Source organism: Kordia sp. (assembly GCF_022447245.1).
GTDB lineage: Bacteria > Bacteroidota > Bacteroidia > Flavobacteriales > Flavobacteriaceae > Kordia.
Map to the genome: position 1 here is coordinate 115343 of NZ_JAKVBC010000007.1, position 46329 is coordinate 161671.

General features: G+C 33.8%; 47 protein-coding genes and 1 pseudogene (1 of these 48 running past the window's edge). 32 read left to right on the forward strand and 16 right to left on the reverse strand.

What is annotated here, in order from left to right; genetic code table 11:
* The 13 genes and pseudogenes from atpA to MK119_RS06910 all read left to right on the forward strand — a co-directional run.
* Positions 1–412 carry the end of a F0F1 ATP synthase subunit alpha gene (gene atpA / locus MK119_RS06850; protein ID WP_290672147.1) on the forward strand. The gene continues 1166 nt to the left of window position 1, outside the view, so only the last 412 of its 1578 coding nucleotides appear in the window; its start codon lies off the left edge, out of view; it ends in the stop codon at positions 410–412.
* Between the two features lie 35 nt (positions 413–447).
* A pseudogene (locus MK119_RS06855) lies at positions 448–789 on the forward strand (four helix bundle protein).
* A 30-nt stretch (positions 790–819) separates the two neighbouring features.
* Positions 820–1680, forward strand: coding sequence for an ATP synthase F1 subunit gamma (atpG, locus tag MK119_RS06860; protein WP_290672149.1), 861 nt, complete (start codon positions 820–822; stop codon positions 1678–1680).
* A gap of 802 nt (positions 1681–2482) precedes the next feature.
* Positions 2483–3328 carry an alpha/beta hydrolase gene (locus MK119_RS06865; protein ID WP_290672151.1) on the forward strand — a complete coding sequence of 282 codons (846 nt, stop codon included), beginning with the start codon at positions 2483–2485 and terminating at the stop codon, positions 3326–3328.
* A 188-nt stretch (positions 3329–3516) separates the two neighbouring features.
* Positions 3517–4005, forward strand: a complete 489-nt coding sequence (locus MK119_RS06870) for a sigma-70 family RNA polymerase sigma factor (protein WP_290672153.1) — start codon at positions 3517–3519, stop codon at positions 4003–4005.
* Positions 3995–4549, forward strand: coding sequence for a hypothetical protein (locus MK119_RS06875; RefSeq protein ID WP_290672155.1), 555 nt, complete (start codon positions 3995–3997; stop codon positions 4547–4549). The genes MK119_RS06870 and MK119_RS06875 overlap by 11 nt, the downstream gene beginning before the upstream one ends.
* 349 nt (positions 4550–4898) lie before the next feature.
* Positions 4899–5336 (forward strand): hypothetical protein, encoded by a 438-nt coding sequence (locus MK119_RS06880; RefSeq protein WP_290672157.1) that lies wholly within the window; start codon positions 4899–4901, stop codon positions 5334–5336.
* Positions 5337–5430: 94 nt separating this feature from the next.
* Complete coding sequence (locus tag MK119_RS06885; RefSeq protein ID WP_290672159.1) at positions 5431–6894, forward strand: oligosaccharide flippase family protein; 1464 nt, start codon at positions 5431–5433, stop codon at positions 6892–6894.
* A gap of 90 nt (positions 6895–6984) precedes the next feature.
* Positions 6985–7419 carry a dUTP diphosphatase gene (gene dut / locus MK119_RS06890; protein WP_290672161.1) on the forward strand — a complete coding sequence of 145 codons (435 nt, stop codon included), beginning with the start codon at positions 6985–6987 and terminating at the stop codon, positions 7417–7419.
* A gap of 147 nt (positions 7420–7566) precedes the next feature.
* A complete protein-coding gene (locus MK119_RS06895) occupies positions 7567–8583 on the forward strand; it encodes a sugar phosphate nucleotidyltransferase (protein ID WP_290672163.1) in 1017 nt (338 codons plus the stop codon).
* 40 nt (positions 8584–8623) lie between these two features.
* Positions 8624–9541 (forward strand): tetratricopeptide repeat protein, encoded by a 918-nt coding sequence (locus MK119_RS06900; RefSeq protein WP_290672165.1) that lies wholly within the window; start codon positions 8624–8626, stop codon positions 9539–9541.
* Between the two features lie 27 nt (positions 9542–9568).
* Positions 9569–10339: a DUF4292 domain-containing protein gene (locus MK119_RS06905; protein WP_290672167.1), complete on the forward strand. Its 771-nt coding sequence runs from the start codon at positions 9569–9571 to the stop codon at positions 10337–10339.
* Positions 10339–11571, forward strand: coding sequence for a peptidoglycan DD-metalloendopeptidase family protein (locus MK119_RS06910; protein ID WP_290672169.1), 1233 nt, complete (start codon positions 10339–10341; stop codon positions 11569–11571). Before MK119_RS06905 ends, MK119_RS06910 begins: the two co-directional genes overlap by 1 nt.
* A 97-nt stretch (positions 11572–11668) precedes the next feature.
* Here the strand turns inward: MK119_RS06910 and MK119_RS06915 are convergent, their stop codons facing one another.
* Positions 11669–11863 (reverse strand): hypothetical protein, encoded by a 195-nt coding sequence (locus MK119_RS06915; protein ID WP_290672171.1) that lies wholly within the window; start codon positions 11861–11863, stop codon positions 11669–11671.
* A gap of 645 nt (positions 11864–12508) precedes the next feature.
* On the opposite strand from MK119_RS06915, the gene MK119_RS06920 reads away from it, so the two are divergent.
* From MK119_RS06920 to MK119_RS06930, 3 genes are all read left to right on the forward strand, one after another.
* Positions 12509–12745 (forward strand): hypothetical protein, encoded by a 237-nt coding sequence (locus MK119_RS06920; protein WP_290672173.1) that lies wholly within the window; start codon positions 12509–12511, stop codon positions 12743–12745.
* 110 nt (positions 12746–12855) lie between these two features.
* The gene (locus MK119_RS06925; protein ID WP_290672247.1) at positions 12856–13281 is read left to right on the forward strand and encodes a histidine kinase; all 426 of its coding nucleotides are present in this window, start codon (positions 12856–12858) and stop codon (positions 13279–13281) included.
* A 328-nt stretch (positions 13282–13609) separates the two neighbouring features.
* Entirely contained in the window at positions 13610–13756 is a 147-nt protein-coding gene (locus MK119_RS06930) for a hypothetical protein (RefSeq protein WP_290672175.1), read from the forward strand.
* Positions 13757–13842: 86 nt separating this feature from the next.
* Here MK119_RS06930 and MK119_RS06935 read toward each other — a convergent pair whose 3' ends face one another.
* The 7 genes from MK119_RS06935 to MK119_RS06965 all read right to left on the reverse strand — a co-directional run bounded on the left by MK119_RS06935 (position 13843) and on the right by MK119_RS06965 (position 20263).
* The gene (locus tag MK119_RS06935; protein ID WP_290672177.1) at positions 13843–14355 is read right to left on the reverse strand and encodes an acyl-CoA thioesterase; all 513 of its coding nucleotides are present in this window, start codon (positions 14353–14355) and stop codon (positions 13843–13845) included.
* A gap of 326 nt (positions 14356–14681) precedes the next feature.
* Complete coding sequence (locus tag MK119_RS06940) at positions 14682–15035, reverse strand: DUF6686 family protein (protein ID WP_290672179.1); 354 nt, start codon at positions 15033–15035, stop codon at positions 14682–14684.
* 12 nt (positions 15036–15047) lie between these two features.
* On the reverse strand, positions 15048–16289 hold the full coding sequence (locus tag MK119_RS06945) for an NADPH cytochrome P450 oxidoreductase family protein (protein ID WP_290672181.1): 1242 nt from the start codon (positions 16287–16289) through the stop codon (positions 15048–15050).
* Positions 16290–16298: 9 nt separating this feature from the next.
* Positions 16299–17249, reverse strand: a complete 951-nt coding sequence (locus MK119_RS06950) for a PepSY-associated TM helix domain-containing protein (RefSeq protein ID WP_290672183.1) — start codon at positions 17247–17249, stop codon at positions 16299–16301.
* Between the two features lie 7 nt (positions 17250–17256).
* Positions 17257–17754 (reverse strand): DUF2271 domain-containing protein, encoded by a 498-nt coding sequence (locus tag MK119_RS06955; RefSeq protein ID WP_290672184.1) that lies wholly within the window; start codon positions 17752–17754, stop codon positions 17257–17259.
* A gap of 96 nt (positions 17755–17850) precedes the next feature.
* Complete coding sequence (locus tag MK119_RS06960) at positions 17851–19350, reverse strand: ankyrin repeat domain-containing protein (protein WP_290672187.1); 1500 nt, start codon at positions 19348–19350, stop codon at positions 17851–17853.
* A 7-nt stretch (positions 19351–19357) separates the two neighbouring features.
* Positions 19358–20263, reverse strand: coding sequence for a DUF6607 family protein (locus MK119_RS06965; RefSeq protein ID WP_290672189.1), 906 nt, complete (start codon positions 20261–20263; stop codon positions 19358–19360).
* A gap of 103 nt (positions 20264–20366) precedes the next feature.
* On the opposite strand from MK119_RS06965, the gene MK119_RS06970 reads away from it, so the two are divergent.
* The 4 genes from MK119_RS06970 to MK119_RS06980 all read left to right on the forward strand — a co-directional run bounded on the left by MK119_RS06970 (position 20367) and on the right by MK119_RS06980 (position 25290).
* On the forward strand, positions 20367–22514 hold the full coding sequence (locus tag MK119_RS06970; RefSeq protein WP_290672191.1) for a TonB-dependent receptor plug domain-containing protein: 2148 nt from the start codon (positions 20367–20369) through the stop codon (positions 22512–22514).
* Between the two features lie 3 nt (positions 22515–22517).
* Positions 22518–23159 carry a hypothetical protein gene (locus tag MK119_RS24235; RefSeq protein WP_366512777.1) on the forward strand — a complete coding sequence of 214 codons (642 nt, stop codon included), beginning with the start codon at positions 22518–22520 and terminating at the stop codon, positions 23157–23159.
* Positions 23117–23911 carry an HmuY family protein gene (locus MK119_RS24240; RefSeq protein ID WP_366512778.1) on the forward strand — a complete coding sequence of 265 codons (795 nt, stop codon included), beginning with the start codon at positions 23117–23119 and terminating at the stop codon, positions 23909–23911. Before MK119_RS24235 ends, MK119_RS24240 begins: the two co-directional genes overlap by 43 nt.
* A 122-nt stretch (positions 23912–24033) precedes the next feature.
* Positions 24034–25290: an HmuY family protein gene (locus MK119_RS06980; RefSeq protein WP_290672193.1), complete on the forward strand. Its 1257-nt coding sequence runs from the start codon at positions 24034–24036 to the stop codon at positions 25288–25290.
* Between the two features lie 135 nt (positions 25291–25425).
* Here the strand turns inward: MK119_RS06980 and MK119_RS06985 are convergent, their stop codons facing one another.
* Positions 25426–26388, reverse strand: a complete 963-nt coding sequence (locus MK119_RS06985; protein WP_290672196.1) for an SPOR domain-containing protein — start codon at positions 26386–26388, stop codon at positions 25426–25428.
* Positions 26389–26693: 305 nt separating this feature from the next.
* Here MK119_RS06985 and dprA point away from each other — a divergent pair, with 305 nt between their 5' ends.
* Genes dprA through MK119_RS07000 form a run of 3 tightly spaced genes read left to right on the forward strand, consistent with a single transcriptional unit; the run spans position 26694 to position 28954 of the window.
* Positions 26694–27800: a DNA-processing protein DprA gene (gene dprA / locus MK119_RS06990; RefSeq protein ID WP_290672198.1), complete on the forward strand. Its 1107-nt coding sequence runs from the start codon at positions 26694–26696 to the stop codon at positions 27798–27800.
* Between the two features lie 12 nt (positions 27801–27812).
* Positions 27813–28349, forward strand: coding sequence for a Crp/Fnr family transcriptional regulator (locus MK119_RS06995; RefSeq protein WP_290672200.1), 537 nt, complete (start codon positions 27813–27815; stop codon positions 28347–28349).
* Between the two features lie 53 nt (positions 28350–28402).
* On the forward strand, positions 28403–28954 hold the full coding sequence (locus MK119_RS07000) for a DinB family protein (RefSeq protein WP_290672203.1): 552 nt from the start codon (positions 28403–28405) through the stop codon (positions 28952–28954).
* Positions 28955–29196: 242 nt separating this feature from the next.
* Here the strand turns inward: MK119_RS07000 and trpS are convergent, their stop codons facing one another.
* Positions 29197–30165, reverse strand: a complete 969-nt coding sequence (gene trpS / locus MK119_RS07005) for a tryptophan--tRNA ligase (RefSeq protein ID WP_290672205.1) — start codon at positions 30163–30165, stop codon at positions 29197–29199.
* A 131-nt stretch (positions 30166–30296) separates the two neighbouring features.
* On the opposite strand from trpS, the gene MK119_RS07010 reads away from it, so the two are divergent.
* On the forward strand, positions 30297–31043 hold the full coding sequence (locus MK119_RS07010) for a lysophospholipid acyltransferase family protein (protein WP_290672207.1): 747 nt from the start codon (positions 30297–30299) through the stop codon (positions 31041–31043).
* A gap of 24 nt (positions 31044–31067) precedes the next feature.
* Here the strand turns inward: MK119_RS07010 and MK119_RS07015 are convergent, their stop codons facing one another.
* From MK119_RS07015 to recA, 5 genes are all read right to left on the reverse strand, one after another.
* Positions 31068–31439 carry a hypothetical protein gene (locus MK119_RS07015; RefSeq protein ID WP_290672210.1) on the reverse strand — a complete coding sequence of 124 codons (372 nt, stop codon included), beginning with the start codon at positions 31437–31439 and terminating at the stop codon, positions 31068–31070.
* A 174-nt stretch (positions 31440–31613) separates the two neighbouring features.
* A complete protein-coding gene (locus MK119_RS07020; RefSeq protein WP_290672211.1) occupies positions 31614–33422 on the reverse strand; it encodes a hypothetical protein in 1809 nt (602 codons plus the stop codon).
* Positions 33415–33954, reverse strand: coding sequence for a sigma-70 family RNA polymerase sigma factor (locus MK119_RS07025; protein WP_290672213.1), 540 nt, complete (start codon positions 33952–33954; stop codon positions 33415–33417). The genes MK119_RS07020 and MK119_RS07025 overlap by 8 nt, the downstream gene beginning before the upstream one ends.
* A 33-nt stretch (positions 33955–33987) precedes the next feature.
* Positions 33988–34380 carry a hypothetical protein gene (locus MK119_RS07030; protein WP_290672216.1) on the reverse strand — a complete coding sequence of 131 codons (393 nt, stop codon included), beginning with the start codon at positions 34378–34380 and terminating at the stop codon, positions 33988–33990.
* 180 nt (positions 34381–34560) lie between these two features.
* The gene (gene recA, locus MK119_RS07035; protein WP_290672219.1) at positions 34561–35568 is read right to left on the reverse strand and encodes a recombinase RecA; all 1008 of its coding nucleotides are present in this window, start codon (positions 35566–35568) and stop codon (positions 34561–34563) included.
* A 644-nt stretch (positions 35569–36212) separates the two neighbouring features.
* On the opposite strand from recA, the gene MK119_RS07040 reads away from it, so the two are divergent.
* From MK119_RS07040 to MK119_RS07075, 8 genes are all read left to right on the forward strand, one after another.
* Complete coding sequence (locus tag MK119_RS07040; RefSeq protein WP_290672222.1) at positions 36213–37244, forward strand: rhodanese-related sulfurtransferase; 1032 nt, start codon at positions 36213–36215, stop codon at positions 37242–37244.
* Positions 37245–37344: 100 nt separating this feature from the next.
* Positions 37345–38721, forward strand: a complete 1377-nt coding sequence (ricT, locus tag MK119_RS07045; protein WP_290672225.1) for a regulatory iron-sulfur-containing complex subunit RicT — start codon at positions 37345–37347, stop codon at positions 38719–38721.
* Positions 38705–39193, forward strand: a complete 489-nt coding sequence (locus MK119_RS07050) for a gliding motility lipoprotein GldH (RefSeq protein WP_290672228.1) — start codon at positions 38705–38707, stop codon at positions 39191–39193. The genes ricT and MK119_RS07050 overlap by 17 nt, the downstream gene beginning before the upstream one ends.
* A gap of 18 nt (positions 39194–39211) precedes the next feature.
* Positions 39212–41563: a transglycosylase domain-containing protein gene (locus tag MK119_RS07055; protein ID WP_290672231.1), complete on the forward strand. Its 2352-nt coding sequence runs from the start codon at positions 39212–39214 to the stop codon at positions 41561–41563.
* Between the two features lie 70 nt (positions 41564–41633).
* Positions 41634–42332, forward strand: coding sequence for a CoA transferase subunit A (locus MK119_RS07060; RefSeq protein ID WP_290672234.1), 699 nt, complete (start codon positions 41634–41636; stop codon positions 42330–42332).
* Between the two features lie 46 nt (positions 42333–42378).
* Positions 42379–42717, forward strand: a complete 339-nt coding sequence (locus MK119_RS07065; protein WP_290672236.1) for a four helix bundle protein — start codon at positions 42379–42381, stop codon at positions 42715–42717.
* A 41-nt stretch (positions 42718–42758) separates the two neighbouring features.
* Positions 42759–43415, forward strand: coding sequence for a CoA transferase subunit B (locus MK119_RS07070; RefSeq protein ID WP_290672239.1), 657 nt, complete (start codon positions 42759–42761; stop codon positions 43413–43415).
* A gap of 295 nt (positions 43416–43710) precedes the next feature.
* Complete coding sequence (locus MK119_RS07075) at positions 43711–45936, forward strand: M43 family zinc metalloprotease (protein ID WP_290672241.1); 2226 nt, start codon at positions 43711–43713, stop codon at positions 45934–45936.
* A 223-nt stretch (positions 45937–46159) separates the two neighbouring features.
* On the opposite strand, the gene MK119_RS24245 is transcribed toward MK119_RS07075, so the two are convergent.
* On the reverse strand, positions 46160–46324 hold the full coding sequence (locus tag MK119_RS24245) for an AraC family transcriptional regulator (RefSeq protein ID WP_366512780.1): 165 nt from the start codon (positions 46322–46324) through the stop codon (positions 46160–46162).
* Positions 46325–46329 lie beyond the last annotated feature (5 nt).

The window sequence follows — 46329 nt, forward strand, 5'->3', positions numbered from 1 at the left end:
TCGTGTAGGAGGTTCGGCTCAGATTAAATCAATGAAAAAAGTATCTGGTACATTAAAACTTGATCAAGCACAGTTCCGTGAATTAGAAGCATTCGCGAAATTTGGATCTGACTTAGATGCAGCAACTTTAAACGTAATTGAAAAAGGTAGACGTAACGTAGAAATCTTAAAGCAAGCACAAAACGATCCATACACAGTAGAAGATCAGGTTGCTATTATCTACGCTGGTTCTAAGAACCTATTAAAAGACGTTCCTGTAGAAAAAGTAAAAGAATTCGAAAGAGATTACATTGAGTTCTTAAACGCAAAACACAGAGGTGTTTTAGATACCTTAAAAGCAGGGAAATTAACAGACGAAGTTACAGATACGTTAACAACGGTTTGTAAAGAATTGTCTGCGAAATATAACTAATTCTGAATTAAGAATTCTAAGTTCAGAATTAGGTAATGGCTTACAAGGAAAGAAACAATGTCGTTGTTGATAAAAGCTTTTATTTTGGTTGCGACATTGTTAATTTCTGTAAAGAATTAAAACAAAATCACAACTTTGAAATTGCGAGTCAATTAATAAGAGGTGGCACAAGTATAGGTGCAAACATCAGGGAATCATAACGTGGTGTTAGTACCAAAGACTTTAAAAATAAATTAAGTATTGCGCTAAAAGAAGCAGATGAAACGCTTTATTGGTTAGATATCATAGAGGAAACTACAATGCAGGTTCCAAATGATCTAAAAGCCAAATGTGAAGAACTAATCAAGCTTTTAGTTACAATAATTAAAAATTCATAATTAAGAATTCTGAATTCATAATTACAAAAGATGGCAAACTTAAAAGAAATACGTAATAGAATTGGTTCTGTAAAATCAACAATGCAGATTACGAGTGCTATGAAAATGGTATCGGCAGCAAAGTTGAAAAAAGCACAAGACGCGATCACTGCGATGCGTCCGTATGCTAATAAATTGACAGAATTACTACAAAGTTTAAGCGCAACATTAGATGCAGATAGCGGAAGTAAATTTGCAGAACAACGCGAAGTAAGCAAAGTATTATTAGTAGCTATTACATCTAACAGAGGATTGTGTGGAGCGTTTAACTCTAACATCATCAAACAATCAAACAACCTTATCAACAATGTATATGCTGGAAAACAGGTAGATGTATTGACGATCGGGAAAAAAGGAAACGATATTTTATCAAAAACAAATACGATTGTTGAAAATCGTAGTGATGTTTTTGATGCGTTAACGTTTGATAATGTAGCAGCAATTGCTGACAAGCTGATGGAATTGTTTGAAGCAGGATCGTATGACAAAATCGAACTTGTATACAACAAATTCAAAAATGCAGCGACACAAATCGTAATGACAGAGCAATTCTTACCAATTGTACCTGCGGAATCTGATGCAAATGTTCAACTAGATTATATTTTTGAGCCATCAAAAGAAGAAATTGTTGAAGGATTGATTCCAAAGTCATTAAAGACACAATTATTCAAAGCAATCAGAGACTCTTTTGCAAGTGAGCACGGAGCGCGTATGACGGCGATGCACAAAGCAACGGACAACGCCGCAGAGTTAAGAGACTCATTAACGTTGACATACAACAAAGCACGTCAGGCTGCTATTACAAACGAAATCTTAGAAATCGTTGGTGGAGCAGAAGCTTTAAATAACTAAAATAATATGTACACTGAGCGAAGTCGAAGTGTACTGAACGTAGAATATAAAAAACCTCATGTAAACATGAGGTTTTTCATTTTTATATCATTTGATTCGTTATTACGAGGAAGCATGACGAAGTAATCTGTCAAACTAGTATTTGAAACGTCTTTGCGAACGCAGTGAAGCAATCTGCCTAAATCATACATAAAGCAGTATACGAAATAAACAGGCTGCCACGTCATACTTCCTCGCAGTGACGTATCAAAAAGTTTTCCAACCGTCAGATCGAGTGGTAAATCAAAGATTCGTTGTATCGAGATCAGCTCAGAACTTCAAAGTTTTCTCGATACAATTCGCTTAGGCAAATCACTCAAAGTGACGCTTAGATTTCACAGAAAAACAAATCCACAAAAAACGAATTAACAAAAAGCAAGAGTAAGCAATCTAATAGCGTATCGCTCTAACATCTAACAGTGTAAGCGTGTCTAAAAAAAGTGTTCACACTCAGCGAAGTCAAAATAAAAAAATCGCGGGAATCCACAACTTCAAATATCAAATTCATTTATAAATAGACTGCCACGTCATACTTCCTCGCAGTGACGAATAAACAAACCCCCAAAAAACAATAAAAACACGCAATAGGAAATAATTTAACAGCGAAGCGCTCTAAGAGATTTCCGCCTAAGCGGAAATAAATCTAATAGTATAAGCGTGTCTAAAAGCACAGCGTTCTAAAAAAATATTCACACTGAGCGAAGTCGAAGTGTAACATTTTCAAAAAACTGTATCTAAAGGGAAAATCAAAAAAACAAACAGTATGCAAACCTTTAGAAAAATACTCATTGTACTAACCATTTTAATAAGTTACACAGTACAATCACAAGAAACCGCATTCCAAGTAAAAGTTACAGGAAAAGGAGATCCTGTTTTACTCTTTCCAGGATTTAGTTGTACAGACGATGTTTGGGAAGACACCGTAAAAGAACTTTCCAAAACCCACGAATGTCATATATTCACTTTTGCAGGATTTGGAGATGTACCTGCGATTGAATCTCCTTGGTTAGAAACCATTAAAAATGATGTTTCAACATACGTAACTCGTAAAAAACTGCACAAACCTACAATTATCGGGCATAGCATGGGCGGAACGTTAGCGTTGTGGTTGGCTTCAGAAAACCCAAACACCTACAAGCAATTAATCATCGTAGACGGATTGGCAAGTATTGGAGCTTTAATGATCCCTAATTTCTCAAGTGACAAAGTAAGTTACGACAATCCGTTTGCCAAGCAGCAATTAAAAATGGATACTACTGCTTTCAACAAAATGGCAACACAAATGGCAGCAGGAATGACTTTGAATAAGGAAAAACAACCGCAAATCGTTGCGTGGATGGAGCAAGCGGATAGAAAAACCTATGTGTATGGATATATTGATTTAATGAAATTGGACTTGCGTGAAAATATTCAAAACATACAAATTCCTGTAACCATCATGGCGGCAGTTAGTTTTTATCCAAAACCACAAGTAGAAAAATTATACACAGAACAATATCAAAAATTGACTAACAAAAATATTTTATATGTTGAAAACTCAGCACACTTTATTATGTTTGACCAAGCAGATTGGTTTTTAAAAGAAGTTTTGAAAGTAGTTAAGGGTTAAAAAGTGTAGAGTCATGAGTTATGAAAATTAACGAATAAACAAATAGCAAATACACAAAAAAGAAGTTTAAAAAGCTTATTTGTTTAGCAGTTTATGTTTTGATTTAAAAACAGAACAGCATATTCAAAACCCAAAACCCAAAACCCAAAACCTAAAACCCAAAACCTAAAACCCAAAACCTAGAAAAATTGTCACAACAATTTACAAACATATACAAAGATCACTATGACAAAGTCTACAGGCTGTGTCTCGGATACGTCAATGGAGATGAAACAGTAGCGAAAGACTTGGCACAAGAAGTTTTCATAAAAGTCTGGGAACATTTGGATCAATTCAAACAAAAATCCAGCATAGGAACTTGGATCTACCGAATCACAGTCAATACGTGCTTACTATTCATCCGAAAAAACAAAAAAAGAAGCTATAATTTGCCCGAAACACAAGAAGATGATCACAATGTAGAAGAAGAAGAAAAAGTGCATCAAAATCGTTTAAAACAAATGTATGCGTGTATTCAACAACTCAAAGAAACGGAACGAATCGTCATCTTATTAGTCTTAGAAGGCTTACCACAAAAAGAAATCTCGGAAATCACTGGGCATTCACACCAAAACATTCGCGTAATGGTACACAGAATCAAAGAAAAACTCACAAAATGCGTCTCTCATGGAATTTAAAGATATACAAAACACATGGCAACAACAATCAGGTCAAGAAACCACACTTCCTGATTTTGAACCTGTCAAACAAAAACTGCAAAAATTACGTAAAGGACAACGAATCACACAACTTATTTTAGGAATTACAGGAATTGTACTCATTGTATTTTTCTTCTACATTTCAGCCTATAAATACAATGGAACTTTACTAGGAATGTCATTACTTATTGGAGTCATTGTAACACGTGTTTGGATTGAAGTCAGGAGTAGACAAAAATTACGAAACATCAATATATTACTTTCGCTAGAAGACTTCAAAGCGCAACTCATTTCGTATTACGAAAAAAGAAAAACACTAGCTTTTCGAATTATACCGATATTACTTATCATATATAACATTGGCGTTTTCATAATGATGTATTATTTTTATAAATACCTATCCAGAGGATTTTTCTATTATGTAGTCATCTCGTATGGAGTTTCGTTTATAATTCTATTCTATTTCATCCGAAAACAAGTATTGGAAGAACTGTTTATCTTAAAAACATTACAGGAAGACTAAAAGTGAAGTAAATCAGTAGTAAAGTATGAATGTTGAAATTTATTTGGTTAACTTGGAAGTATTCTTGTTAGAATAATAAATGATACATGTTGAATTTTAAATTAGTATCAAAGAAAAAACAATAATAGGAGCGTAAATGTCACTTCGAGTGATTTGCCATAGAAAGTTGTATTTGGAATATAGTTAATAAAACCATGGAGAAGTATTTTGTAAAAACGAACAAACAAGTTGACGAATCGAGAAAGGACAAATCCACAAAAAGCAATTTAACACACAACAAATGCACAAATACATATTGCCCATATTAGTACTAATTTGTTTCACAAGCTGCTCATCACAACAAACAACTGTGAAACTTCAAGAAAAAACACCATTTACTATAACATCAGCTTTCTCCCAAGGATGGACTGGTGGGCACGAAGGTAGTGGAAGTGGACTCAATGTACACATGACCATTAAAAATCTCAACAAAAAACAAATCACGTTGAAAGATTTTTATTTCAGAGGAAAAAAAACAGCGATAGAAGATAATTCCAATAACAACAATGACTTATATATTGCACGTTTTCTTACACTAGCAAAAAAAGAAGTCATTTTACATAATGACCACAAAAAAGAAGCAGGAAACGAACCGCCAGAATTACAACCTAAATTTCCGGGTGAATTATTAAATAATGAAGGAATTATTAGCTATGAAGAAGAAGGAAAATTAAAATACTACAAGCTAAAAAATATCCTCTACAGATTCCCTATATCCTATCCAAGTGCACCACCAAATAAGCAATAAATAGTATATATATTCAAGTCATCATGATCGTGTAAAAATCATTTTGGCAAAGCCCGCAGAAATCAATACTTTTGAAAGGTAAACAAAACATTCCTTGAGCGCATTAAAAAAGTTCTTCAAAGACACCATTATCTATGGAATTGCAGCAATACTTCCACGTGCTGTCAATATTGGTTTAGTAAGATTACATACTGATGCTTTTGGTTCTGAGCGCTATGCCGTCAATACAGAATACTATGTATATGCAGCTTATTTAAATGCATTACTTACATACGGAATGGAAACCGCGTTTTTTCGTTTCTTCAGTAAAGAACAAGAAAAAGGGAAAATTATTTCCACATCGTTTATCAGTTTACTCTTTACAACCTTAGTTTTTTTAGCATTAGGATTGAGCTTTGCGCCAGAAATCACCAGTTTTTTTGGCTTTGAAAAGGTAATGTATGTCAAAATTTTGGTATGGACAGTATTTTTAGATACCATTGTAGTCATACCATTTGCTTACTTGCGTGTAACAAACAGACCCATTCGTTTTGCTGGAATCAAAATTGTAAACATTGTATTTTTGGCAATATTAAATATACTCTTCTTATGGGCAATTCCTAATGGAATTCTTTCGGAAGGAATTGTGCCAGAGGCATTGAATTTTTATGTAGATGGAGAACCGCAAGTAATTTATATTTTCTTGGCAAATGTATTTGCAAGTCTATTGACACTACTATTGCTATTACCGAATATTCTCAAAATCAAATGGACGTATGATTATAGTATTCTCAAACGATTGTTAATCTACGGATTGCCAATTATGGTTGGTAGTTTGGCATTTGTAACCAATGAAAATATTGACAAACTCTTTTTAGGAGAAATTATTGGCGATACCGAAATGGGAAAATACTCTGGTTGTTATAAACTAGGAGTATTTATGACGCTATACATTATGGCGTTTCGTTTAGGAGCAGAACCTTTCTTCTTCAATCATGCAAAAGAAAAAAATGCCAAAAACAACTATGCTACCATTCTCAAATGGTTTACCATATTTGGAGCTATATTTATGTTGATTGTTGTGGCATATATTGACATTTTTGCCAATATATTAATTAGTAAAAAAGAATACTTAGATGCCTTAGCAATTGTACCAATCATTCTGTTAGCAAACCTGTGTTTAGGAATCTATAACAATCTATCTATTTGGTACAAACTAACTGATAAAACCAAGTACGGAATGTACATTTCTATCTTTGGTGCCATTGTCACTATTGGATTTAATTTGATAATGATTCCGATCATTGGATTCATGGCATCAGCTTGGGCAACTTTAGTAGCCTACGGAAGTATGATGATCATTTCGTATGTGCTTGGACAAAAGCATTATGCTGTTCCTTACAATGTTCCGCAAATAGGAGTGTATGTAGTATTGGCGGTAACGCTTTCGGCAGTTTCATTCTACACTAGCTTTCGAGGAAATTATATCATCGCAACTGCGTTAGTTTTAGTATTTTTGGCAATAGTTTATGTATTAGAACGAAAAGAATTAAAACGCTTATTGCGGAAAGGTTCTTAAAAACTAAAATTGTCAAAAAACAGATGAACTAAGTAACAAAAAAGACAAAAACCCAATACCAAAAACCTAAGACCCCAAAAGCATCAAACAATGACCATAAAAATCATCAACAAATCCCAACACGCATTACCACATTATGAAACTTTGGCTTCTGCCGGAATGGATTTACGTGCAAACCTAACGGAAGCAATCACACTTGAACCAATGGACAGAGCCATCATAAAAACGGGATTGTTCATAGAATTACCAGTCGGATACGAAGCACAAGTGCGTCCTAGAAGTGGTTTAGCAGCAAAAAAAGGAATCACGGTACTCAATGCGCCAGGAACTGTTGATGCAGACTATAGAGGAGAAATCGGAGTAATCTTAGTCAATTTATCCAAAGAAACATTTGTCGTAGAAAATGGAGAGCGCATCGCACAATTAGTCATTGCAAAACACGAACGTGCTGAATGGCAAGAAGTCACCGAACTTTCAGAAACTGATAGAGGCGCTGGCGGATTTGGAAGCACAGGAACAAAGTAGTTTTAAATGCCAAATATTGATTTTTCTATTTACAAATAAACGAATACAAAAAACAAACAGCACATAACTCACAACTGAGCAAAGCGATATAAAAACAATAATAAAAAGCTAGTGGCTCCAAGCCAAAAGCAAACTAAACAATAAGAGATGAAAATAATAGTACCTATGGCAGGAAGAGGTTCACGCCTTCGTCCACATACACTTACGGTTCCAAAACCATTAATTCCCATTGCAGGAAAACCAATTGTGCACCGATTAGTTTCTGATATCGCTAAAGTATTAGGCGAACCAATTGATGAAGTAGCATTTGTATTAGGTGATCCAGCATTTTTTGGAGAAGATGTAGTAGAAAGTTTAACGGAATTAGCCGAAAGTTTAGGGGCAAAAGCAAGTATCTATCGCCAAGATCAGCCATTAGGAACTGGTCATGCTATTATGTGTGCAAAAGATTCACTATCTGGTCCTGCGGTAATCGCTTATGCAGATACTTTAATTAGAGCGGATTTCAATCTTGATAAAGATGCCGATGCAGCCATTTGGGTAAAACAAGTAGAGCGACCAGAAGCCTATGGTGTTGTAAAATTAAACGAAAACAGGGAAATCATAGAATTGGTGGAAAAACCTGCCGAATTCGTTTCTGACTTAGCAGTAATCGGAATCTACTATTTCAAAGATGTTGCAGTACTAAAAGACGAATTACAATATGTATTAGACAATAATATCATTCACGGAGGCGAATACCAAATTAACGATGGTATCAAAGGAATGATGGCAAAAGGTCGCCGTTTTGTTACAGGAAAAGTAGACGAATGGATGGACTGTGGAAACAAAAATGTAACCATTGAAACCAATGGAAAAATGCTAGGATTTTTACAGGCAGATGGTGAAAAATTAGTAGCAGACTCAGCACAAGTAATCAACTCAGAAATCATTCCTCCTTGCTACATCGGTGAAAATGTTGTGATTAAAAATGCTACGGTTGGACCAAATGTTTCTGTAGGTAATAATACACAATTAGAAAATGTTAGTCTTAAAAATAGTTTAATTCAAACCAATTCTACCGTAAAAAATGCTAATTTAGATGAAGCAATGATTGGTAACCATGCAAAATATGATGGAAGTTTTACCAAAATTAGTATTGGTGACTACTCAACATTGGAATAATAATTGAGAATACTAAAAAAATAATCACGTGAAAAAATACATGTACATACTTCTGCTCTCAGGAATAATAACTTTTATTCCTGAGCATGTACATGCGCAAGAAGAAGAAAGTGCTGAGATTTCATTAGAAGAAAACATAGACGAATTTCAAGAACATTTCTTCGAAGCACTGAAACAACGTGGAATTGAAAATTTTGATCGGGCTGTAGACGAATTGCTCAAATGCCAAAAAATAGACAACAGTGCTACAATTTCTTTTGAGTTAGGAAAAAATTATTTCTCACTCAAAGAATATGAAAAAGCCAAAGAAGCGTTTCAAACAGCAGTCAACAAAAAACCACAAAATCAGTGGTACCTTACCGGATTGTTCAATGTAAAAGTAAAAATGGGCGAACGAGAAGAAGCGCTAGACATTGGAAAAAAAGTAGTACGCCTCAATCCTCAATTTGGAGAAGAAATTGCCAAAGTGTATGTGGGAATGGGCGAGTACAAAAAAGCGCTCAAAGAACTTCAAAAACTTCAAAAAACGGGAGGATTATCTTTTACAGCTGCCAATATGAAAGCGATGTTAGATCAAAATTTCAGCAAAAAGAAGAAACAAAATGGTAAAGTAGCTAAGGTTATTAATCAAACACCAAAGCCAAGAGTACGAGGCGATGGCAAAATATTAGATCAAGTTAAAGATGCTTTAAAAACCGAATCGTACGAAGCTGCAAACCGCTTGGCAAAAATTGGTTTAAATGACTTTCCTTCACAACCAAAACTATATTTATACAATGCAAAGGCATTAAATGCGTTAAAACAATATAAGAAAGCGATAGAAATGCTTGAAATTGGACTGGATTATATTATTGATGATGCGCCACTTGAAAAAGAATTCTATCAAACCTTTGTAGCTGCGTATAAAAAAATGGGCAACTCCAAAAAGGAAAAATTTTACCAAAAAAAAATACAATAAGCGTTTTCGCGAAATAAAATAAAATACTTGAAAAATAGAATTCACATCTTTATCACTAGTATGGTATTACTTTTTTTAGTAGGCTGTAAATCTGCACAAACAGTTGTTTCTTCGGGTGAAGTCGCCAATCTGTCTACCAAAAATATTATCAAAAACCATTACCGAAATGCTTTAAATTTCAAAACCATTCGTGGGAAGCTTAAGGTAAATTTTGATGATGGAAACATGAAAGATAACTTTACGCTTAGTCTGCGCATGGAAAAAGATAAAGCCATTTGGATAAGCGCAAAACTATCCTTTGTCAAAATATATATGACACCAACTGAAGTAAAGTTCTATAGTAAATTGGATAATACTTATTTTGTAGGTGATTTTAAGCTCATTAGCAGATTTATAGGGACAGAATTAGATTTTGAAAAAGTACAAAACTTATTAATTGGCGATGCGTTATTCAATCTAAAAAATGAAAAATTTGATTCGGAAGTTATCGATAATACCTATGCCTTAATTCCAAAAAAAGATTTTGAACTCTTTAAGCGATTATTTTTCTTAGATGCCTTCCATTTCAAAGTAAAAAAACAACAACTCGCACAAACTGCCGAACAACGTTTGTTGACCATTGCATATCCAACATACCAAGAAATAACTGGGCAAATATTTCCAAAAAATGTAGAAATAACAGCAAAAGAAATCAATAAAACGACAACCATTCAAGTAGAATACCGTAAAGTTACGTTTAACGAAAAGGTTCGTTTTCCTTTTAAAATTCCTAACGGATATACTGAAATCAAAATCTAGTGAAGTCAATATTCAATAAACATATCATTCAAAAAATTACGGTTGTCTTGCTCTTATTGGTAAGTACGGCGAGCATGGCGCAAGACAAAAAGAAAGAATTGGAAGCCAAGCGTCAACGTTTGCAAAAAGAAATACAACTCATCAATAAATTGATTCGTAAAAACACATCCAAAACAAAATTTATTGTTGAGGATGTGCAAAGCTTAAATCATAAAATTCGTGTAAAGCGAGATTTAATCAAAGTGATGAATCGTCAAACAAATCTATTGACGAGTCAAATTAACAACAACATCAAAAAAATAGCACAATTACGAGACGATTTAACGAAGTTGAAAGCAGATTATGCTGAAATGATTCGAAAGACTTATAAGAGTCGCTCAGAGCAAAGTAGATTGATGTTTTTACTTTCGTCAGAAAGCTTCCTGCAAGCCTACAAACGTGTACAATACATGAAACAATACACGGATTATCGAAAGAAGCAAGGAGAAGCCATTGTTATACGTACCAAAGAATTACAAGAATTAAACAAAACCTATTCGGGACAAAAAAAGGAAAAAGAAGTACTCATTACCGAAAACCGAAAGGTGCAAAAGGAACTAGAAAAAGAAAAAAAGGTGCAAAACGAAATGTTAACTTCATTGCGTAAAGACAAAAACAAATACGCGGCACAAGTTAGGAAGAAGCAACAACAAGCAGATGAAATTGATCGTCAAATAGACAAAATTATCCGTGATGCCATTGCAAGTTCCAACAAAAAAGCAGGGAAAACAACGACAAGTAAAACCTATGCATTAACGCCAGAAGCAAAAGCTATTGGAAACAGTTTTGCTGCAAACAAAGGAAAGCACATTTGGCCAGTTGCTGAAGGAACCAAAGTTCGTGGTTATGGAAATTACCGAGATGTGGTAAATCCGAATGTAACCAGAGTGAGTAATGGTGTAATCATTGCTACAAATCAAGGTGAAATTGTTCGTGCTGTGTATAAAGGAGAAATCACCAGAATCTTTACAACAAAAAAAGGTGTAAAATGTGTTTTAATTCGTCATGGAAGTTACTTTACAACCTATTTTGGACTTAAATCGGTTTCTGTTAAAACAGGCGATAAAGTATCCACAAAACAACAAATTGGAACCATGTTTACCAACGAAAGCACAGGAAAAACAGAACTTAAATTCACAGTTTTCAAAAACACGACACGCTTAAATCCAGAAACGTGGTTGTATAGAATGTAGCGATTCTTACGTAGCAAAGCCAACATGTATTAGCCATAAAGAAATGGACTTTTCAAAGCCCGTTTTCTTCATAAAGATTATGATCTTAGTTTTGCTACTATCTAATAGGTGCAGGTTTCCAAGTGTCTGTATTATTGCAGCAACTTATTCCTCCTTGACATGGAGCCATAGTACTCAATAAGCCATCATTGGACAAAATTGTGTCATAAGTTCTCCCGCCAAGAGCTTCATAACTTAAATAGGAAATACTTTTTTTGTTGAGTCGCAACTCATTTGAATTTCTCTTTTTCATAATAGTAATGTTTTAATGTTACTCAATATTAAAACATACAATCAAAATATTGCTCCTACAAAATCTATGATTTTAATTGGAATCATATCGTTTATAATAAAAAAAGCAACCCATAAGAGGATTGTTCTGTGCATTTTTTTATGTAATACCTATATAACCAACATGAATTTAATGTGGACAATTTTGCATTACAAGCGAACAGTATAAACCATAACTATCATCACAGCATTTAGTTCCTTCTTGACATGGTCCCATAGTACTTTTTAAACCATCAAATGTTTCAACGCCTTATCTTCTTCATAAAGCTTTATAGCTTAAATTGGAAATTCTCTTCTTATTAAGTTTTAAACCTTTTAAATTTTGTTTCTTCATAATGCTTCTATTTTAAGTTATACGTGTTCTCAAAAGTAAAATTGAAAACAACGTTTGCCATCCTACAAAATGCATGATTTTGTTTTTTTAGTTATTGGTAATATTTAAATTAGTTAAAACTAAAAACATATTTAGTTTGAATCTAATATTAAAAGGATCTCATTTTGAAGCATATAACATCTTATATTTTAAAAGGAATAAAAACCTAAGAATCAATAACGAGCAATTAACAACTAAAATAAAACGCTATGTTTAAACTGAAAAAAGTTACAAATGGCAAACATCTGTATTCTTGAAGACGATCAAAATCATGCGTATGCTTTACAAGAAAAAGTAAAAGCCATTGGACATACAGTACAAAAAATTTGTGTTTCTTTTGAAGCAGCATTACAAACGATCAAACAAAGCACTCCTAATATTATTTTACTAAATATCTATTTGCAATATGATAATGAAGGTATCCAGCTAGCACAAGTCATCAAAAGTTTTTCCTCAATTCCTATTATATAAAACCACAGCTATTTATGAGAGTGAAGGCATGTAAGATGATATAAACTATTTTGTAAACTTATCCAGTATTAGTGAAATTTTACTTAGTTTAAAGTATCATAAAAGAGGCTATTCTAAATCTTGATAAAGAAAAACTACAACAGCGGTTTTTACGTACACAGTTAAATCCTAATTTCTTTTTTCATGCATTAACAGCCATTGAAAGTCACATATATAAGGAATATAAAGATACAGCAGCAGTATTTTTACAAAAATTTGGAGCCTTAATGCGAACTATTTTAGAATCTTCGGATATTGATTCTATTCCGCTGGACACAGACATAAATTTCATTAAAAAATATTTGACATTACAGTCGCTTAACAATCCATCAAACTTTACACATGATGTAAAAGTTTCGAAAGAATTGAATCTTTCCAATACGATGATTCCGCCTTTTGTCGAAAATGCCATTCTGCATGGTGTTTCTTCTTTAGAAAATGGACATATCACTATTGAGTATACCAAACAAGAAAGCGATCTTTTAATTGCTATTTAAGACAACGGAAAAGGAATTACTGCTGCGCCTAAAAAATCAGGAATGCTGCATCGTTCTATGAGTACTGATATTATAAAACAACGCATTGAAAACATTCAAAAAGTACACAAAATGAAAATTCAGTACGAAGTATCTTCTGTGGAGAATACCACGGTCATATTTTGAATTCCAATAAAATATGGAAATTTTAGATTTTCATAATACTCGTTTTTTACACTCAACCTCATCAAAAGCACTTTTAAATTCATCAAAACGACGTTCCGACTCACGAGCTTTTATCATGAGAAATAAAAAAATAAGTTTGAGTATTAACTAAAACTAATAAATCATGAAGAAACAAATTAAAAAATTAGCATTAAGTAAAAAAGTTGTAGCTAATTTTGATGGTGTAAATGGTGTTCGTCCACCAGCATCACATGATTGGACAAGATGCCATGATGCTTGCACTGTAATCCTGGCAACTAGTATTTTTTGATGCAAATATGAATAAAACATAAAAGCGGGAAATTCAATATTTCCCGCTTTTTGTATTTTATAAAATTTAAATCAAAAATCTTTCTACTATTGATCAAATAAGGCTTTCAATTCGCTGGCTTCACTTGGTTTCATCTTTCCTGCCAATACCAAACTCAATTGGCGTCTACGTAACGCACCTTCATAGCGTTCTTTTTCTAAATCAGTTTCAGGAACCAAACAAGGAATTTGTACAGGTCGTCCTGTATCATCTACAGCAACAAATGTATAAATAGCTTCGTTGGCTTTATCTCGCATTCCCGATTCGCGATCTTCAATCCACACATCAATATAAATTTCCATTGATGATTTAAAAGCTCTAGAAATATTGGCTTCAACCGTTACCACACTTCCCACAGGAATAGAACGATTGAATGCTACGTGATTTACAGAAGCAGTCACTACAATACGTCGCGAATGTCTACGTGCGGTAATACTTGCAGCTCTGTCCATACGTGCCAGCAATTCGCCACCAAATAAATTATTTAACGGATTTGTTTCACTTGGCAATACCAAATCTGTCATTATCGTTTTCGATGATTTCGGGTGTTTTGTTTCCATCAATACATTTTTTGCAAAGGTACACAGATTCGTTAGTAAGAATGCTAAAAAAATAACAATAATTGCGCTCCTAAGAGCGCAATTATATCACAAGGGTTTTTTATAACAAATAATGCTATTATTGCGTAATCTAATAACTTAAACACAATATAAATTACAAACAACAAGTTTCTAAATTTAGTTATCAATTAGGCTTACTTCCATAAACACCTTATAATAAAAACCCACCATAATTGATACTAAAAACAATTTTTACAAAACTTATTTCCCTTGCTATATGAGAAGTTTCCTGGATAATTCACAAACCTAGAAACCTCCATAGTTTTTTAATTTATGACTAATGTGTAATCGATTTCAGAAGCATCTAAAAGTGGTTTTTCGGAAGTTGACTTGCTACAAAAAAGCACTTTGAGTTCTTCTATTTCGTGTTTGTTAAACATCAAAATCAAATTATCCTGCATCGTAGGAATTGGAATTTTACGCTTTATGTTCACATTTGCATACTTATGCTGCCAATACGCAATGTCAATTGTAAATAAATATGCTTTGAATTCTTCAAACTGTTCCTCAGAAAACTCTAAATAGATATTTGCAAATTCTAAATGATAAATTTTACAGTTTTTGCAAAACGTTAAAATTCCACTATTTACTTGACTAATTGTCGTTAATGAACTACACATATATTTTTCTTTTTAATAACAATCCATTTTTAATTGCTCTCTATTTTCAAACTCACTCAAAGGCATGCTTAACTTTGATCGTGTAATGGTTTCTAACACATTTAGCACTTGGTTTTGCATGGCAACAGAGCCGCAAATCATAAGTACACCATCGTTTTGTAATACGTGCGCTATAAAATTTTGCTGTTGTATGAGTATATCTTGTACATATTGCTTTGTTGAGGTTTCTTGCGAATAGGCTATATGAAGATTTGTGAGTTGTTTTGAAGCTAAACCAGTATCTAAAATACTTTTATAAACTTCTACAGAAGTTTTGGTGCGTGTTCCCCAAAATAAATACAGGTTTTTAGCATCTTTGTTTTCATTAATCATCCCTAAAAATGGACCAATTCCCGTACCATTAGCAATCATGACAATATCATTTGCATACTTTGGAAAATGAAACTCATGATTACGTTTAACCTTTGCTTTAATAATTTTACTATCAGAAAGTTGACTTAAATATGTTGAGCAAATTCCGAATTCATGTTTTTTAACGCTTAGTACGATATCATTGTCTATTTTTCCAATCGAATACTGACGTTCAACCAAATCACTTTCAGGATAGAATGATAGTAAATCTCCCGATTGGAATTTTTGCTTTTTTGTAGGTTTCAGACGAATTAAAAAAGTAGCATCTTCATTTAAATCAGAACGATTAACTACCGAAAACGAACATAATTTTTTTAGATTGACATTAACTTTTGGTTTTTCAATTGTGATTGGAATTTTAGTATGATTTCCCCAATCTTTTGCCCAATCTTCAAATGCTGTAAACGATTGATTGTTAATTTTAACCATAGGTAAAAGTTGTGTAAAACTTTTATGAGCTTTTAGCATTTCATCTACATCGATGGCATATTTACAAAAGTCAGGATACATTAACGAACCAAAGCCAACCACCGAATATGTAATGGTGTTTTGTTGTGTATTATTTTGTAGTAATTTTTGAAAATTTTTAGCATTGCTTGGCGCTTCTCCTTCGCCATACGTTGCTGTCATTACCGCCAAATGTTTGGCATTTGCATATTGCTCATACTTGTTCAATTGTGTGATAAATACTGTTTTTTCATTTGCAATAAGCGCCTCAAAAAACACTTTTGCAAAACGATAGGTATTTCCTGTTTCAGAACCTACTAAAATGATATATTCCGCACTGTCTTTACCGTAAATATTTTTTGGAATGCCTTGTTTTTTAGTACGTTTCAGCGTCATTTTAAAACCTTAATAGATAAAAAATAGCAAAGCAATACTGGCGACCAACAACACAATAGCCCACCAAATACTGCCTTGCCCAGTATGTAAAATTAAACTCCATTGAGAAGCTAATGCAACCCAAGGAAATTGATATAAACTTAAAACTTCACCTGTATATTGATGTATTTGTAATTCTTTATCTGCGAGTTCAATCAAAAAATAATCTTCTACGTCGGTAGAAAAAGGAAACTCAATACTTTTTAATTCGGCCAGTGAGGTATTTTGAAACAATTCAAAATCTGACGGAAGTGTTTTTTTAGGAATAGTTTCTGTAAGCTCAACATTTTGATGCGAAACTTGATAGGATGGAAGCCAAGAAAACTTTTCAAGCGATAAGTATACGCCAGTAAGCGTAATAATTGCTAAAGGAATAAATAATATTTTCCCCAATTGAACATGATAATATTGTTGAAAATTCTCTTTGACAACCTTAGAAAAAAAGCGTTTAAAACCTCCTTGACGCTTTGCAATAAGGAAGATTCCAGTTATAGCAATAAGAAATAGCAATAAGGAAGCAAAACCGACTAAAAAACGTCCTGTGCTTTTTAAAAAAAGTGAACGATGTAAGTTGGTAGCAAATTTAAAAACAGGTGCTTTTTCAACAATGTTGCCTAGCTTTTCTCCTGACGTTGGATTGATATAAAATGTTTCACTATCACCTTCTTTTGTAATGACAGAAGCAACCACAAAATCATCATTGGATACTTTTACATAGATGACCTCATCGTATTTTTTTTGTAAAGCATCAACTGTAGTTGCAATAGAAATTTCATCTAAATTCTTTATAGCAAAAGGTTCTAGCTGATTTGAAATAGGCTCAAATGCTAGAATAATTCCCGTAACGGAAGCCAATACTATAAAAAGAGAAGAAGATATAGCCAACATGAGGTGACTATATCTCCAGATTGAAATTGCCATTACATAGCTAAATTTGTTGAGGAATCATACGAATGTATCGTATAAACCCTTTTCCTTCTACCTTACTTTTAACAGTTTTTGATGTGAGTTCAAATTGCACATCATCTGTGTAATACTCTTGATCTTCTACCGCAGTCTCAAAACGAATTTTATAACCTGCATCGATTTTATCGTTCGGAATTTCAATGACACTGATTTTGCGCTCGCCGCCACTGATTGTTTCTCCAGTTATGGCATCGATATCCGGACGTCTTTTTCCATGAAACTTCCACCATTCAGTAATGTCAGAGTACCATTCGTCATCATTTCCTTGTACATACAATGTTTGTACATATTTATTGTTATTGTCTAATAAAGAAATGACCACATAAGCGCCTTCACCTGTGTAATTTTTCATCTGAATCATACATTTGTATTTAGAAGCCTCCATATTTTTAAAACTCATCAATGCAAATGCAGAAAGTAGACAAGTGACTGTAAAAATGGTTATGATTGTTTTTTTCATTTGTTGATATTTATTGCTTTTTGTTTGTCGAATGGAATTTGCCAATGGAATTTTTCATAAGAATTAATCGAATTATTATGGCTCATTTCATTTATATTATTTCAAAAAGGTGATATCTATATTTTCTTGTTGTAATAATTCATTTTCTTGTGCCAAATCATACACACTTTCTTCAAAAGCAGTTTTCTGTGATTTGTCAGCTCCAATCGATAGTAAATACTTTAAAATCTTTGTATTCTTGGCTTTCATGGCTGCCATATGCAATGGAGAAATACCATCTTTATTTTGTTGATTTACATCTATACCAAGTGAATGCACATATTGAAGAAGGTCTAAGTTTTCAGACTCAAGTGCTAAGTGGAATAGTGAATTCCCATTAGTTTGCGCCTTCTTGAAATTGAATCCTTTGCTTTTTAACAAAGCAAGCTTTTTATGGAAGTTTTCTGGTTTTTTAGCATTGTAATTCTTCAATACATAATACCCAAGATTGTTTTGCTCTTTATCTACAACGTTTACATTTGCACCTTTTTCAAGAAGAAATGCTATAACCTCAAAAGAGTTACGACGTACAGCATTTGATAAAGCTGATCTTCCTTCTTTGTTTTGGTGATTGATATCTTTTGTAAGCGAAGCTAAATATTTGATTACTTCTTCATTGTTGCTTGAAGCTGCATATAAAAGTGATGTGTCTCCATCAGTATTTGCTTGATTTACATCAACTCCTTTTTCTACAAAATATTTAAATGTTTCTACATCTTTTGATTTGTATGAAAGTGCATGCAAAGGAGTTTCGCCATCAGTTGTGATAACATTTGGTGCAATTCCTAACGATGCTAGGTATTTAAATGTATCCAAGGTATTTGTTTTTTTTCGCAAACCACGACTTGCAAAAATGATGGCGTTTTCTCCTTTGGTACTAACCGATTTATAATCAATTCCATTCGCAATCAAACGTTTCATCAATGGAATATTTCCAGCTTTGGCGGCATAATTAAAAATTCCATTTCCGTTGTTGTCTGTACTTTTTAGTGAAAGTCCTTTCGAGATAAAATAGTCAATAATTGAATACTCTTTAGCAAAAGGTGCTACTAACAGTAGTGCATTAGCGCCATTGTTATTGGTTTCTTTTGTAAAATCTGCACCATGAATGAGACAAAAATTATACAAGTCAGGATTTAACTGACCTGTAACTGCTGCAAAATTTGCCAAAGAATACCCATGGCTATCAATGATGTCTGTTTTCGCACCTTTTTCAACTAAAAATCGCATTATTTCCAGATTATCTCTGTAGGCTGCCCAAAATATATACGTTCTTCCGTCATGCGTTAATTTATTAACGTCATTTCCTTTTTTAGAAAGTAAATATTTAATGGTTTTATTATCTGTTTTTTCGATAAGCGCCATGGAAACTGCATCAAACATGTGACGATCTAATTCTGCAATATCGTTTCCTTCGGCTATTTTTTTCTTAATATCTGCTATGCTTGGATTGGTTTTCCAATACGCTCTGCTCAAAAACTCATTAGACTCTTGAGCCAAGCTCAAACCAACAAACAAAAGCAATAAACTTGAGATATATGTCTTTATATTTTGCATAGCTGTTTTATTTCTTTACAAAAGATTCTATGACTTCATTAATCTCATCTTCCTTAGTCATTTCATCAGCAAACAAATACTTGTATAATACTTTGTTGTCTACTTTTGCCTGTAATGATAAGTTGGTATCTCTTCCATATACTTCTGCCCATTTTTTACGAACAGTTGCCCATTTTTCTTGATGTTCTTTCCACCAATCAGCAGCGCCTTTACAACGACTATCAGCTACTTTTTTATAGGTATTGTATCCTTTTTCACTTGCAATAATGATATCGTCTTTTCCTGCTTCACGAATTACTTTTAAGTTATCTTGATCGTGAACCCAACCATCATTTGTTATTTCATGTCTGTTGCCACGAACAGTTACATTATAATCGCTACGTTTTGTATATTCACGTCTTGGTAATGGTGCATCTGTTGTGTTTTCCCAGAAGCTTTTTCCATCAACATGAACCCAAGTTCCAGAACCTTCATAACGTGGACTATCATCTACTTGAAATACTTTTTGTGTCCATTGTTTTTTAACATCAGACTTCGATTTCTTTTCATAAACCCAATTATTGTCACCGTTATACATATAGAAATCTGTGTTTTCATATAACCAATCTTGTCTCCAGTGTTTTACGATATATGGTTTTGCAGGATTTCCTACTTGTAATAAATGCTGGATAGAGATTTTATTTTTTTCATCTACAACTAACTGTGCCCATTCTAAAGCTTTATCAGTTTTTGTTTTCGATGGTTTGTATAATGAATCGTTACTATACTGAAAAGTTTCAGCAAAATTGAAGGTAACTTCAAAACAGCCACACATTTCTTTGATAGCGTTTCTATCTTTTTTCTTTTTACTCTGAGCTAGTATGGTGTTGATACTTAGTATGGTTAAAACGAATATTATTGCGATTTTTCTCATGTTAATATTGATTAGCGTTATCAGAAAAATAATTTAAAATTTATTTATACTTATTTAGATTGAATTAAAATAACCTATATATTTGCAGCAAATTTAAAATAGAATGAGTCTAAATAAAAATTATTTCTGCATTATTTTTTCATTTTTTTTGGTGAATGCGGCATTTAGTCAGAAAAAAGACGAAGCAAAGAAAGATTCTGTCAAAGTTGAAAAGCTTGAAACAGTTGTAATTACAGGACAGCATAATCCGCAATCGGTTAAAAAGTCGGTTTTTGAAGTAAAAGTAATTGACAGAAAAGAGATCAAACAACGCGCTGCGAATAACCTAGCTGACTTGTTAAATCAGTCATTGAACATAAACATCATTCCAAATGCTTCTACAGGGAAATCAGGAGTTACATTATTCGGTTTAGATGCGCAATATTTTAAAATTTTAATTGACAATGTTCCTGTAATTAATGAAGAAGGTGTTGGAAATAACGTCGATTTAACACTGATAAATCTTGATGATATTCAACAAATTGAAATTGTGGAAGGTGCTATGGGCGTGCAATATGGAGCCAATGCAGTTTCTGGAGTAATCAATATCATTACAAAGAAATCGTCAGCATACAAAACTCGTATTAATGCTTATGTTCAAGAAGAAACGGTTGGTAATGAGTACGACTGGTTTGACAAAGGACGGCATATTCAATCGGTTAAAATAGGACATAATTTTACAGATGATTTATATGGAGATATTACCTATACACGAAATGATTTTGGTGGTTTTTGGGATAATAGGCAAGGAGAAGTATATGACCGAAATGATGGATTACGTGGTCATGTTTGGTTGCCAAAAGAACAACACAATGCAAAGTTATTATTGAATTATAAGAAAGACAATTTCAACGTTTTCTACAAGTTCGATTATTTTAACGAGAATATTGATAGATTCAATCCTATTGTAAATCTAAATGAAAACCCTGCGACTAGCACAAGTGACCCGCTAGCGTTGGATGAAATTTATACAAACGAGCGTTTAATTCATCATGTAAACAGTAACGGAAAGTTTGGAAAACAAGTAAACTTTAATATTTCTCTTTCGTACCAAGAACAAACCAAAGATTTAGAAACTTATACGTATCGTATCCGTCGAGACGAGAGATTGAATATTCAAAAAGGAGAATATTTATCACGTTCAGCGTTATTTTCTAGAGGAACATTTAGCAATTTAGTACAAACAGAAAAATTTAATCTACAAGCTGGTTATGAGTTTACAAATGAAAAAGGTTCAGGTTCGCCATTAGCCATTACGATTGACCCTACAGAAAGTGCAGTTTCGCAACGATTGAGCAATTATGACTTTTTTGCTTCCTCTGAAATCAATGTGTCAGATCGCTTCTCTTTACGTCCTGGCGCTAGAGTTTCCTTTACCAATTTGTTTGACAATCAGTATGTATTTTCTTTGAGTTCTAAATACCTCTTTAAAGGAGATTGGGAATTGCGCGGAATTGTAGGTTCTTCAAACAGAACACCTAGTTATGACGAATTGTTCACCTATTTTGTAGATGTAAATCATAATGTACAAGGGAATCCAAACTTAAATCCTGAACGTGGATTATCAGCGTTTTTACACTTAAAAAAGCGTTCTTGGTTGGCAGATGATGCCATTCAATTAAAAAATAAAATTAGCCTCGCCTATTTAGATGTAAAAGATAGAATTGAATTGATTATAGTGCAGCAAAATCCATTGGCGTTTCAGTACAACAATATAGATTCTTATAAATCTCTCGGAGTATTTTTTGAAAATGCATTGCAATACAAAAATCTACAAGCACAATTAGGATTCTCAATTTTAGGAGTTTCAAAAGTGTTGGATAGCAACACGAATTCAAACGATGATTTTCTGTACAATTTTCAAGTAAACAGTAATATCAATTACCGTGTTCCTAAATGGAATTCCACATTTGCTGTGTATTTCAAACATCTTGGAAAACAATATCAATTCGTTGAAAAAACAAATGCAGAAGGAAATCAAGAGTTTGTGCGTGGAACTACCGATGCCTACAGTTGGTTAGAAGCTACGGTAAAGAAAGGATTCTTTAACAATACAATAGAAACCACATTTGGAGTGCGAAATCTATTCGATGTTACCAATGTAAATACAAGTGCTTTTTCTGGAGGAGCGCATGATGGACCGCCAACAAGTTTGTTAATCGGATATGGAAGATCCTACTTTTTAAGACTAGCATACAATTTAAATCTATAGATCATGAAGACAAGATTACAACAATTTTTACTTGTAGCATTTACGATTTTTATAAGCGCATGTAGTGAAGATGATAGCTTACAAAGCGATCCATTTGTAGTGGCTTTTGAAAGTTTATCGAAAAATTTACAAGACATAGAAAGTCAAGAAACCATTCAATTAGTGTATTCGGAAACAGCAATACAAAATGGTTTTGTTACCATACAAGTATTGCCAACAAATGCAGTGTACGGACAAGATTTTAGTACTATTCCTGCTGCTGTGAATAATACGATTGAATTACCGATTACTTCTGGACAAATTCAAAATGAAATTGTATTCAATAAGTTAAGTAATACACTTGATGAAACCACCTTAATTAATTTCTCGATAGCTTCTATTAATTACGATAATTCCAACGTGCAGGGAAACACAGACTTTGTGATTAATTCTTCGGCAGCATTAGGTGGAAGTATTGCTCCTGAACTTGGAGGACCAAATGAAGGAAATCAAGTATTTGTGGATTTAAGCAGTGAAAGTACCACTTTAGCGCAACGCGATTCTTGGGACTTAGGCTTTTATAATGGGAATGAATTTAGGGTAACGATCAACGGTTCTATTATATGGCAGCCGCTGAACTTACAGAAACAAATATTGACGCCGTAACATCTGCGATAGTTTATTGTTTACAACCGCAAGTGGCTGTAGGAACATTTGACCCTTCAAATGCAGCGTATGTTGATGCGCCAAATGGAAGTATTTTAGAAACGGCAATCAATGAAATTTCAGCAAATGATGCTGATAATAAAGTGTATTTGGTAAATCTTGGATACGAGGTTGGTACGGCAACACCAAACGTTGGAAGTGTAGCGGTAGCAGGTGATGCAAGAGGTTGGAAAAAAATACGAATTCTACGCAGTGGAGAAGATTACGTATTGCAATATGCTAACTTAGATGATACTATACATCAAGAAATTACCATTTCCAAAGACACCGAATTTAATTTCAAACATTTTAGCTTCAATACAAACAATCTTGTTTCTGTAGAGCCTATAAAAGACAAATGGGATATCTGTTTTACAGTAATGACAAACATTTTACCAGGTGCAGGAAGTTATGGTTTTTCAGACTTTGTAACGCATAATAGAAAAGGAGCTGCGGTTTCTTATCTAGTAAATACAAGTGATGTTGAGTATGATAGTTTTACGGCATCAGATGTGGTAGAAGCTAACTTTTCAGAAGATCAAACAACAATTGGAAGCAGCTGGCGTGATGTATTCTCAGGAACAGCTCGTACAGATAGATATTACATCATCAAAGATCCAAACGGAAATCTATACAAACTAAAATTCTTAGCACTTACCAATCAAGATGGTGAGCGCGGTTACCCAGAATTTGAATATAAACTTTTACAATAACATTAATATTCACATCAAATTTTAAAACGGAACAACGGAATGCGCCATAAGAGCTGCGTTGAACTCAACAGAAATGATTATTGGCAAATTCCATTTGACTTAAATTAATTAAATATCAACAAATGAAAACAAAATTACTTTTAATCTGCTTTTTAATCGCAAGCTTTACTGCAATAAAAGCACAGGAAATTACTGTAAACACTGGTATGGGCACTGGCTATGCAAATCAAGTGTATTACAAGATAAGCTCAGAAACGACAACATCGTTTGTTGCAAACTCTTGGGATATTGCTTTTTTAAGAGAAAGTAACTTAAATCAAGCTATTCGTGTAAATGGTAGTATTGGAATTGAAGTATTTGAAGCTTCAAATACACCAGCTGATTGGAACGCTATTGATATCGCAAACGAAGCTACTTGGACGCAATTATACAACAGTGATACAGACTGGAACAACGGTGCTTTTATGAAAGGATCTGCTAATACGCCGCCATTTGGTGTTGGATGGGGAACTTACAATCCTGTGACACATCATATTATTGGTTCCATCATTTTTGTATTAAAGTATGCAGACGGAACATACAGAAAGTTGATCATTGAAGATTATTTTGGAGCATATACATTCAAGTATAGTACATGGACAGGAAGTGCTTGGAGTGCAGATCAAACAGCTGTTGTAGCTAATTCAAGCAATCCTGCTAATAAATATAATTACTATTCTTTATCAACTGATTCAGAAGTTGTAGCAGAGCCAGCAGTGGCTGATTGGGATTTTGTATTTACTCGATATTATACAGAGCTTGCGCCAAATACAATGTATTTAGTTACTGGAGCATTACAAAGTAGTGAAATAACTGTTGCACAAAACGAAGAAGCAGGAGGAATGCCAGCAAATCCTGTATTAACGTATTCTACAGATATCAATACAATTGGGTATGATTGGAAATCTTTTACAGGAGCAGGTTTTTCTGTAAATTCTGATAGCGCTTTTTATGTAAAATATGCTGATAATACAATTTATAGAGTTTATTTTTCAGCTTTTTCAGGAAGTTCTAGTGGAGACTTAACATTCCATCATGAAAATGTAACTAGCTTGTTAAGCGTTTCTGAAGTAGGTGAAAGTGTATCTTTTGGAATTTATCCAAATCCATCACCAAACAAAAAAATAAATCTTTTATACGATGTTGCTAAATTAAGTGGAAATACAAACCAAGTTGCTATTTATACAACTTCAGGACAAAAAGTATTTGAAACAGCATTGCGTAGTAATTCAGGTTTCTACAATAAAGAATTGGACTTATCATCACTAAAAGCTGGAATGTATGTATTGCAATTCACTTCTGGAGATTATAATGTGACTAAAAAAATAGTTTTGAGGTAACGTTTTCTCAAAGGTGTAATTTTGAAAGCAAACAAGCTCTTCGCTACGAAGAGCTTGTTTATTTATATACTATTTTATTGAAACAAAAAAGACCGCTAGCAATAGCAGTCTTTTTGTATATGTATATGTGAATTATTATTCTGTAACTAGTAACCAAGCTTCAGGCGCTTTGGTTTTCTTTATTTTTGCTAAAGCTGCTACCGCTTCAGAACGTGTAGAAAAACTAGCGTATGATACTTGATGTAAACCATAACGATTTTGTCCTAATAATTCCGCATCAAAGCCGTCAGCTTGCAATTCTGATACTTTTTCATGTGCATTTTCCTCAATTCTAAAGGCACCAGCAACTACATGATAGTTTTGTATTTCTTTAGCAACTTTTAATGTAATTGATGGCAATTCTACAGGATTTGTATTAAAAAACGTTGCCTGCTGAATGTACTTATCAATTGATTTTTTCGCTTTGGTATCCTCTACAATTTGTTGTTGTTCTTGTTGAGATTTGCTGTATTCGTTAAATCCAAAAACACCAGCGCTTAATATAATAGCTGCCGCTGCCGCATAAGTCCAAGGGAAACGTCTACTACGAGCTTCTTCAACAACAGGTAATGGAATAGTTTCTTCTACTTCTTCTTGAAGAACTACAGGAGTAATTTCTTCTCTAACTTGCTCAGTAACTCTGCTAATTTCAGAAGAAACAAACGAAGAAAGCCCAAATGATGAAGTTAAATAATTCAATTGATAAGATGGCTCAAACTGAATTTTTCCTTCTACATTTAAAGAAAGATCACCAATGTTTTCAAGTGAAATAATTTCAGCACTGTCCAAACGCTTTTTCCAAGTAGCTACTTCCGACTGTACTTTAAGTAGTGTACTTTCATAGTCTTCCTTTGTTACATCAGCAATATACTTTACCAGCAAACCATCATTCGAATTCAATTGTGCATTGAATGACAATTCTTTAGTTGGTGGGTAAAAAGCATTGGTTGTATGATGTACTTGTGCTCCTTTTCGCTGCGTTAAAAAAGCACCGAAGTTAGGCACAGTTACACATTCGTATCTATATAAAAGTTCGCTTATGTACAGTTCTAATCTCATTAAAACAAATTTAGGAAAAAATTGAAGCCGATAAAATATCTGCATAACTTTTTATTAACATTAGGTTTTTAGCGGTATGAATCAATCATTTAAATGATATCATTTTTATTTTTTTAAACAGAAATAGGCTTATCATACAGCTATTTGGCTGCCGTTACATTCCATACAAATCTTAAACCTGTATTTTTTACATGGAATTTAGAGTTCAAAAAACGAAACTAATCTTAGGCAATAAACTTTATATACGTCTGATTAATTTTCTGAAAATCCTGTAACTTTCATAGTTAAAATGAATTGAATTAAATATGTATTCGGAAGAAGAATTAGTGTATGCACTCGCTTTGCAAAAAACCGCAAAAATTGGCGATGTTATCGCAAAAAGATTAATTAGACATTGTGGAAGTGCGGAAGCTGTATGGAAAGAAAAGAAAGAAAATCTCCTTAAAATAGATGGAATAGGCACTTTTATTTTAGCCGATTTACAGAATTCCAAAAATATAAAAGCCGCCGAGAACGAATTAAAGTTTATTCAGAAAGCACAAATAGATGTACATTACTTTTTAGAGGAAACCTATCCTGTACGTTTGCAACATTGTGTAGACAGTCCTATCGTATTATTTCAAAGAGGAACTGCAAATTTGAACGCACCTAAAATGATCAGTATTGTGGGTACTCGTAAAGCAACAAAATATGGAACACAATTTTGTGAAGAATTAATTGATAGTTTGTCGCCACTGCAACCGACGATCGTTTCCGGTTTTGCGTACGGAATTGATATTGTAGCACAAAGAGCCGCCATTAAAAACAATATTCCAACCATTGGTTGTTTGGCGCATGGTTTGAATCAAATATATCCAAAAGCGCATGAACGTTATATGAAATCGGTAGAAGAGAATGGTGCTTTTGTGACCGATTTTTGGAGTACATCCAATCCTGATCGGGAAAATTTCTTAAAACGGAATCGTTTGATTGCTGGTATGTCGCAGGCAACAATTGTCATTGAATCAGCAGAAAAAGGAGGAAGTTTAGTCACGGCGCATATTGCAAATTCGTATCACAGAGATGTGTTTGCTGTGCCTGGTAGAGTAGGCGATTCGCAAAGTATTGGTTGTAATAATTTAATCAAACAACAACGCGCACATATTTTAACATCTGCGGCAGATATTGTATATCTTTTAGGATGGGAATTAGATACTGAACCATTTCAACCTGTACAAAAACAATTATTTGTAGATTTAAGTCCAGAAGAAGCTATTATTCATTCATGTTTACAAGAAAAAGGACAAATGGTATTAGATAGTATTGCATTAGAATGTAAATTTCCGATTCATAAAATCGCGCCAATTTTATTACAATTAGAGATGAAAGGTGTTGTAAAACCATTGCCTGGAAAACTATTTGAAGCTGTATAAAAAATCATAACTATGAATCCAATCTCAACTCTGATAAATAGAATAACTACTGAAGACCTTTGGGATAAAGAAATCACATTAGAACGCAACGAATACTTAAAAGTAAAAGGCACTATTGATACCAATATTTATCTAGTAAAAAGTGGAAGCCTACGTATTTTTGTGATTGATGAATTTGAAGAGCACACCATTCGTTTTGGATATCAAAATAATCTGATAGCAGCATTGGATTCTTTTTTAAACGGAAAACCATCAGAATTTTATATTCAAGCACTTAAAAAAACTACCTTAAAAGCAATCAGCAAAGAAAACTACACTAACTTTATTAATTCATCTCCTGAAAATAAAAAATTATGGTTGGCAATTTTAGAAAACTTTGTACTGCAACAAATGGAAAGAGAACGTGATATTCTTACATCGTCACCTTTAGAACGATACCAGAGAGTTTTGCAACGAAGTCCGCAATTATTCCAAGAAATTCCAAATAAGTACATTGCTTCCTATTTACGAATGACTCCTGAAACACTTTCAAGAATTAAAAAATCTTAATTTGAATCAATTTTTTTGAGCTAACTGATACTGAAATTTGTGATAAAAAAACAATGGTATCAACATCAAAAAAATTATTACAAGACTTGTTAGAACTTACATGTGTAAACATTAACGTGGTTGAAAACTTTAAGAGTCAACCTATAAGTAGTTTAAATTGGAAGAAAAACCCAAAAAGTTGGAGCGTGCTAGAATGCATTGAACACTTGAATCGATATGGAAACTTTTATATTCCTGAAATGACAAAGAGAATAGCGAGTGCTAAACACAAAAACTCAGAGGTTTTTAAAAGCAATTGGTTAGGAAGTTATCTCAGTAAATCGGTGGCTTTTAAAGAGAATTTAAACAAAATGAATACATTTAAATCTATGAATCCTCTGAATTCAAAATTAACTGTTGAGACGCTAGAAATATTTATTGATCAACAACATCAAATCGTAGATTTATTGAACAAAGCAAAACATGTGAATCTTGACAAAACTAAGACTGCAATTTCTATTTCAAAACTTATCAAATTAAAACTTGGAGATACTTTTAGAGTGCTCATATATCATAATGAGCGTCACCTAAAACAAGCGCGAAAAACGCTAGAAACAGCATTCTAAAAAAGAATATAATAGATATTGTTGCATGCTTTTGTGTTTGATATATAGTTTGTTATGATTTAAAGTGTTGGGAATTTATGTTCTATTTAATTCATAAAATACCGACGTCATGAAAAAACTTTCTTTTTGCATCTTTTTTTTAAGCGTACATGGTCTCTGGAGTCAAGTAAAACCTATGATGAATACTGAACAGGCCAATACAAGTACCATACATATAAAAGCACAGAGCGTTTAAAATCTAATTAATATCCAACTTTCTTTCGTACTCTAGCTAACACTTTATTTGCTATTGTATGCGCTTTTTCAGCACCAATTGCTAAAGCTGCATCAATTTCGTTTTTGTTTTCCATGTAATGATTAAAACGCTCGCGTTGTGTAGCGAATGTTTCAACGATCAATTCAAATAACGCTTGTTTTGCATGTCCGTAGCCGTAATTTCCACCAGTATAATTTTGACGCATGGTTGCTATTTGCTTTTCATTAGCTAACAACTTATACAAAGCAAAAACATTGTCAGTATCTGGATCTTTCGGATCTTCCATTGGTGTACTATCCGTTTTGATTCCCATAATTTGTTTGCGAAGCTTTTTATCAGTTTGAAAAATGTCAATTACATTATTCTTACTCTTACTCATCTTGGTTCCATCGGTTCCAGGGACAAGTTTGGTTTCTTCTCTAAACTTTACAGAAGGCATTACAAAAGTTTCTCCCATTTTGGTGTGAAATCTTGAAGCTACATCTCGGGTAAATTCTAAATGTTGCTCTTGATCTTTTCCTACGGGAACAATTTCAGCATCGTATAATAAAATATCTGCCGCCATTAACATTGGATAGGTAAACAGTCCAGCATTAACATCACTTAAACGATCTGCTTTATCTTTAAAAGAATGCGCTAGTTCTAACCTTGAAAAAGGAAAGAAGCAGTTTAAATACCACGCAAGTTCCGTTACTTGTGGAACATCACTTTGACGATAAAAAACAGTTTTATTAATATCTAAACCAAAGGCAAGCCAAGTTGCAGCAGTTTTATATGTGTTTTCTCTAAGCGTTTCTCCATCTTTAATCTGCGTAAGCGAATGCATATCTGCAATAAACAGAAAAGATTCGTTTTCTGCATTTTTAGACATTTCAATTGCTGGGATAATTGCACCTAAAAGATTTCCCAAATGTGGAGTTCCTGTACTTTGAATTCCTGTTAATATACGTGCCATTGGTATTTTTAATTATGAAATTTTGACAAATGTACTTCATTTATAAAGAATTTTTTAAAAATTGTCGTGCGAGGTTTCATAAAAATAATTTTTAGACACATTTTCGAAACTTTAGTGTATTTTTGGCGCTAATGATGACTTTTGTAAAAAATATTGGAAGAGTTTTATGGCGCGCTTGGTTTTACCTTTTAGTGCTTATTCCTATACTTATATTTTTTCCGTTGTTATTATTATTTACAGCAAGTGAAAAACTGTACCCACAATTTTTCTGGATTGCAAGAAACTTATGGGCAAGACCTATTTTATTCGGAATGGGCTTTTTTCCAAAGTTTAAACGAGAAGCTGAAATTGTAAAAGGCAAAAGCTATATGTTGATTGCCAATCATACAAGTATGACTGACATTATGTTGATGTTGATAGCTTCCAAAAATCCATTTGTTTTTGTAGGAAAAAAAGAACTTTCTAAAATCCCAATTTTTGGTTTCTTTTACAAACGTACCTGTATTTTGGTAGATAGAGGAAGCGCCAGAAGTCGCAAAGCAGTATACGACAGTGCACAAGAACGGCTGAGTCAAGGAATGAGCATTTGTATATTTCCTGAAGGCGGCGTTCCAAAAGAAGATATTGTATTAGACAAATTCAAAGATGGCGCGTTTCGTTTGGCAATTGAGCATCAAATCCCTACAGTTCCTATGACTTTTGCGGATAATAAGAAACGCTTTCCATATTCGTTTTTCCTAGGCTCTCCAGGACGTATGCGTGTTACTATTCATCCTTTCTTAAGTACAGAAGGGAAAGTCGTTGCAGACAAAAAGGCAATGAGTATACAAGCAAGAGATATCATTTTAAATGAATTGACTGCATACGGAATTTCATAAAGAGAAAAGTCTATGCTGCGGCACTTATTCTTTCAATTTTTTAAACACTATTTGAAAAGTTTCCATCGCAATAAACGTAATGCAAACCCAAAACGGAGAAAGTATACTTAATCCTATTATAATACATATGGTAAGTATTACTATAGATTCTAAGTAGTCAATACAGTCACACAATCCATTATTAGCATCAAATTTTCTGAAAAAAGGAACAGTTCTCAATGTAAAATATAGTACAAGCGAGATAATGGAAACAACAAGACCTAAAAGTAAACCATAGAAATAATTCAGTTGATCAAAATAGTCTGTAGCAATGTTTTTTAGGTATGGAAATAGTAAGATTCCAAATAATAAAGCGATTGCAATTTTAATGATTCGCAATGAAATTTCTTTTTTCATAATTTAAATATAAGGTCATTTGTAGAAAAATCAACTAAAGCTCTTTGACCTTTATATATTTAATAGGCTTTCTTCATAAAAAAACCGCTTTCCTACAAAAAGTAAGAAAACGGTTTTTGGCAAACATCACTGCTTTTAAGGTATAATGGCATGTATACCTAACCAACTAAAAAACTAAAACCTAAAACTGACACCTGTATAAACTCCTACTGAATAAGGATTGAAGTTGCCAGTATTTCCTGAAAATGTATTTAACTGATATTTTAGCATCGGTTCTAAGTTGAACTCTAATTGATCAGAAAATTTATAATCAATTCCGATTCCAATATTCGTACTAAAACTCACGTCATTTACATTGGTAGCTTCTCCTAATTCGGTTAATATTTCTGGAGAATCAAATATGATACTATTCTCTGTTAATAGCAATGTACTCACACCGCCAATAACATTAATTCCTAATTTTTTATCTAATACAGCATACTTCAATTCCACAGGAACTTCTATATACGTCATACGCTGACTTAAATCTCCTTCAATTTGTTTTTGAAAAATGGTAGAGGTTTCTGTTGTTGGAAATTGATATTGTGAAAACGTTTCTCCTGTTGGAGCTTGACGGTCTTGAATATTAAATGCAGCATCACTGTTTTTAAATTGGATCGTTGTCAATTCTGGTCCATCAAACGAAGGAACCAGTGCAATATCTCTTGTGCTGTAACTATATTCTACTCTGTGAATTCCAGAACGGACGGTTAATTTTTTTGAAATATCATATCCAACATTTACACCGTAACTCAGATTAATGTCACCCTTTTTTGCATTATCAGCAAAAGTCTCATCAATTGGAGAACCATTGCTGAGTGTGTTGTAATATACAGGCGAAGCATTTGGCGAAACAGTCCATTTACTAATTGGTGTTTCTGCTACTTCTGTTTTATCTTTTTCTAAATCGTGTAAATCGTTAATAACATCTAAGATTGACTTTTTAATTTCTGGTTTTTCTTCTTTTTGTGTATCAGCAACTGCTTTTTCAATATTCTCTGTAGCTGCATTTGTTCCATCTGTAGCGCTATTTGAATTGGAATTAGTTTCTGACGAATTCGATTTTGATTGCGTATCATTTTGTGCTACGGCAGATGAAGTCTTGTTTGTAACTGCGTTAACATTTGAATTTATTTCAGAACCTTTTCCATTTACAATATTAGTTCCTTCCGATTCATTAACTTGATTGTCTACAACGGTATTCTTCACTAAAGGATTATTGGATGTATCATTACCATTCTTAATCTTGTTAAGATCTTTTGTGTTTTTGAAATGATTTTTTTGGTCAGCAGTTCCTGTTTTATTGCTGTTATTCGTTGTATTTGCAACAGCATTTTCCTGATACGTTACATTGCCATTTTGAAAGGTGTTTTTATCACTTCTATTGACATTAGTGTTGGAATTATGTTGTGTTCCATTTTGTTGTACAACAGCGTTTTGCAAGGCAGATCCTTTTTGAAAAGTATTGTCTTTTCCATTCTTCAACTTGTGCGCGTCATTGTCAATATTGTTTTCATTGGCAATTTTCTCTTTATTTTGTAATACACCTTCAGAGGAACTATTCTTAATATCTTGTGTTGAGTTTTGTTCTGAATTTGTATTGTTTGTATCTGTAACTTGTGAATTATTTGTGGTGTTGTTCACATCTTTTTGAGATGAACTATCTTTTGTCGTATTGGTAATTTGATTGTTTGGATCAATAGTTTCAGTACCATCTGAACCGATAAATTTTGTTCCTACAAAAAACAGTAATGCAATGGCAGCAGCAGTTCCTATAGCTTTATACAGCCATGGTAATAGCACAATGCCGCCTTCTTTTTTCTCTTCAGCCTCTTTTTCATCTAATCTGTCGGAGATTTTATCCCATAAATCGGGATCGGGAGAAGCTTCAAAATCTTTGAAACGGTTCCGAAAGAAATTATCTATATTATTTTGATCACTCATTTATGGCGATTTTTTTTTTAAACGATTCTACTTTAGTCTTCAAAATCATCCGAGCTCGCGCTAAATTTGATTTTGAAGTTCCCTGCGAAATGTTCAACATTTCTGCGATTTCTTGATGCGAATAATCATCAAGCACATATAAATTGAATACCAGCCTATATCGATCTGGTAACTCTTGTACGATGTTCAATAAATAATCTAAAGAAATATCTTCTTCATATACGGTTACTGGTTCTTCTTTCAGTGCTCGTTCATTTACAACCTCAAAAACACCTTTGCTTCTATATTTTTGAAGTACGGTGTTCACGGTAATTCTTCTAAGCCAACCTTCAAACGAGCCTTTAAAATTATACTGACCAATTTTTTCAAAAATAACCATAAAACTGTCCTGCAGATTATCTTCCGCTTCAAGCTTGTTCCGAGAGTACTTTAAGCTTGTAGCGTATAGTTTTTTGGCATAATCTCTATACAGTTGCGCTTGTGCATCACGGTCGTTGTTCTTACATTTATGTATGAGTTGATTTAAACTCACTCGTTTTATTTGTTTTTCTTAGTAGCTTTTCATCTAATTATTGTTGTTGACAGGCACTTCATAAACTAAGTATATGTCTTCTCCTTCGTCATCTCTTCCTTGCCAAAATTTAAAAGTATATGGTTCGGAACTAAGTGCATTAAAGCCAAACGTTTCAGTTTTAAATTCTTCTTCTAGTGTTTCGCAATCAGTTCCAATAGTTACAAAGTTTACGACTGCTACGGTTCTGACATTTCCTGTTTGCTGTACATATTCAAAATTGCTAAATGCATGACAAGTAGATGGTCGTTTGTATGTTACACTGATAGTGTATGTACTTCCAAGACTAAAAGCTAAAGGCATTTCAACGCTGTCTACAGGGACAAGTTCAAAACTAAATTGAACATCCGATGCGTTATCATCAACTACGCATGAATTGAAAATCATTTAACTCACTATCAAAGCCAAAAATAATATCTTCTTCATATAAAATAATAAACTAATTTTCAATTAGATGTGTTAACTATTAAAAGGTTGCGTCTAAAAATAAAAAAAATCCCGATATAGGGATTTTTTTAAACTTTACATTGAAGGTTATGGCAGAAAGGCTGCTATAGAAGTAAGGTTTTAGCTATTTGCGATAGCCTCTTTTATTTTCACTTCTAGTTCTTCTAACAACTCAGGATTATCTTCCAATAGTGACTTTACTGCATCGCGACCTTGTCCTAGTTTAGAATCTCCATAGCTAAACCAAGAACCGCTCTTTTTCACAATTTCATAGTTTACACCGATATCTAAAATTTCTCCTACTTTAGACACACCTGCTCCATACATAATGTCAAATTCAACCGTTTTAAAAGGTGGTGCTACTTTGTTCTTCACCACTTTTACACGTGTTTTGTTTCCTTTTACTTCACCATCAGTTCCTTTGATTTGTGTAGAACGTCTGATGTCTAAACGAACAGAAGCATAGAATTTTAACGCATTTCCACCAGTAGTTGTTTCTGGGTTTCCAAACATTACACCAATTTTTTCACGTAATTGGTTAATGAAGATTACCGTACAATTGGTTTTACTAATGGAAGCCGTTAATTTACGCAATGCTTGCGACATCAAACGAGCATGTAATCCCATTTTAGAGTCTCCCATTTCACCTTCAATCTCACTCTTTGGTGTCAATGCAGCTACCGAGTCAATCACAACAATATCAATAGCACCAGAACGGATTAAGTTATCAGCAATTTCTAAGGCTTGCTCTCCATGATCTGGTTGTGAGATAATTAAATTATCAATATCAACTCCTAACTTTTCAGCATAAAAACGATCAAAAGCGTGCTCTGCATCAATAAAAGCAGCAATTCCTCCTTTTTTCTGAGCTTCTGCCATGGCGTGTAAGGTCAAGGTTGTTTTACCAGAAGATTCAGGACCAAAAATTTCAATGACTCTTCCTCTTGGGTATCCACCAACTCCTAAGGCAATATCTAAACCAAGTGATCCAGAAGATATTGTATCAACTTCTTCTACAATAGTATCACCTAATTTCATTACAGAACCTTTTCCGTAGGTTTTGTCTAATTTGTCTAAGGTAAGTTTTAACGCTTTTAATTTTGCTTCTTTTTCTTTATCTGAACTCATTATGTCAATTTTCTATTAATTTGAACGATGCTAAATTACTATTTCTTTTCCCTGAAAACAATTTGCGATTTCTCATTTTCAATAAATCCACCTAAAAAATTTTACAATTTGACGCAACCTTTTTAAAAAATGGACATCTATCTAGTAAAATTGCTTAAAAAAATGAGAATTTTAAACAGATTTATTTACAACACACGAGATAATGCTTCGGTTCCATTATTCGGGAATTGCAGGCTTGACGGTGGCTAGCTTCATTGTTGATTCTATTCTTCAATAGAAAAATTGAATATTAACAATGAATTAGCTAGTAAAAGTGCTTCTGTCCACATAGGAGCACTTTTATTTTTCCTGTAGTTGCAGTAAAAAGTTATTTTAAGCATTCAAAAACATGCTTTTTTCCCTTCTTTCCATCTATTTTTCTGGAACAATTTTCCCCAAAAACATCCAAAACAAGCGTATCTGTTTTAATTATTTTTCCTCTTGTTGAAAACTAAAGTACACCATTTGTTTTAGTAATTGTAAATAAACTTTGTAAGCGTCGTATTTTTCTAATAAGCGTTATTTTTTAGCATAAAATGTGGTAGTTAAGACAAAAAATGTACTTTTGTCGAAAATATTCACTTTAACTTAAAAATTGATATAGCATGCAACTGTACAATAAATTAAGTGCAAAGGAAAGAGCAGAACTTATCGAGAAAGCCGGTAAAGATCGTATGACGATTTCTTTCTATAAATACGCACACATCGGAAATCCAGAAATTTTACGAAATCACTTATTCATTAACTGGGACAATATCGGCGTTCTAGGAAGAATTTATGTGTCTTATGAAGGCATCAACGCACAACTTTCTGTGCCTGCTGAAAACTTTAATACATTTAAAGAGCATTTAGATACAATTTCATTTTTAGAAAATGTACGATTAAATGTAGCGATTGAGCAAGATAATAAGTCGTTCCTTAAGCTAAAAGTGAAAGTAAGAGATAAGATTGTAGCAGACGGATTGAATGACGAAAGCTTTGATGTAACTGATAAAGGAACACACGTAGCTGCCGCTAAATTTAATGATTTACTAGATGATGAAAATACAATTTTGGTAGATATGCGAAACCATTACGAAAGTGAAATTGGTCATTTTCAAGGAGCTATCACGCCAGATGTAGACACATTTAGAGAATCATTACCAATTATAGAAGACAACTTAAAAGAACACAAAGAAGATAAAAACCTTGTTATGTATTGTACAGGTGGAATTCGTTGTGAAAAAGCCAGTGCCTACTTTAAACACAAAGGTTTTAAAAATGTGTATCAACTTGAAGGCGGAATTATCAATTATGCACGTCAGGTAGAAGCGCAAAACCTAGAAAATAAATTTATAGGTAAAAACTTCGTGTTCGATCACCGAAGAGGTGAACGAATTTCAAATCATATCATTGCCAATTGTCATCAATGTGGAAAACCATGTGATACACATGTAAACTGTGCAAACCAAGCCTGTCATTTACTCTTTATCCAATGTGAAGACTGTGCCAAAAAGATGGATGGTTGCTGCTCTAGTGATTGCAAATCTATATATAATTTGCCAATGGCTAGACAAAAAGAGCTTCGAAAAGGGAAAGAAGTTAGCAACAAAATCTTTAAAAAAGGACGCTCGGAAGTATTGAAGTATAAAAAGTAGATTTTCGATGCTACAGAAATAATCCTATCTTTACATTTTTAGAGAAAGAATACAAACCCTACGTCTGCATTCCCGAATAGCAGATTCTATATATAAAAATATGAGTTGTAACAGTTGTTCAACTGGTAAAGATGGTCAACCAAGAGGCTGTAAAAACAACGGTACTTGTGGCACTGATAGCTGTAATAAGCTAACGGTATTTAATTGGTTATCAAATATGTCGTTGCCTAGCAATCAAACCCCATTTGATTGTATTGAGGTGCGCTTTAAAAACAGTAGAAAGCATTTTTATAGAAATACAGAAAACTTAACCCTAAGTATTGGAGATATTGTAGCTACCGAAGCTTCTCCAGGACATGATGTGGGTATAGTAACGCTTACGGGCGAATTGGTGCGTGTACAAATGCGCAAGAAAAAAATAAGCCCAGAAAGTGAAGAAATAAAAAAAGTATACAGAAAAGCATCACAAAAAGATATTGATGTTTGGTCGCGTGCACGCGATAGAGAAGAAGCGATCAAAAAACGTTCACGCGAGTTGGCTATTGCACTTGGTTTGCAAATGAAAATCTCAGATGTAGAGTTTCAAGGAGATGGATCTAAAGCTACCTTTTATTATACTGCGGATGATCGTGTAGATTTCCGTCAGTTAATTAAAGATATGGCAAAAGCCTTTAGCATTCGTATAGAAATGCGCCAAATAGGTTTTCGTCAAGAAGCAGCGCGCTTGGGCGGAATTGGATCTTGTGGACGCGAATTATGTTGTTCCACTTGGTTGACAGATTTTCGTTCTGTAAATACGGCTGCAGCCAGATACCAGCAACTTTCCTTAAATCCTCAAAAACTAGCAGGACAATGTGGAAAGTTAAAATGCTGTTTGAATTTTGAATTAGATGCGTATTTAGAAGCATTACAACAGTTTCCAAAAAGCGACGTAAAACTCTACACAGAAAAAGGAACTGCAGTTTGCCAAAAAACAGATATCTTTAAAGGATATATTTGGTATGCATACGAAGGTGAATGGATGAATTGGCATAAACTTACAACTGAGCAAGCCAATGAAATCATTGAACTCAATACAAAAAAAGAAAAAGTCATAAGTTTGGAAGAATATGCTTTAGAACTTATGGAAGAAGATACTAAAACAAACTTTGAAAACGTTGTAGGACAAGATAGCCTTACACGATTTGATAAGAAACCCACTCGAAATCGAAAAAGAAGAGGCGTACAAAACAAGAAAAAGCGTAGAAACAACAATGCCAAAGCTGGCGCAACTGTAAAAAACAACAATAATAACAATCAAAAACAAAAAGCAGGAAACGCAGGCAAAAAAGGCAACAGCAGTGGAAAAAACAATCCTCGTAACAAAAATAACAATAGAGCCAAACAACAAGGTGATACTGCTAGAGGACCAAAAAACACTGGAAACAAGAATAACAACAGACGTAAAAAATCGAACAAAAATGCAAAGCCCAAATAAATACGCATTTTTAGTATGTATTCTTTCTATACTACTATTCATTTCTTGTGATGGCAATCGTGTCTATGATCAATATGTTTCCACAGGAACATCTTGGGAAAAGAACACTCCTTTACATTTCAAATTCCAACAGCCAGATAGTACAAGCAATTACAATTTGTTTGTCAACGTAAGAAATACGAACGAATATGAGTTTCGTAACTTATTTCTTATTGTAAACATGAACTTTCCAAATGGGAATGTTGTTACAGATACCTTAGAGTATGAAATGGCAGCACCTGACGGAAAATGGCTTGGTACAGGTATGACAACTAAGGAAAGTAAACTTTGGTACAAAGAAAATGTGCGTTTTCCTTTCAAAGGAACCTACGAAATCACCATACAGCAAGCCATGCGAAAAATCAATGAATCTCAAGGAATCCAAAGCTTAAAGGGAATCTCAGAGGTTGGCTTTAGAATCGAAAAAAATTAGTGCAAACAACGTATTGAAATGACAAAAAAGCAAGTCAAAAAGCAAGAAAAAAAACCTACTAAATTTAGAAAATTCATCAAATGGTTTTGGATTGTATTTGCAGGCGGAATCGCAAGTATATTCTTATTATTCTTATTAGCTTCATGGGGATTTTTAGGAGAAATGCCATCTTTTGAAATCCTAGAAAATCCGCAAACAAATCTAGCATCACAAGTAATTTCTGCCGATGGAAAAGTATTGGGGAAATATTATTTAAAAGATAACAGAACACCTGTTGATTATAAGGAACTACCGAAAGATTTAGTAAATGCCTTAATTGCAACCGAAGATGCACGTTTCCACGACCATTCTGGAATTGATGTACGTGGAACGATAAGAGCATTTGCTTACTTAGGAAAAAACGGTGGAGCAAGTACCATTTCGCAGCAGTTGGCACGACAATTATTTGTAGGTGTCCGATCAAGAAATATATTTGAAGCTGGTATCCAAAAAATCAAAGAATGGGTAATCGCTACACGTTTAGAGCGTCAGTATACCAAAGAAGAAATCATTGCGATGTACTTCAATATCTACGACTTTGGAAACAATGCAGATGGAATTCGTTCAGGAGCGCGTATTTACTTTGGAAAAGAACCGCAAGACTTAAAAATTGAAGAATCGGCTATGTTGGTGGGAATGTTTAAAAACTCATCGTTATACAATCCTAGAAGATGGCCAGATAAGGTAAAGAAAAGAAGAGATGTCGTATTAGCGCAAATGTATAAATACGAGTATATTACAGAAGCGGTAAAAGATTCGCTTCAAAAATTACCCTTAGGTTTAAACTATACACCTGAATCACACAATGAAGGTTTGGGAACGTATTTTAGAGAACATTTAAAAGATTTTCTTAAAAAATGGGTAAAAGACAATCCAAAAGAAAATCGCGATAAGTACAATATCTATCTTGATGGATTAAAAATTTATACCACGATAGATTCGCGCATGCAAAAATATGCTGAAGAAGCCGTAGAAGAGCACATGAAAAAATTGCAGGCAGAATTCTATCACCAAAACACTAAAAAGCGTAACAAAAATGCGCCATTTGCCAGAGATGTAGAGAAAAACACGATTGAAACTGTTATCGATAGATCAATTAGAAGTTCAGAGCGCTGGAGAGTAATGAAAAGTGAAGGAAAATCGGAAGATGAAATCTACGCTTCGTTTGATAGAAAAACACCTATGACGGTATTTTCTTGGAAAAACAAAAACGAGCGTATTGATACCATCATGACTCCGCGTGATTCTATGTTGTATTCAAAATTCTTTTTGCGTGCTAGTTTTATGTCATTAGAACCACAATCAGGTCAAGTAAAAGCATGGGTTGGTGGAATCAACTACCGAAACTTTAAATATGATATGGTACGACAAGGAAAACGTCAAATAGGTTCTACATTCAAGCCTTTTGTATATGCTACAGCTATTGACCAGTTACACTTATCGCCATGCGACTCTATGCCAAATGGACCATACTGTATAGAAGAAGGAAAATACGGTTTGTTAGAACCATGGTGTCCTAAAAACTCTGACGGTAAATATGAAGGTATGCGAACGTTAAAAGGCTCATTGGCTAGTTCGGTAAATACAGTTACTGCGCGTTTGATGGATAAAGTAGGTCCTGTAAATGTTCGTTCATTAGCACAACGATTAGGTGTTGAATCAGAAATACCAGAAGCACCATCGATCGCTTTAGGAACTCCAGACATTTCTTTATATGAAATGCTGGGTGCTTATGGAACTTTTGTAAATAAAGGAGTGTATGTAAAACCTGTAATTGTAACGCGTATTGAAGACAAAAACGGAACGATCTTATACGAATTTGTACCAGAAACCAAAGATGTATTAAGTGAGGAAGTAGCATATACTGTTGTCAACTTAATGCAAGGTGTAACTGAGAGTGGTTCAGGAAGAAGATTGCGTCACAAATCAATGGCAAAAACTGCTTTGTATAAAGAAATTATGACTGGATATCCGTACGAATTCAAAAATCCAATCGCAGGAAAAACAGGAACTACGCAAAACAACAGTGATGGTTGGTTTATTGGAATGGTACCTAATCTAATTTCTGGAGCTTGGGTAGGTGGTGAAGATCGTCAAATACGTTTTGCATCAACAGCATATGGACAAGGAGCTTCTATGGCATTGCCGATTTGGGGATTGTTTATGAAAAAATGTTATGCAGATAAATCCTTATCAGTATCGAGTGATAAATTCCCGGAACCTGAAGAAGAAATGACCATCAATGTAGATTGTTCTAAAACAACAAAGAAAACAGATTCTAAAGGCGATGAACCAGATGATGACAACTTAGATGGTATTGATTTCGATTAAGCTTAAATTATTCTGAAAAAACAGAAACATCTTTTAAAAATTTCGTAATTTTCAGTCAAAATATTGATTGATGATTAATAAAAAGATAAATTCAGTAGAAGCCGCAGTAGCAGGTGTTACCGATAATATGACACTAATGCTAGGCGGTTTTGGATTGTGCGGAATTCCCGAAAATGCAATTGCGGAATTGGTAAAGCTTGGCGCAAAGAATCTTACGTGTATTTCAAACAATGCAGGTGTAGATGATTTTGGTCTTGGCTTATTGCTGCAACAACGCCAAATTAAAAAAATGATTTCTTCGTATGTAGGCGAAAATGATGAGTTTGAACGTCAAATGTTATCAGGTGAATTAGAAGTAGAATTGACTCCACAAGGAACACTTGCCGAAAAATGTAGAGCAGCACAAGCTGGTTTCCCTGCATTCTACACACCAGCAGGTTACGGAACAGAAGTAGCTGAAGGAAAAGAATCGAGAGAATTTAACGGAAAAATGCACATCTTAGAAAAAGCCTATGAAGCAGATTTTGCTTTTGTAAAGGCCTGGAAAGGTGATGAAGCTGGGAATTTAATTTTTAAAGGAACGGCTCGAAACTTTAATCCATGTATGTGTGGTGCGGCAAAAATTACAGTTGCTGAGGTAGAAGAATTGGTGCCTGTGGGCGAATTGGATCCTAATCAAATTCATATTCCCGGAATCTTTGTGCAACGAATTTTTCAAGGAGAAAAGTATGAGAAACGAATTGAACAGCGTACAGTACGTCCGCGTTAATGAACCAATTGTTTAATTTACCAATGTACTAAATGTTCGGTATTTGATGAAAAATGTTGTAGTAGAAAAGTCAATTGAAGTTGCATTGTTAATTATAGAATATTGTGAAAAATTAGAAGTAAGTAAAAAATTCGTTATTTCTGGGCAACTTTTAAAATCTGGAACAAGCATAGGTGCTAATATTAAAGAAGCTCAAAATGCTGAAAGCAGAGCAGATTTTATTCATAAAATGAAGATAGCAGCAAAAGAATTGGAAGAAACAAAATATTGGTTGCGCTTATGTGAACAATCAAAAAATTACCCAACAGACACTATTTTAGTTAATAAAGTAAGAGAATTGGGGTTAATCATTTATAAAATATTAAGTTCAAGTATCAAAAAGTAACAATTGATACATTGGTAAATTAAAAAATTGATACATTAGATATGTTGGATAAAAACGGAATCGCAAAAAGAATCGCAAAAGAAGTAAAAGATGGTTACTATGTAAATCTGGGAATCGGAATTCCTACGCTAGTTGCTAATTTTGTGAGAGATGATATAGAAGTAGAATTTCAAAGTGAAAATGGAGTTTTAGGCATGGGACCTTTTCCTTTTGATGGAGAAGAAGATGCTGATATTATCAATGCAGGAAAACAAACTATCACAACCTTACCAGGTGCAAGTTTTTTTGATTCAGCATTCAGTTTTGCTATGATTCGAGGAAAACATGTCGATTTAACGATACTAGGAGCCATGGAAGTTGCTGAAAATGGAGATATTGCCAATTGGAAAATCCCAGGGAAAATGGTAAAAGGAATGGGTGGTGCTATGGATTTGGTGGCATCTGCAGAAAATATCATTGTGGCGATGATGCATACAAACAAACGAGGCGAATCAAAATTACTTAAAAAATGCTCATTACCACTTACTGGAGTTGGCTGTGTAAAGAAAATAGTAACAAACTTAGCTGTTTTAAGTGTAACACCAGATGGATTTGAACTTCTTGAAAGAGCACCAGGAGTTTCTGTTGAAGAAATAGAAAAGGCTACAGAAGGAAATTTAATAATTAAAGGCGAAATACCTGAAATGCAATTAGATTAATATTGTATATCACGTAAAATAACACACTAAAAAATGTCATATTCTCAAAAATATGACATTTTTTTATGAAATTATCAATAATTAGATTCATTCTATATAGTCTACAAAGGAAGTAGGTAATAGTCAGATTATCAGATAATTAAATAATTAATAATTTCTATAGAAACACGAAGGTTTTCGTAAATTATATCAAAAAAATAAGTATTTTGACGTAAAATTCATAAAAATTTAACACATTTGTTGCGTTTTTGACAACATGTCGGAAATAAATTGGCTAATCAAATACTTAATTTTTATGAAAAAACAAATTACTCTTCTTTTGTTGAGTTTTTTATTTGTTGGGATGCTCTCTGCGCAAGATCGAGAGTGTGCAACTATGGAAAACTTAGAGTACAGAAAACAACTTAATCCGCGGTTGGAGCAACGGATGCAAGAAATTGAAAACTTCACAAGACAGCGCCTTCAAGATGGAATTTCTAAAAGTATTTCAGGAAATGTAATTACTATTCCGGTAGTTGTCCATGTTCTTTACACGAATTCTACAAATAACATTAGTGAAGCGCAGATTCAATCGCAAATAGATGTTATAAATGAGGATTTTAGAAGAACGAACCCTGATGCAGATAACAGATGGTCACAAGCAGCTGATACTGAAATTCAATTTTGTTTAGTAACTGTAGACCCTAATGGAAATGCAACAACAGGAATTACCAGAAAAGCAGTTACCAGAACTGATTGGGGAACGAGTGATGACATGAAGAGATCTTCTCGAGGAGGAGTTGATCCATGGAATACTGCAGAGTATTTAAACATGTGGGTTGTACCTCGAATGACTAGTGGAGGAAGAACTATTTTAGGATATGCACAATTCCCTGGAGGAAACGCAGCTACTGATGGTGTAGTAATGGCATACAATTATTTTGGTAGAGTTGGAAATGTATCGGCACCATTTGATGGAGGAAGAACTACAACTCACGAAATAGGACATTACTTAAACTTAAGACATATTTGGGGAGATGCTAACTGTGGAAATGATTTCGTATCAGATACACCAACGCAACAAGCACCTTCAAGTGGATGTCCAACAAACAATGTTTCTTGTGGGTCTACGGATATGGTACAAAACTACATGGATTACTCAAATGATTCATGTATGAACTTATTTACACAAGGTCAAAAAGCACGTATGCGTGCTGTATTAGATGTTGGAGGAGCAAGAAGAAGCTTAGCATTATCTGACAAATGTAGTTCTACGCCACCGCCACCACCAACATGTGATGATGGAATTCAAAATGGAGATGAAACAGGAATTGACTGTGGAGGTTCGTCATGTGCACCTTGTCAATCTGGTTGTTCAGAAAATGAAGTAACACTAAGCATTACATTTGATAATTACCCTGAAGAAACTTCTTGGTCTCTTGTTACTGATGGAGGAACTACAGTTGCATCTGGAAACTACTCAACAGCTAACCCAGATGGATCAACAGTAACAGAAACATTATGTTTACCAAATGACTGCTACACATTTACAATCAATGATTCATACGGAGACGGAATTTGCTGTACGTATGGTAACGGATCGTACACATTAACAGGGCCAGACGGACAAATTAAGTCTGGAGGAAGCTTTGGATCATCTGAAGCAACAGACTTCTGTTTAGGAAGCACGCCACCGCCACCACCAACATGTGATGATGGAATTCAAAATGGTGATGAAACAGGAATTGACTGTGGAGGTTCATCTTGTGCACCATGTCAAACAGGAGGTAACACAGTATTACATGAAGGTTTCTTTGAAACTGGATGGGATGGATGGCAAGACGGAGGAAGCGATTGTTTCCGTTACTCAGGATCACGTTCTTACGAAGGATCGTACTCTATCCGTTTACGTGACAACTCAGGAACTGCATCAGCAATGACCTCTGAAGCATTTGACTTAAGAGGATTTGATCAAGTAGAATTCAAGTTGTATTTCTATCCAAACTCTATGGAAAATGGAGAAGATTTCTGGATTCGTTATTACAATGGTTCTTCTTGGAGTACTGTAGCAACGTATGCTAGCGGAAGCAGCTTTACAAACGGAAGCTTCTATTCGGCAACTGTAACCTTAAATAGTTCAGATGTAAACTTTGCTTCAAATGCACGATTCAGAGTACAGTGTGATGCAAGTGCTAATGCAGATCAAGTATACATTGATCAAGTAACCGTTACAGGTATCAATGGAGCTAGAGCAATAAGAACTGCAGGAAATAGTATACAAGCTTTACGTTCTGGACCGCAAAGTTCATCAAATGGTGATAACTTAATTACGCCAACAATCACACGTGGTGATATTACGGTGAACTTGGCAAGCTACAACTTAAACTCATCATACAGAATCTTGAATTTACTGGGTCAAACAGTAAAATCAGGAACATTGAAAGATGGAAGATTACATGTAGGTGAATTAAAATCTGGAGTATACTTACTAGAAGTGAGTGATGAAGAAGAACAAATCATTCAGAAATTCGTAAAACAGTAAACCCTAACTTCTAAATACACTTTATAAAAGTGAAAACTCCCAAGTGAAAGCTTGGGAGTTTTTTTATTTTAAAGATTGTCAAATAACAAAAGCGGTCTCACTACGTATAGTGAGTCCCGCTTTGTTCAACTAAAAAACAGCATTACCTTAAAGATTCCCCAATCCAACGTGATACTTACTATCATTGCTGTTTTTTAGTATACTAACCAACCTAACCTAATTTTTATAGCGTTTGCTTCAAAAAATCTGAAACCGTTCCTCCTGTTTTTCTTTGAAATGCTTTTGAGAATGATTCCCTATTACTAAAACCTGCTTCTTTTGCCATAGCTTGTACGGTGTAATTTCGATAATTCGTATGTTTTTTTAATCTTTCAATGCTGTATTGAATTCGCA

What these genes read in the sequence shown, in the direction of transcription:
- atpG (WP_290672149.1), top strand. Translation starts at nt 820, where the DNA reads ATGGCAAACTTAAAAGAAATACGTAATAGAATTGGTTCTGTAAAATCA.
- MK119_RS06865 (WP_290672151.1), top strand. Translation starts at nt 2,483, where the DNA reads ATGCAAACCTTTAGAAAAATACTCATTGTACTAACCATTTTAATAAGT.
- MK119_RS06875 (WP_290672155.1), top strand. Translation starts at nt 3,995, where the DNA reads ATGGAATTTAAAGATATACAAAACACATGGCAACAACAATCAGGTCAA.
- dut (WP_290672161.1), top strand. Translation starts at nt 6,985, where the DNA reads ATGACCATAAAAATCATCAACAAATCCCAACACGCATTACCACATTAT.
- MK119_RS06895 (WP_290672163.1), top strand. Translation starts at nt 7,567, where the DNA reads ATGAAAATAATAGTACCTATGGCAGGAAGAGGTTCACGCCTTCGTCCA.
- MK119_RS06900 (WP_290672165.1), top strand. Translation starts at nt 8,624, where the DNA reads ATGTACATACTTCTGCTCTCAGGAATAATAACTTTTATTCCTGAGCAT.
- MK119_RS06915 (WP_290672171.1), bottom strand. Translation starts at nt 11,863, where the DNA reads ATGAAAAAGAGAAATTCAAATGAGTTGCGACTCAACAAAAAAAGTATT.
- MK119_RS06920 (WP_290672173.1), top strand. Translation starts at nt 12,509, where the DNA reads ATGGCAAACATCTGTATTCTTGAAGACGATCAAAATCATGCGTATGCT.
- MK119_RS06930 (WP_290672175.1), top strand. Translation starts at nt 13,610, where the DNA reads ATGAAGAAACAAATTAAAAAATTAGCATTAAGTAAAAAAGTTGTAGCT.
- MK119_RS06935 (WP_290672177.1), bottom strand. Translation starts at nt 14,355, where the DNA reads ATGGAAACAAAACACCCGAAATCATCGAAAACGATAATGACAGATTTG.
- MK119_RS06940 (WP_290672179.1), bottom strand. Translation starts at nt 15,035, where the DNA reads ATGTGTAGTTCATTAACGACAATTAGTCAAGTAAATAGTGGAATTTTA.
- MK119_RS06945 (WP_290672181.1), bottom strand. Translation starts at nt 16,289, where the DNA reads ATGACGCTGAAACGTACTAAAAAACAAGGCATTCCAAAAAATATTTAC.
- MK119_RS06950 (WP_290672183.1), bottom strand. Translation starts at nt 17,249, where the DNA reads ATGGCAATTTCAATCTGGAGATATAGTCACCTCATGTTGGCTATATCT.
- MK119_RS06955 (WP_290672184.1), bottom strand. Translation starts at nt 17,754, where the DNA reads ATGAAAAAAACAATCATAACCATTTTTACAGTCACTTGTCTACTTTCT.
- MK119_RS06960 (WP_290672187.1), bottom strand. Translation starts at nt 19,350, where the DNA reads ATGCAAAATATAAAGACATATATCTCAAGTTTATTGCTTTTGTTTGTT.
- MK119_RS06965 (WP_290672189.1), bottom strand. Translation starts at nt 20,263, where the DNA reads ATGAGAAAAATCGCAATAATATTCGTTTTAACCATACTAAGTATCAAC.
- MK119_RS06970 (WP_290672191.1), top strand. Translation starts at nt 20,367, where the DNA reads ATGAGTCTAAATAAAAATTATTTCTGCATTATTTTTTCATTTTTTTTG.
- MK119_RS24235 (WP_366512777.1), top strand. Translation starts at nt 22,518, where the DNA reads ATGAAGACAAGATTACAACAATTTTTACTTGTAGCATTTACGATTTTT.
- MK119_RS24240 (WP_366512778.1), top strand. Translation starts at nt 23,117, where the DNA reads ATGGCAGCCGCTGAACTTACAGAAACAAATATTGACGCCGTAACATCT.
- MK119_RS06980 (WP_290672193.1), top strand. Translation starts at nt 24,034, where the DNA reads ATGAAAACAAAATTACTTTTAATCTGCTTTTTAATCGCAAGCTTTACT.
- MK119_RS06985 (WP_290672196.1), bottom strand. Translation starts at nt 26,388, where the DNA reads ATGAGATTAGAACTGTACATAAGCGAACTTTTATATAGATACGAATGT.
- dprA (WP_290672198.1), top strand. Translation starts at nt 26,694, where the DNA reads ATGTATTCGGAAGAAGAATTAGTGTATGCACTCGCTTTGCAAAAAACC.
- MK119_RS06995 (WP_290672200.1), top strand. Translation starts at nt 27,813, where the DNA reads ATGAATCCAATCTCAACTCTGATAAATAGAATAACTACTGAAGACCTT.
- MK119_RS07000 (WP_290672203.1), top strand. Translation starts at nt 28,403, where the DNA reads ATGGTATCAACATCAAAAAAATTATTACAAGACTTGTTAGAACTTACA.
- trpS (WP_290672205.1), bottom strand. Translation starts at nt 30,165, where the DNA reads ATGGCACGTATATTAACAGGAATTCAAAGTACAGGAACTCCACATTTG.
- MK119_RS07010 (WP_290672207.1), top strand. Translation starts at nt 30,297, where the DNA reads ATGATGACTTTTGTAAAAAATATTGGAAGAGTTTTATGGCGCGCTTGG.
- MK119_RS07015 (WP_290672210.1), bottom strand. Translation starts at nt 31,439, where the DNA reads ATGAAAAAAGAAATTTCATTGCGAATCATTAAAATTGCAATCGCTTTA.
- MK119_RS07020 (WP_290672211.1), bottom strand. Translation starts at nt 33,422, where the DNA reads ATGAGTGATCAAAATAATATAGATAATTTCTTTCGGAACCGTTTCAAA.
- MK119_RS07030 (WP_290672216.1), bottom strand. Translation starts at nt 34,380, where the DNA reads ATGATTTTCAATTCATGCGTAGTTGATGATAACGCATCGGATGTTCAA.
- recA (WP_290672219.1), bottom strand. Translation starts at nt 35,568, where the DNA reads ATGAGTTCAGATAAAGAAAAAGAAGCAAAATTAAAAGCGTTAAAACTT.
- MK119_RS07040 (WP_290672222.1), top strand. Translation starts at nt 36,213, where the DNA reads ATGCAACTGTACAATAAATTAAGTGCAAAGGAAAGAGCAGAACTTATC.
- ricT (WP_290672225.1), top strand. Translation starts at nt 37,345, where the DNA reads ATGAGTTGTAACAGTTGTTCAACTGGTAAAGATGGTCAACCAAGAGGC.
- MK119_RS07050 (WP_290672228.1), top strand. Translation starts at nt 38,705, where the DNA reads ATGCAAAGCCCAAATAAATACGCATTTTTAGTATGTATTCTTTCTATA.
- MK119_RS07055 (WP_290672231.1), top strand. Translation starts at nt 39,212, where the DNA reads ATGACAAAAAAGCAAGTCAAAAAGCAAGAAAAAAAACCTACTAAATTT.
- MK119_RS07060 (WP_290672234.1), top strand. Translation starts at nt 41,634, where the DNA reads ATGATTAATAAAAAGATAAATTCAGTAGAAGCCGCAGTAGCAGGTGTT.
- MK119_RS07065 (WP_290672236.1), top strand. Translation starts at nt 42,379, where the DNA reads ATGAAAAATGTTGTAGTAGAAAAGTCAATTGAAGTTGCATTGTTAATT.
- MK119_RS07070 (WP_290672239.1), top strand. Translation starts at nt 42,759, where the DNA reads ATGTTGGATAAAAACGGAATCGCAAAAAGAATCGCAAAAGAAGTAAAA.
- MK119_RS07075 (WP_290672241.1), top strand. Translation starts at nt 43,711, where the DNA reads ATGAAAAAACAAATTACTCTTCTTTTGTTGAGTTTTTTATTTGTTGGG.